Genomic DNA, 51,804 nt, shown 5'->3' with positions numbered 1-51,804 from the left:
CTGGCCCGCATCGCCCATGCACACGCGGTGTTGGCGCTCTACCGCGAGGACACCACGACCGCCGTCGCCTGCCTGGAAGACGCCGCCCGGCACACCTCCCGCGACCCGTGGTTCGGGCCCGGCCCCGCCCACGGTTGGGCGCTGCTCGCCATCGCCGTCGCCCCGCTCGACGCGGCCCGGGCCCGCGCCGCCGCCCGACGCGCCTGGGAAACCCGCCACGCCGACAGCGACTTCTGGCTCCATTCGACGATCCTCTACGCCCACGCCGTCATCGAGCGCGCCCACGGCGACCCGGCCGACGCGCTGCGGGCCTGCCGCAGGGCCCTGGTCGCGAAGAAGCTGATCGGCGACCCGCTCTTCGTCGCCGGCGCCCGCACCATACTGGCCGGCCTGCGGCGCGGCGCAGGCTGCGACCTCCCGGTACGGGGCCCCGCTGCCGGCGCGACCCGCTGGTGGCGACGCGACCCCTCCGACCCGCGCCGTCAACCGTTCTTCTCACGCCTGCGCACGCCCTCGTGACCGCTCGGCCGCCGACCCGCACGCCCCCGGCACCGTATGTGACGCGCCGACTGCGGTCGGGATGCGGGAGCGTCGGGGCCGTCGCATGCTGGAAGGCATGAAACGTGCCCCCGTGATCGTGCATCCGCCGTCCACCGGCGGCCGCCGCGTCACGCTCTACGGACAGGACCTGGGCCGGGCGCTGCGGCCCGGCGACGTGGCCGCGATCCTGCGCCGCGCCGGGTTCTCCACCGCACGCTTCGTCTGGGACGACGCCGGCATCGTCGAATGGCGCGACGGCGGCCCGGACATCTGGCAGATGCCCTGACGGCAGGGAACGCGCGACGCCCCGGAGACCCTGAGGGTTTCCGGGGCGTCGCGTTCGTTCGTCCGGCGAGCGGCGGCTCAGTCGCGCGCCGTCGCGGCGACCGGGGACTCCGCGGCCTTGGCTGCCTCGCGCGCCGCGGCGGCCTTCTTCGCGCGGTGCTTCATCAGGAGGAACGACCCGATGCCGAACAGCACCGCGGCGACCAGGCCCCACGTCGAGAAGCGCTTCAGCCAGGGCTCGGCGACGATGCCGACCGTGTAGATCAGCGCGGTCGTACCGCCGGCCCAGATGATGCCGCCGAGGATGTTGGCGATCAGGAACTTCCAGTACGGCATCTTCAGGACACCCGCGAGCGGGCCGGCGAAGATACGCAGCAGCGCGATGAAACGGCCGAAGAAGACCGCCCACATGCCCCACTTGTCGAACTTGGACTCGGCCAGCGCGACGTGGTCGGGCCCGAAGTGCTTGGGGAACTTCCGGCCGGCCCAGGTCAGCAGCGGCTTGCCGCCCTTGCGACCGATCAGGTAGCCGATGGAGTCACCGATGATCGCGCCGACGGAGGCGCAGGCACCGAGCACGAACGGGTCGATGTGGTCCTGGGTCGCGGCCAGGATGGACGCGCTGACGAGGACGATCTCGCCGGGCAACGGGATGCCCAGGCTCTCCACCCCGATGACCAACCCCACGAGCAGGTAGACGCTCAAGGCGGGTACCGTCGCCAGCCATTCCTGGATGTGCAAGGCCGCTTCCTCCGCTGGTGTAAGGCCCCCGTGGGCCGTGCCCGGTGCGCGCGACACCGATCAGTCGATCCCCCTGACGCGCCGTACCAGCGCGTCCGGGAAGCGTACTCGATCGGGTGCTCCCGACCACGAATACGAGCGCGGGCGGGTGCATCCGCGCACCCGCCCGCGCTCGGGACCGCCCACCTGCCCGCACCGGGGTCAGTTGTTGGGGCGCAGCGTCCAGACGATCGTCATCTCTCCGGTGACCGCGCCGTCCTTGTCGCGGGTGATCTCGACCTTCACCGGGAACTCCGGGCGGTCGCCGGCGTCCAGCTCGGCGATCACCTCGGAGACCGGCCGGCCCAGCACGGCGGTGGCGGTGACCGCGCCCATGGCGAGCTTCTTGTAACCGATCTCGGCGCCCACCGCCAACGGCACCGCGCGGCCCAGCTGGTCGCCGAAGGCCGTCATCACGATCGCGCCGCTCGCCGACTCCGCGAGGGTGAACATCGCGCCGGCGTGCGGGCCGCCGACGTGGTTGTGGAAGTCGGGCTGGTCGGGCATGCGGACCACGGCGCGCTCGGCCGTGGTCTCGGTGAACTCAAGGTTCAGGGTGCGGACCATCGGCACGGATGCCGCCATCATGTCGCCGATCGACGGCAGGGACTCAGAGGACATGGCGCCATGTTACCTAGCGGTAGCTTAGCTGTGAAGTGGTCACCGCGCCCCCTCCCGCCTCGACCGGGCCACCGCGCCCAACCCCCCACCGAAAACTAGGTGTTCCCGCTCACCGACCCCCCATATCGTGAACGCCCATGACCACACGGGGGCACACCCGACAAGCCCAGCACGCACCGTTACGCCCGCCGCCTCACCCACCCCTCCGAACCCGCCCCGAGCCGCCCCCGCGCCCCCTGAGTCGTCCCGGCCGCCGGGACCACGTCCGATGACGGCCCGCGCACTCCCCCCGGGGCGGAACTTCGTCCTGCTCAGCGCCGCGACGATGATCGCGGGCCTCGGGAGCAGCGGGGCGCTGATCGCGACCTCGTTCGCCGTGCTCGGCGCCGGCGGCTCGGCGACCGACGTCGGACTGGTCTCCACCGCCCGCATGGTGCCGCTCGTCCTCTTCCTGCTGGTCGGGGGCGCGGTCGCCGACCGGTTCCCCCGGCACCGGGTGATGGTCGCGGCGAACAGCGTCAACTGCGTCTCCCAGGGCCTGTTCGCCGTCCTCGTCCTGTCCGGTACCGCGCATCTGTGGCAGATGGCGCTGCTGGCGGCGGTCGGCGGCACGGGGCAGGCGTTCTTCGCGCCGGCCTCCGAGGGCATGGTGCTCGCCAGCGTGACCGGCGAACAGTCCAGCCGCGCCTTCGCGCTGTTCCGCGTCGGCGTGAACGGGGCGAACATCGGCGGCGCGGCCCTCGGCGGCGCCCTGGTGGCGGCCGTCGGCCCGGGCTGGGTGCTGGCGATCGACTCCGCCGCCTTCGCCGTCGCCGGCGCACTGCGCGCCTTCCTCGACGTGCGCGGCATGCCGGAACGCGACCCCGGCGAGGGGGTGCGCACGGCCCTGCGGGAAGGCTGGCGGGAGGTCGTCTCCCGCCCCTGGCTCTGGGCGATCGTGGCGCAGTTCTCCCTCGTCAACGCGATGGTCATCGCGGTGCAGTCGGTCTACGGGCCGCTGGTCGCCGAGGACCACCTGGGCGGCGCCGGCCCGTGGGGCCTGGTGCTGGCCGCCTTCGGCGCCGGCACCGCGAGCGGCGCCCTCCTGATGACGCGCCTCAGACCGCGCCGACTGCTGTTCACGGGCAGCCTCTGCGTCTTCCCGTTGGCCCTCCCGGCCGCCGCGCTCGCCGTCCCGGTGCCCATCGGTTGGCTCGGCGCCATCATGTTCGGCACCGGCGTCTCGGTCGAGGTCTTCGCGGTGACCTGGATGGTCGCGCTCCACCAGGAGATCCCCGAGGAGAAGTTCTCCCGGGTCTCCTCCTACGACTGGCTCGGTTCGCTGGCGATGGTCCCGGTGGCCACGGCGCTGGCCGGTCCCGCCCAGGAGGCAATCGGCCGCACCGCCGCCCTGTGGATCTGCGCCGCCCTCATCGTGCTCCTCACGGCCGCCGTCCTCTGCGTCCCCGACGTCCGCCACCTCACCCACCGCCGCGAGACCTCCGCGCCTTCCCCCACGCCCCCCTCTCCCCCTACACCTGTCACGAGAGACTGAAGGCCCCGTCCGGGGGGACGGGCGACGGGAGGGCTTCGGTATCGGGTACGGGGCGTGCGTCGGCGATCAGGCGGCGCAGCGGTGCGCCGTGTTCGACGCGCGCGGGGAAGACGTCGGCGGCGGTGCGGCGGGCCAGGGCGGCGATCGGGAGTTCCTCGTGCGAGGCGAGCAGCACCGCGTTGCCGAACCGGCGGCCGCGGAGGACCGACGGTTCCGCGATCAGCGCGAGGTGCGCGAACACCGTGGTGAAGTTGGCGAGTTGACGGCGCAGGAAGTCGAACGGGGCGCTGTCCGCGAGGTTCGCGGCGTAGCAGCCGTGCGGGCGCAGGGCACGGGCGGCGGCGCGCGCGTACTCGACCGAGGTCAGTTGTGCGGGCACCCGTGAGCCGCTGAAGACGTCCGCCACGATCACGTCGACCCCGGCCTCCGGTGCCGCGTCCAGTGCCGCCCGGGCGTCCTGGGCGTGCAGCGCGATCCCGGAGCCGGCGGGCAGGGGGAGGTGCTCCGTCACCAGCGCGAGCAGCCCGCGGTCGGCATCGATCACGTCCTGACGGGAGTGCGGGCGGGTCGCGGCGAGGTACCGGGGCAGGGTGAGGGCGCCGCCGCCCAGGTGCAGCACGTCGAGCGGTTGCCCCGGGGGCGCGGTCTCGTCCAGGACGTGCGCGAGCCGGCGGACGTACTCGAACTCCAGGTGCGTGGGCTCGTCGAGGTCCACGTACGACTGCGGGGCGCCGTCCACCGTGAGCAGCCAGGCACGGGGGCGGTCGATGTCCGGGAGGAGCCGGGCCGTGCCGCAATCCACGGGGCGTGTCACGGGCACCGGGTCGTCGGCGGTCCGGGAGGTCGGGGGTTGCGCGGGGGCCTGGTCGTCCGACGGGGCAGCGCCGGCCGCCGGGGCTGCGGCCGTCTCCGGTGATTCGTTGTGCACGGTGCCATTGTGACGGGCGAGGTGCGAGCGTCGTCCGGGGCGGGGTGCGGGCAGGGCAGGGCGGGACGTGACGGGTCCCGGGGGCCCGGGGGGGACCAGTGGTTCCCGGGGGGCCAGTGGCTCAGTCGGTCCAGAGGGCGCGGACCTGTGGGGCGTGGGTGGCGGACTGGCGGCGGCCGGCGCGGGCGGCGTCGGCCCGTTTGGCGGGGTCCAGGATGTTGCGGCCGAAGGCCGCCCGGGCGGCACGGTCGGGGGTGATCACGTACACCCGGGCGCCCTTTCCGGCCAGCCGCGCGGCCTGGGTGCGCGGCGCGGCGATCGGTCCGCCGCCGGTCGTGATGGGGGCGATCACGACCACCCGGTCGTACCCCGCGGCCAGGTCCGCGTTGGCGCTGGAGTGCACTCCGCCGTCCACCCACCGCCTCCCGTCGACGGTGACGGGCGGGTAGACGGCCGGCACCGCGCAACTGGCGCTCACCGCGTCGAGGAGCGGGACGCCGCTGGCGCTGTCGAAGGCCGCGCGGTTCCCGGTCGCCGCGTCCACCGCGGTGACCAGGAGGTGCCGTGCGGGCCAGGTGTCCACGACCAGGGTCCGGGCGATGGCCGCCCGGTGTTCGGCTTCCGGTGCGGTGCGCGCCGCCAGCGCGAACCGGCCCATCCGCGCCCCGAACGCCGCCGCGTCCCGGGAACGCAGCGCGGCGGCCGCGAAGCGCGCGAGCACCGCCGGTCCGATGCGAGCGCCGGTCGGTCTGCCGGCCGGCGCGGCGAGTTGGCGTGCGTAGAGCTCGTCCAGCGGGTGCGGACGGGAGGTCAGCTGCGCGCCGACGATCGATCCGGCGGAGGTGCCGATGACGACGTCGGCGTCGGTGAGGTCGGCGCCGGCTTCCGCGAGGCCGGCGAGCATGCCGACCTCCCAGCCGATGCCGGTGAGTCCCCCACCGCCGAGGACGAGCGCCGTTCTCGACTCGGGCATGCGTGATCCCTTCCAGGTTGGAGCCGGCCGCGCCTACGATCCGGCGGGACGCCGCCATCGGGCCTCACCCCGGCCACCGGTGCCGTCCGCCGGATCGTAGGCGCGCGCGACGAAGGAGAACAGGGGCACGGGCGGCGACCTGAACGGGAGCGCGGAGGAACGAAGGCGGGGGCGCGCGCGGTCGGGGCCCGCTCGGACGGGATCGTCCGGGCAGGCCCCGGTGCGGTGGGGCCGCTCGCCGGCAGCGGCCCCACGGTCAGCAGGGACCGCGCCCCCGTCGACGCCCGCTCACTCCAGTACGGTGCGGACGGTGCCCGCGCCGACCGTCCGGCCGCCTTCGCGGATGGCGAAGCCGAGGCCCGGCTCCAGCGGTAGCGCACGGCCCAGTTCGACGGTCGCGGTGATCGTCTCGCCGGGGCGGGCGACGGCGCGCTCGCCGAGGTCGAGGGCGCCGACCACGTCCGCGGTGCGGAGGTAGAACTGCGGGCGGTACCCGGTGGACAACGGCGTGCGGCGGCCGCCCTCCTCGGTGGAGAGGAGGTACGCCTCGGCGGTGAAGCGACGCCGCAGGGTGATGCTGCCCGGAGCGGCGACCACGTCGCCGCGGCGGACGTGCTCGCGGTGCAGGCCGCGCAGGAGCAGCGCGACGTTGTCGCCGGCCTCGGCGGATTCCATGGGCTTGCCGAAGGTCTCCACGCCGGTGACGACGGTCTGCAGCGCGTCCGCGCCCAGTACGGCCACGTGGTCGCCGCAGCGCACGGTGCCGCGTTCGACGGCCCCGGTGACGACGGTGCCGCGTCCGGTGATGGTCAGCACGTTCTCCACGGAGAGCAGGAACGGCGCGTCCACGTACCGTTCGGGCACCGGGACGTAGGTGTCCACGGCGTCCAGCAGGGCGTCGATCGCGTCCGTCCAGCGCGGGTCGCCCTCCAGGGCACGGAGTCCGGAGACCCGGACGACGGGGAGGTGCTCGCCGTCGTAGCCGTGGGCGGTGAGCAGTTCGCGGACTTCCAGTTCCACCAGGTCGGTGAGGTCCGGGTCGCCCGCGTCGGCCTTGTTGAGCGCGACGACGACGTGCCGCACGCCCACTTGCTTGGCGAGCAGGACGTGTTCGGCGGTCTGCGGCATGATCCCGTCGAGCGCGGAGACCACGAGGATCGCACCGTCCAGTTGGGTCGCGCCGGTGACCATGTTCTTGATGAACACCAGGGCAGCGAATCAGCGAGTAGTGAGTCCGCCACGATTGAGCAGGTCAGGCTGCTGACCTGCCATATCTCAATGGGGCAGGCAATCACACCATCACTCCCCCTTGGGGGGAATTAGAGTTTTCTAGAGAACCTTCTAACCTGCACACCTTGATCATCTCCCACTTGTCTCCCAGCGTCTCCCAAGACATAAGAGAAGGCCGACCCCGGGCTGCCACCTGGGGGGTGGACTGCACACCCGGGGCCGACCCCTTTGTCCGGCGGGGACCATGGCGTGGGCCGTCAGCCGGACGACTGGCGCCTACCGAGGCGGAACCTTCGGCCATCCTCCCGCCCTTGCAGGAGAGCAGCCGTTCGCATCGACGCCCGGGGCGGCAGGCGAACGGTCAACTCTTGCATGTGCCACTGACAATCGCCGGACCCCGCATGCGTCTGGATCTGATCCTCCCGATGGATCGGTGGGTCATCAGACTCGGCGCACAGCGCCCTTGACATTGGCCTATGCCAAGATGGCCGCTGACCGGCACTTTTACCCTGGGGATACCTGGCCACGGCATCAAGTTGCCAGCTCGAACCTTCACACCACCATCCCTGAATGGGGGCAGCCGCATCACCCCGTGTTCGACCGCGCACAGGACGTGGCCTGAACCGGGGCGAGATCGCAGAAGCCGTGCAGAACGCCGGCGCCCCGCCCCAGGCACTGTTCTGGGGCGGGGCGGGGTAGCAGCGTCGCCGCAGCCAACAGCAACGCGGATGTGATGGTTCTACGGTACGGGCGGCCACTGACAATCCCGGGGCACTAGAATCGAACACGTGAACGACTTTCCGCCGGACCTGCCACGCCTCCGCACCCTGGAGACCTGGCTAGCCATGACCCTGGCCCGGGTCCGGAAGGCCATCGTCATCGCCGAGCAGCTCGAAGCCCAGCAACAGCGGGCTGCCCCTCCCCCACCACCGGAGTGGGTGCTGCAGCTCAGTATCGGCGGAGAGGGACAGCCGATCGCCGTGCACGTCGGGGGTTGTCGAACCGCCGGCCGGCGCGCCCGCCCCATCAGCCGCGAGGAAGCGATGCGCGCCCTGGCCGAGGGCGTGGACCCCTGCGCCCTGTGCCGGCCGGACACCGAGCTCGGCATCCTCGGCTGACGAGCGGACCTCTGGATGCCGTCGCAGGCTGGAGGGATGCGAGGGGACGCCCCGATCGTCGTGCACCGACTGTCCGCCACCGGCGGCCGGCGCGTCACGGCGCGAGGGGAGATCCTCGGGCTCGCGTACAGCGACGCGGACGCCATCGAGTTTCTACGGCGGGCCGGGATCGACGACCCGACCTCGATCCTCGATGACCCGCGGTGGGTCGAATGGCGCGGCGGGCAGCCACACGACTGGGGTGCCGGCGCACAGTAAAAGGCCCCACCACGACGGGGGAGCGTGGCGGGGCCTGGGCCCAGTGTGGCAGAGGGCTCACCTCCGCAGCGCCTGCCCCCGGATGGGCGCGGAGCGGGAGCACGCCCGCACCCGTCGACCTACCGTCGGAGCATGCGGCCGATCTGGAAGGGCACTATCTCGTTTTCGCTGGTCAGCGTACCCGTCCAGCTCCTGGCCGCCACGGAGGAGCATGGTCCCGGCCTGCACCTTGTACATGCGGCTGACGGCGGCAGAGTGAGGAACAAGCGGGTCTGCGAATTGGACGGCCAGCAGCTCGCCGCGGGCGAGATCGCACGCGGCTGGGAGACCCCCGACGGCCGGACCGTTTTTCTCGACGAGGCCGACATCGCTGCGCTGCCGCTGCCCACCAAGCGCGTCATCGACGTTGTCGGCTTCCTCGACGTCGACCAGGTGGACCCGCTGATGTACTCCCGGCCTTACTGGGTCGCCGCCGAGGGGCCTGCGTCGCAGCGGCCCTACGCGCTGATGACCGAGGCGCTTGCGCGCTCCGGCCGGCTGGCCGTTTGCAAGGTCGCGATCAGGTCGAGGGAGCGGCTTGCCGTCCTCAGGCCGAAGCACGGGATGCTCGTGCTCCAAACTCTCCTGTGGCCGGAGGAAATCCGGGATCCCGGAGACCTGTCCAGTCCGGCCCCGGTAACGGATCGGGAGCTGAGGCTCGCCGAGATGCTGATGGATGAGCTCGCGGGCGTCGACATCGACCAGCTGCACGACGAATACGCCGCGGCGCTGCATCAGTTGGTCGACGCCAAGGCCATCGGCGAGGAGCTGGCACCAGCACTTGAGCCGGGGCCGGTCGTGGACCTCATGGCGGCACTGGAGGAGTCGGTGCGCGCAGCACGGCATGCCCGTGGTGACGATGAGCAGGACGGCGACCGGCCGCACCGAGATGGCGAGTAGCGCATAACGTTCCCTTATGTGCTGGTCACAGCCCGATGTCCTCCGATGCGGCGTCGGTCCACTTGTCGGCTTCGCGGATGTAGCCCCAGAAGGCGGGGCTGTTCTCGGCGTGCCCGGACTGGGCGCGGATCTTCTCTTCTCGTTTGCCGGCCTTGCGGCTGGTCGTGATGAACCCGGCTCGCATGCTGTGTCCGGTGAGGCGGACGGAGAGTCCGGCCCGTTCGGCGTTGCGGGCGATGATCTCGCGGACGGCTTCCGGGGAGAGTGCGTGGTCGCCGAGCTGGCCCCAGACGGTGATGGGTAGGAAGGCGGGCCCGCTGGTGATGCCTGCGGCGGCGCGCCAGGTGAGCCAGGCGCGGACAGGGCAGGTGTCAGGGTTGCGGCCGTAGCCGACGACGACGTCTCGGGGTGGGCGGCCTTTGACGGCGGGGACGTGGACTTCGAGGCCCTGGCTGACGTGGACGATGCCGTCGGCTCGGAGGGCTGCGACCTCGGCGGATCGTCCGGCGATGCCGAAGGCCATGAGCCAGAGGGCGCGGTCGCGGAGGCCGGTGAGTCCGTCGGCGACGGCGGCGTTCATCTGGCGGAGCTGCTCGGGGGTGACGGCGGCGGCCTTGCCCCGGCCGCGCGCCTGCCGTTCGGGGTCATTCTTCAGCGGCTTGAGGGCCTGCCGGGCGGCGACGGTCGCGGCCTTCGGCACCTCGACACCATGCTCGTTTCTGGCGGTGACGGTGACGCCGGTGATCCTGCGGTCGATACTGTTGGGGGCGGCGAGCTTGATGGTGTCGAGCCAGACGACGAAGCCGACGAGCGTGCCCTTGGTGACGTTGGTGGATGCGATCCGGTGGCCGGTGCGTTCGCCGAGCCAGTCGTGAAACTCCTCCCACAGGGCCCAGTCGTTGGCGTAGCCGCGCTTCGTGTTGTGGGGGCGGATGTTGTCGAGGTGCTTCTCGGCTGCTTCTTCCATGGCGTGCAGGACGGCGAGCGTCGCAGCGTCGTAGGCAGCGGGCGCGGCTTCCGGCTGGCGCGGAGCGAGGGCGTCGGTCACTGCTCGCCCCTCAGTGCCGCCAGCGCTCCGTCAGCGCCGTCCTCGTAGAAGCGGTTGAACAGCCCGCCCGTCAGCCCTTCATAGACGGCGCTACCCAGTCGGCTGCCACCGGGTGCAACCTGCTCGGCGGACGCGCCGTTCTGCTGCCCCAGCAGGAGCGCCAAGTAGGCCGCCTCGTCATGGGACAGCTCCACCAGAACGGTTTCCGGCATCTCTTCATCGTCGAGGTCGATCCGCTTCACCTTCACGCCTCTGCTCCCGCCTTCGGGTCGATGAGATCGGCCGCGTTCAACGGCGACAGCATGGTGACGTTGCCGGGCTTTCCGGGGTCGTGGTTGGTCCATGCCGCGCGGATCTGTTCGGCTAGTCCGTGGGCGTAGTCGTCGAGGACGGCGTTGGCGCGGGCGGTGCTCAGCCCGGCTTGGCAGAGGTAGGCGATGAGGCGCGCTCGAGAGTCTGAGGCCATAGCCAATTGTACCGTTTTTCGCCCGCGATATGGCATGTTATCGGGGGCGCGATTCAGGGACGAGGTGGGGCGCACGCGATCGGGGCGCGCTCCACCTAGTTCATGATTCTTAGTCAAACTCCTTGCTGGGCAACCAAGAAGCTCTACCTTGGTGTCATGACGAAGGAACCACTCCCCCGCCTCATCCCGACCGGCAACTGCTGGTGCGGCTGCGGCGCAGAGATCGGCCTCGGCTCGTTCTTCGCCCGCGGCCACGACAAGGTCGCCGAAGCCGCCCTCGTCGCCGTCAAGTACGGCGGATCCATCCCACAGATGCTCCACGCCAACGGATTCGGGCCCAGCCACTCCGTCACGGCCAAGGCCGTAGGGGAGTACGGCTGGACGAAGTGCTCCCGCTGCAACTATGTCGGCGCCCCGACCAGCGTCCGCAACCATGAGAAGAAGTGCACCGCACCGAAGGAGAACTGACCGTGAACGAAGCCGAGTACGAAGAGCGGCGCGCGGCACTGACTGCACAGGCAGAGGAACTGCGCAAGGAGTACGTCGAGGCGAAAGCCCGGTACGACCGGGTCACTGACGCACTGCGGGACCTGCGCGTCGAGTGGCGTGAGCAGGAGAGGAGCAGGTCGTGAGCAGCCTCAAAGCGGCCACCGACGTCTTGCGCACCACCCTCGCCCGCGCCCGCGCCCAGGATGAACGGGGCCAGCGACCCGGTTTGGTCGAGGGCCCGGACGGCCCCGAGTGCGAGTGGGCCGCCTACGAGCGGGACCGCATGCACGAGGCCGTCAATACGATCCGGGCCGACCGCGGCCTGCCGGCCGTCCAGGTCGAGGACATTGTCCGCGCCGAGCGGCTGACGGTCGGGCACTCCGACTACAGCCGCAAGTTCGCGTTCTACTGCGCCGAACTCGCCGAGAAATGAGGAGCACGATCATAGCCATGCTGGAGATCGTGCTCCGCATCCTCGTGCCGATCATTATCGGAGCGCTCGCGGTGTGGGTCGGCACCACCCGCATCCCCTGGACACCGCCCAACGACAAGGACTGAAGGACCCGAGGCAGCACATGCCGATGCCCCGCCTGAGGAAAGCAGGCGGGGCATCGGCATGTGAGGCTACACGCCTCGGGGTGGCCTACTTGAACCAGTACCGGACGCCCCTGTGGTGGCTACAGGTGCCGGGGAAGTGGCGGCTGTAGGACCAGGTGCCGTCCTTGCACTTGGCCATGACGCCGGCGGGGTGCTTTATGCAGATGCCGCAGACGCCGGTGGCGGGCAACGTCCTGGAACCGCACCCCAGCTGCTGCCTCTCCGTGTGTCAGTCCCCTGGGCTAGCGTGACTGACAACGCACGAATGGCCCGGAGGGCAAGATGAACGACAGTGTGCCCGAGGGCACCTTCTGGACGATCACGGTCGTCAAGCCGATCCTGGTTCACGAACCCGATCCGACGGCCGCAGCGGTCAACGATGCCGTGATGGAGGACTCGACCATCCCCGTCAGCTCCTATGCCCCCGTGCGGCGGGCCGAGCCGCTGCGATGCCCACAGTGCGGCGCGGACCGGGACTGGATGGCATTCGGCGCGTGGATGGACCCGGTGCGGCTGGTCTGCCCTGCGGGGCACAGCTGGACGCCCTGGGAGGACGACCCGGCAAGGGGGCGGTCCTTGATGCAGGAGCTCATCCTGGCGAGCGGCATTGAGGAATCCCGGGGCTGAGGCGGCGTTCCTACTTCGCGGACGTAGGGTGTGCGGCATGACGGTCGGGGGTCTCCGTGACATCGAGCGGTCACTGGCCCTGCGCCGGTGGGTGCCGAGTGCTGCCGAGGTCGCGCTGGGTGAGGCGTTCTTCAGGCTCGCCGTGGCCTCGCAAGAGGATCCGACTCCGGCGGTCGTAGTTGACGAACTTTGTGGATAGAGACACCCCAGGCCCGGGACAGCGCTTCGTTGGTCTCTTTTGCGTAGGCGGCGTGACTCATCGCTTCCGTCAGCTCTTCGTCGCACATGGAGGCAGCCAGCGACTTCCCGATGCCGCCACGCAACCCGCCATGCCGTCCAGGTCCAGCAGCGCGTTCCGCTAGAGCTGCTCGCCAGCGACCTTGATACTCGTCGACTTCCACGCGGCTGACGTGCCGGAACCAAGCGCTTGGCCGGTGTTCCGCCGTCCTCCGGGGAACGCTCGTCGTGGACCCGGCGTAGAGCAGACAGCCACCAACGTCGTACATGCGGTACACGTACCAGGTTCTGTCGTGGCCGATCTGATCGCTCATGCGCCCTCTCCTGCATAGGCAATGGCCAGGCCCGGAACTTCCTGGGCGACACGGGCGACGACCGCGCGGTGCCAACTGGCAGGGAACGGCACCTCGGGGTGCGCGGCGCGGTACTCGGCATCGCTGCGGTACGTGATCATCTTCGGGTCGGGCATGTCCATGAGCTGCTTGACGACGCCCTCGATGAAGGCAGCCGTTCGCGCCTCCAAGTCCTCCAACGCGAGGCGGACACCGTCAGGGATGGCGTACTTCCCTGCTTCCCAGTGCCGCACGGTGCGTGGCGATACCTCAAGGTGCTCAGCCAGCCAGTCGCCGGTGAGGCCCAGATATTCGCGGACCACTTTGAACTCGGCGTCGGTCATCCGCTCGTCGTCGGGCATGCCGGGCGGGTCGGTGTACTCGGTCATGCTGTGCTCCAAATACGAGTGCAGCCCCGCCCTGTAGGGCGGGGCTGGCGGGCGGCTCGGTCAGGCGGTGAGGTCGCGGGTCTCAACGATGGCCCAGTAGGACTCGCTGTCGAAGTCATCGATGCTGTTGATCTGTCCGTCGTGTGCGGCAACCAGGTCGTCGACGATGCCGTCAATGTCGTAGTCGTCGGCGTGGTCACCAAGGGTGGTGGAGACCTTGTGGGCAATGTCCTGACGGTTCATGTCCGGGTCCTTCCGGCGGGGTCTGGGGCTGTTCCCCTGACCTCACGACGACAACAGTAGCTTCCTGTTTTAGGAAGCACAAGGGGTTCGAGGCTTCGCAGCCCTACTCGACCTAAATCCTCTCGGCGTGCCCTCACTTCTCGCGAACAACGATTCCTCCTCGGGCATGTCGCCTCCCCGACTCGCGAACAATCGCTGCCACAACTCGGTGAACAAAGCCACCCCCTGAACCGATCCCACCAGCCGCCGCGGTGCACCACGTCGGCGCTCTGCTGAAGGAAGGCGTGCAGGGAACCGACGTGTGAACACGGACCTCTGTGGCTCAGGGTTCCTCGCGGTTTGTGTAGCCGCGGAGGAGCCAGTCGCAGTCGCGGGCGAGCCTCGCGACGTGGACCCAGTTCCTCATCGGCTGCATCCCGAGGCCGGTCCGGGCGTTGTTGGCGATGCGGCTCAGCGTGGTCGCATTGAGGTACCACTCGCGACTGCCGTGCCACAGCCGGTCTGTTCGTTCGAGGGCGTCGGGCAGTATCACCTCGATGTGGCCGCGCAGCAGCGCCTCCAAGTGCTCAAGTTCCTCAACCTCAAGCGGCTTGGAGCGGAGGACGAGGGCACGGTCGATGGTGCGGCGCATCGTCTCGACGTCAACGGGGATGCCGTCTGCGGCTCGGGAGTTCACCCGCCCAGGGTCGTCACTTTTGCGGCTCCGCTCGATACCCGACCGGTAATCTCACGGTGAGATGGCCTCGTGCCGGCTGCGGAGGAGCACGTGAGAGCTGCCCTGGTCCCAATCGAGTTGCCGGAGTGGGCGTGGCAGCGGGCCGAGGTCCGGCAGGCTCTGCGGGCGCGGGACGTGGGCGCAGTCTTCCGGCACGTACAGCAGTACGCCGGTGCCAGCCAGGCCAGGATCGCCACCGCGACCGGCATGACGCAGGCCCGCGTCAACGAGATCATCAACGGCCGCCGCGAGGTGTCCCGCCTGGACGTGTACGAGCGCATCGCGGAGGGCCTCAATATGCCCGATGACGCACGGCACTTGCTCGGCCTGGCCTCACAGCGAGAGAAGCGGAGTGGTGGGCGGGCCTTCGACCTCGCGGCATTCCCTGAGGTGGTGCGCGTCTACGCCGATCAGGCATCGGCCGCCGAAGAGATCCGACGGCAAGCGCGCACCGCGGCGGAGCTCGATGTGCTGGCCGTGAGGGGGCTCGGCCTGATCGGGCTCAACGACTCCCTGCTGAGGGGCTCAGTGCTCCGTCCCAGCCCTCCGCGAGTCCGGGTTCTGCTCCTCCATCCCGAGGCTCCCTCCCTGGCGGTGCGCGCCGCTGAGATCGGGGAATCTGCGGAATCGCTCGCGAGCGGCGTGCGGCTGTCCGAGGCTCGCCTGCGGGAGCTGTCGAGCAGTGGCGACGTTCGGGTGTACCGGTACAGGATGCTGCCGACGTGGCGCATCATCCGGCTGGACTCGACCCTGTTCGTGTCGGCCTTCGACGCCGGCTGGGAAGGGCACGAGTCGGCAACGTACAAGGTGATGGAGACGCCGCACGGCCCCCTGTACCGGGGCTTCCGGCGCATGTTCGAAGCGATCGTTGACGACGGCGTTCGCACCGTCTGAGCGAGGGGGTAGAGCTGGTGATCGAGGCAGAGTTGAAGGCCCGGGTGCTGGATCCCGAGGGCGTCATGCAGCGCCTGGAAGCACTCGTTGCCGGTGTGGCCGAGGTGTACCAGGACACCTACTACGACACCGATGCCGGCGACCTGGACCGGAGCGATCGGGAGCTGCGTGTCCGCACTGTCCACGGGCCTGAGGAGACCCGCACGGTCCTCACGTACAAGGAGGCGCGGGTCGATGAGGTTTCCGGCTCGAAGCCTGAGTACGAGACCCGCATCGACGACCCGGACGCTGTCCATGCCACGCTGCGCGGCCTGGGCTACGTGGCGGCCATCGCGTTCGAGAAGCGGTGCCGGAACTACGCCTTCGAGGCGCGGGGTCGGCGCATGCTCGCCACGCTGGTGCGCGTGCCAGAGCTGGACGGCACGTTCCTCGAAGTCGAGACCCTCGCGAAGGATGACGACCTGCGGGCCGCCCTGGACGACGTCAGGGCGGTCCTGTCCGAGCTGGGCATCGCCGAGGGCGAGTTGACCACTGAGCAGTACACCGATGCAGTTCGCGCCGGCCGCCGAGCGTAGTCGCGGCTGACCGCCTCACCGATCAGGTAGTGCCAGCAGCCCCACACGAACAGCGAAGAGCGCCCCACCTCCGGAGAGGTGGGGCGCTTGATTGGGGGCAGAGTCAGGGGCGTGTTCAGCGGGCGCGCCGCGCGCCGAGGAGAGGGATGCTCGGCGACGCCGAGGGCGTGGGCCACGGGGCCGGCTTACTGCTGGGGACGCACGTGTAGCGCGTGGACCCAGCACTATCCGGTGTGCACGTGTACGTCGCCCCGCTGCTGTCCGTGAAGGTCCAGCCCGACGGCGCAGGTCCCTGCGGGCCTGTGTCGCCCTTACTGCCCTGCGGACCGGGGGGTCCAGCCGGACCCGAGGGCCCGACCGAGCCCGGGGAACCTGCCGTGCCGTCGGCTCCCTTCGCTCCCGCGGCTCCCGACGGGCCAATGGGACCGAGCGAACCGGTGGAGCCGGGCTGGCCATCCTTACCGTCCCTGCCGGGGGGTCCGGACGGCCCCGGACCACCCGCCGGCCCTGGTGGACCCTGGGGTCCGACGACGCTCTGCCCTGGCTGGCCGCGGCTCCCCGGTGGGCCCGCCACAGGCTTATGCCCGAGCCCCTGCACTTGACGTGCGAGAGCGTCACGCGCCTGGTTAGCGGTGGTCAGGTCACGCGTCAGGGTAACGACCTGGACGGCGAGCCATGCGAGAAACGTCACCGTGAGGAGGACCGTCACGGCGGCCAGCCCCTCGGCCCGCGGGATCCGACGACGCATGCGCAGCGTGCTCATTTCGCCACCACCGCCCAGATCGCAATCGCTGCTGCCAGGAGACCCATGAGGACCGGGATGATCATTTGGTAGAGACGGTGCTGTCGCTCCCGCTCGCGCCGGTCCCGCTCGTCCAGCTGGTACTGCTCAAACTGCCTCTCCAGCGCCTCGCGGGCATCAATCGCTTTCTGGAGGTCCTGGCTGAGTGCCGTCAGCCGCTGGTCCGTGTACGCCTGCTGGAGGGTGTACACCTCGGTCGAAACGACCTTGTCCAGCCGGGTGTTGATGCCCTGCGCCATCGCCTGGATTTCCTGCCGCAGCGCAGCGACCGCGCGCCCGAGTTCGCCCGGGGTCAGCTCGTCGGGCACGAGGACCTCCTGTCGTGCAGGGCGCTATCAGCCGGCGGGCGGTGCTGCCGGGGGCTCGTCGGCCCGAGCGGTGTGCGGGGCCTGCCAGCCCGCCGCGAACGTCACAGCCGCCGGAGCGAGGGCGATGACGATGCCCTGGAACCAGGACGGCAGCGGAGCCAGCAGCCGGTCGTCAGCGGCCACCGCATTGAGGACGGCTATCAGCAAGGAGGCAACGAACGAGGCGGCTGTCGCTGACCGCACCTTCGCCTCGATCGACGCGCTCACGGCTTCGTCCCATCGAGGGCGTGCCCGAGCTCCTTCAGCGCCGCGGCAGCGCCGGCCTGGGCGGCAGCAGTGACCTGGTCGGCGGTAAGCCCTCCGGCCTTGCCGACCGCGGCCGAGAGCGCGGCCAGAGCCGCCTGCGCCGCAGCACCCTCCGCCACAGCCTGCTTGAGCGCCGCGTTCTGATTGCCGTGGACCGTGTCCATCCAGCCCATGACGGCACCGACCCTGACCGGCTTCTTCGGGTCCGGGCCCGGCTCGTTGTAGTTCCATACCGCGCTCGCGACGGCGGCGATGTCGGCTTGGGTGAGGGGCATGTCGGTCTCCTGGTGTAGCGCCCACGCCCTGAGGTCCGCGAGCGTCGAGAGATGGCAGTAGTCCTTGTCGACCGGGCTGTCCGAGTACTGGTGGAAGAGCCAAGGCGCCTGGATGCCGGGGTCGCCCGCGGCGCGTCCGGCGGTGGCGATCCACAGGAAGTCGCCGTAGTACGAAGTCGTGTCGACGGTTCGCCAGTAGTCGGTGTTGCAGTACATGCCGACTCTGTTGTTCGGCAGCTTGCTCTTGACGTACTTCAGCCATGCGTCCTTGTAGGCGGCCTGCGTGCCACGGGACACGCCGGTGTTCGCCGCGTCGTAGCCCTCCCAGTCAAGGACCACCAAATCGCCCGGCTTCCAGTTGACCTGAGAGAGGAAAAAGTCAGCCTCAGCGGTGACCGAGTTCGCCATATGGGGATATGCGTACCCACCCCAGACTAGACCGTTGGCCTTCGCGTGGTTACGTTGCTGCACCCACAGCGGATTGACGTAGCTCAGCCCCTCAGTGACCTTCACGAGGGCGAACGAGAGGCCCGAAGTATCGGGCGTAGCACTCTGGTAGGAGGCCCAGTCTTGGCCCCAAATACCCATTGCATCCCCCTTAGAGACGGCGAAAGCTTGGTAGAATTTACGCATGGACGACCTTGCTCGATTCCACTCGAAGTGGATACAAGCTAAGAACGGCTGCAAGATCTGGCAGGGAAAGCCGCACCCCGATGGCTACGGTCAATTCCGGGTCGGCGGTCGCCAGGGATATGCATTCAAAGCCCACCGATGGATCTTCATCCAGATGTTCGATTTTGAGCCTGAGGTCGTCATGCACAAGTGCGACAACCGGCTCTGCGTGAACTGGGAAGGCTGCCTCATCCCCGGGACACGAACCCTCAACATGGTGGACAAGGTGGCCAAGGGACGTCAGTCCCGGGGTGAGGCAGTGGGCAGCGCCAAGCTGACGGAGACGCAGGTCCGCGAGATACGTCAACTTGCCTACGGCATCCCCGGGTCATACCGAGAGATCGGTCTCCGATACGGCGTCTCCCCTGAAACTATTTACGACATCTTGAAATACCGAACTTGGCGGCACTGCGCCTAATCGCAGACCTCCTTAGGAAATCAGGCCCGGGACATACAGCTGCGCCGTCCAATCCGCATGCGATGCTGTATGGGCTCCGCCGTGACCTCGATGGTGGAAGGAGCACAGCCACCGGAACTCCCCGGGGCTGGACTCCAGCCAGGTGGCTACCTCCTCGACCGTCGCCGTCTCGGAGATCTCCGGGAAGTCGCGATGGAGTGCCCGGGGATCCGCCGCGTTGGCCGTGGCGAACTCCAGCACTGCGTGATGCAGTTCCAGAGTTCCGGCGCAGCGCTCGGTCCCGACACGCTCGCCCACGAAGCAGACAGCGCCTTGACGGTGATGCCGCCGGTACGCCTCGAACGCCGCGTAGTGCGGATCGTGGGCACGTGGGGAGTGGTCGGGGAAATGCATCGTGTATCGGTGCGATTCGGTCTGTGCGTGGGCAGCAACGACCGGCGACTCGGGGTCCGCCATCGTCTGGGCTCCGTTCGGGTCATGAAGAAGCCCCGGACGAGCGCCGGGGCTAGAGCTCGCGCCATGGGAGGCGGGACGGTGTCAGGTGAAGCTGGGCGGTGTCGCATTGAGGTTGGTGGTGTACACCGTGAACGCCTTGTCCTGCCTGGTCACTGTCATTGGGTTCGTGACGCCTGTCGGCCAGGGCTGCGAGTTGAACGCCTTCGCAATGTCCAGGGCGATGGCGTCGGTTACGCCAGCCAATGAGGTGAGGATGAAGCCACCGTCGTTCTCACCGGTATTGCTGTTGATGGCGAAGTTGAACTGGTACTCGGTGTACGTGTCGATAAAGGTCACGGGTGTCTCCGATGATGATTAGCGGCTGATCCAGATGACGCGCATGGACGGGGAGAAAGCGCCGCCCGCGTTGGTGGAGAGCGAGGTGCCGCTGGCCTGCGCGACCATGACCTCGACGTAGTCGGTGGTGCCGTTCATGCTGACCAGCGCCGTCGCTTGGTGAGCGTAGATCACCGCGTTGACCGGGTCGAATGACGCGGCAGAGCCGATTACGCCGCTCCCGTTGAGGGCGATCTGGATTCGGCGGTCGCCGGCGGTGGTGCTCACCCAGGCCACGGAGCCGATGACGAGGTACGTACCGGCGACGGATGCTGTGTACCTCGATGGGTTGGTGACGTTGGAGTGACCGCCGTCGCTGTCGAGAACCGTGGTGTCAAAGTTCAACGCCGTCATGGCATTGGATCCGGGCATCGACTGGACGGACGAGGCATAGACGCTGCATACGGGAACGCCGGTCAGGTAGTCGGTGGTCCCTTTCACTTGAGCGTTCCACAGGGCGCCGGTGATGAATTGCCCCGGGGAGACGGTTGCCGAGGTCGGGATGGTACGTGCCACTGCTCACCTCCTCAGTAGGCGAATGCGCAGCTGTCGAATCTGGTGACCGCGTCCCAGGTGGTCGGGTCGGTGATCCCGGCCGGCAGCGGCTCGTTTACGAGGTCGCCGGCGGTGTGGGATTTGGTGGTTGCCGCGGTGAGGGTGATCGTGGCGCTGGTCCAGCCTGGGGATGTAGCGCCGACGGAGGAGACGGTGACCGTTTCCTGGTTGGCGGTGTTCTGGCCGAGGACGAGTTGCTGACCGGCCGCTACCTGTGCGGCGAGCGGGTTGGTGGTGTCCGCAGATGCGTTGACGGTGATCGCGGTGACGCCGGATGCGACCGTGGACGCGAGGGTGGTGTGCCACGCCGCGAAGCCGGCGTAGGGCGTCAGGTCGACAGGGCTGCACTGCAAGGTCCACGTAGCGTCTCCGTGGTCGTCCATCCCTACCTGGATCTGCTCAACGATGCAGTCGAGCTGGATCGTCGGGGCGGCGGGCGGGCGGCGCATCACCCGCACCCGCATGCCGAGTTCCAGAGATAGACAGACGGGCCACAGAGCAGGGTTCGCGCTGGGATGGAGTCTGATGGCGGAGACGCGCACTGCGGGATTCTTGTACCGGCTCAGCAGGTATCCGGCAGCATCCTGGCATTCGAGGGCGGAGGAGGCGTTGATGGTGCGGGACAGGGTGCGGGGAAAGTAGTTGGTGATCGACGTGGGGTCTTGGTCATAGAAGACCTGCGATGTGCCAGCCTGCGTCACCGTCACCTGGTTGGACAGGTGCGTGGAGTCGTAGTCCAGCTGGCAGTCCTCGTAAGGCCACTCGCCCAGGTCTGCCCGCTCCCCGAAGACGTAGGTCGGTGTCAGCGCGTTGTATCGGGCCGAGCGAGAACGGAATATCACCGCTCCCGTGCGGTCGATGAAGTGCTCGCCGTTCTCGGTGTCCACGACCGCCTGCAACGCGCTCAGAGCATCCTGTCCCCCGGTAGCCATCGGCCCCATGCTCGTGGTGAGCCCGGCCTGTATGGAGTAGACGCCGAGGTATCCGGCGTAGCGGAGGATGCGGCTGTATCGAGCGTCGCTCGATTCGCCCGCGCAGGCGGACCGCCAGGCGTTGTACAGGTTGGTGCAGTCGGTCGTCGACAGCGCGGAGGGGAACTCGGCGACGAACGATAGGTCGCCCTTGTACTGGAACGCGCTGCCGTTGCCCGTGGTGGGATCGATCCAGCCGCCCACGCTATCGCTGACCAGGCCCGACGCTTCAATCGCCGGATTTACCGACGTGTACGTGACGTTCACGCCGTCCACAGACAGGGTCAGGCGGGCTGTGCTGTGGCTGTAGCTGAGGATCGCGAGATGCCAGTTCCCGTCGACGTAGTTGTTGTTCGTCGGCTGGAAATTCGTGAGAGATCCTGCGGTGGGACCGCTCATTAGGACCTGAAAGTACCCGCTTGAGTTGATCTGCCAGTAGATGGACGACCCGGAGCCCGCGACCTTGTCGAATGAGCTCCAGAAGACGGTCTTCGATGCGGGGGTGGGTCCCGTGTACCTGAAGGCCAACATGCGCGTCCACTCGCCCGAGGGATTCGCGGGGCCTTTGATGCCCGCTCCTGTAAGGCTGATGAATGAAGCTGGGTCGATGAGAAGCGTTCCCGGATCCGGGTTGTTGACGGTAACGACCGTGCCGGTGCTTCCCGTATAGGTGCCGCCGCTGGTTGCGGATGTGATCTGGTTGCCGGACGTCAGGGAGCCGGCTCCCGCCTTGGAGACGCCGATGAACGCGGCCGGGAAGTTCCCGGAAGCGTCCGCGAACGAGTTGCTGCCCTGCGGGTCGTCGAGCTTGTACAGGAACCGCGGGTTGTGGGAGTTGATCTCCTGGGTCAGCGGGTCGGATAGCTGGATCTGCGACAGCAGGGATATGGCGTCGACGGCAACCGGCTCGACCGTGCCGTAGGAGCCGTTGAAGTTCCAGCGGGATGGCCAGCGCTCCACGAAGCCGGCGTACAGCGGGTACCAGACTCCGGGAGCCGTCCATGCAGTGGCGGTAGAACCCTTCTCCAGCTGCCACCCGTCCGCCTGCATGCTGCAGGTGGAGGCTGCGGTGGCGGCGACGGACACGCCGACGTTCATGCCGGCCGCGGTCGAGGGGGCGGTAGCGGTGACGGTGAGCTGCGTCCACGCCGCGGTCGGCGAACCGGTCAGGGTGACGGTAGTGCCGTAGGCGAAGGAGGTCGGGCTGCCGCCGGATGCCGAGTACCAGCCGATGTGAGGCTTCACTTGCAGCGAGGTGGACGATGTGACGTTGCGGACGCGGATCTGCATCGTGTACGTCTGGCCCGGCAGCGCCCCGTACTGCGGCGTGTGGCAGATGCGGGTGGGCGCAGTGGATCCGGAGGGGACGGCGAACTGCATGACTCGGGCACCCTGCCACGCGGTGGCGTCAGTGACGATCTGGCCGCCACTGGAGTCGGTGAGGGAGAAAACGTCAGGGCCGAGGCCGGATTGGTCCAGCGTGCCAGTGCCGTAGCCGCCGAGGTCTCCCACGGTCGCCTGCACCTGGGTCAGCAGATTCTGCGTGGGCGGCCACTGGGCCCGCTTGCGATACGGCTGGTAGGCCATGATGTGCCCGTACCAGGGCCCGGAGGTGTTGAGCGGGTCGAGGCCGCCGTCCGTGTTGGCGAGCGTCGTCTGATACTCGCCGGCCCGGACCTGGTCTAGCTCGTACTGCCGGCCCCGCTGAATCGAGCTACGTCCCCGGGTGCGCGGGGTGACCTCGACGTATCGGTCCAGAGGCGTGTTGCCACCGGCGCAGTTCCAGTAGGGCCCCCAGTCCTCGGCGATGACGGGCCAGTTGGGGTTGATCGCCACCGTCATCACCTACCTCTTGTACGGGGTGTAGCTGGTGGAGGAGCGCATGCCGAGGCGCAGCATCTGGGTTTGGACGACGTCCCGGAGGTCTCGCTCGCTGAGCACGCTGCCCTGGACGGTGATGTTGACGGTGACCGTCTGTCCGCCGGGCACTGCGCCGCCGCCAGCAACCAGTGCGCCGCCGGCTGTCGGTGTAACCAGGGCCGTCTTCGCGGTGCCGAGGGTGCGCTGAGCCAGTGCGTCGGCGGCGTCGGTCGCCACCTGGGCGTGCTGGGTGATGCCGACCGCGATGCCGTGTGGGATCCACTGGCCTATCTGGTCGGCGAATTCCCTTGAAGGGCTGGAGATCCCGAGGAAGTTCTTCGCGGCGTTCAGGGCGTTGCTGGCAAGGTTCTTGAGCGAGTTGTAGAGGTACCCGGCCGCGTTCTCGACGCCGTTGATGATTCCGTTGACGATGTTGGTGCCGATGCTGAGGAACCACGAACCGACGCTTTTGACGGAGTTCCAGGCCGAGACGAGGCCGTTCCAGATCGAGCTGCCGATGCTTGAGATGATGCTGGTCAGCGTGTGCCATGCCGACCGGATCGGGTTGATGATGGACATCTGGATGCCGAGCCAGATGAGCGCTGCGGTGCGCTTGATCGAGAGCCATTGGCTTTCAAGCCAGTCCATCACGAAGTTCCAGATGCTTACGAGGGTGCTCCAAACCCGCTTGATCGGATTGATGATCGTGATTTGAATGCCGAGCCAGAGAGTGGCCGCAGCGTCCTTGATGCCGTTCCATATCGAGGAGAGGAACGAGGTGATGGCGTTCCAGACGGTCTTGGCGACGTTGATGATGGTGTTGTGGCAGTGGTTCCATATGGAGATGACCAGGGCGATCGGCGGCGCGAAGATCGCCAGCAGCAGCGGCCACCACTTCTTGAAGAAGCCGACGATGGCATTCCACACTGTCGACGTGACGGACGAGATGCCGTCCCACGCTCCCTTGATCGCATTCCACAACCACTTCACCCCGGCCACCAGGCCGTTCCACGCGGCCTGCAGTGCGTGCCACACGGCGACCGCGGCGACCTTGACGCCCTCGAAGGCGGCCTGCACGATCGCGCGGAACCGCGCGGAATGGTTGTAGGCGTAGATGAGCCCGGCGACCAACGCCGCTATCGCGATGACGATCAGCCCAATCGGGTTGGCGTCCATTGCGGCATTCAGTAGCCACTGGGCAGCAGCCATGATCTTGGAAGCTGCGGCAGCCACCTTCTCTGACGTGGCGAAGGCCCGGATCGCCGTGCCCGCCGTCCGCAGCCCGCTTCCGATCTCGCTGACGCCCTTGATCGCACCGGACACGGCGCCCGTCGCGAACCGGATGACGGCTGCGGTCAGGACCCCACCGATCACAGCAGCCAGGGCAATGGTGACGCCCTGGTATTTGGTGAAGAAGCCGATCACCGCGCTCACAACCGGGATGAGCTTCGTGCCGATCGTGATGGCCGCGACCTGCACGCGCTCTTTGAGCTGCGAAATTTGGAAGTTGAAGGTCTGCTGCGTCGCGGCCCAGCCGTGGATGTCTTTTCCAGCATGCTGGCCGGCCGCACCGACCGCGGCGACGTTGCTCCGGAACTGCGACATACTTTCACCGCCGAGCATGAGGGCGGTGTTCAGGCCGGTGGCGCCACCCATCATCTTCTTCATGGCGTCGTTGTACGTCTGAGCTGCCGGCCCGCCAGCCTTCAGCTGCGAGTTGAATCCCTTGGACTTGTTGGTGAGCGTCGCGAACTGGGTCAGAAGATTCGCCTGGTCGACCGGCAGGGCCTTGATCTGCTTCTTCCAGTCGGCGACGCTGATGCCGCCCTGAGCATAGGACTGGGCGAGCTTCTGCAGGGACGCCGGCATCTTCGAGATCATCACGTTGGCGTCTTCCGCGGCCTGCTTCGACGTGTTGAACGCGTTGAGCAGGACGGTTCCGGCCGATCCCATGTGCTGCAGTACGGCCTGCTGCAGCATGCTGATCGTGCCGGTGAGGCCGCGCTGCCCCAGGTGCGTTGACACGTCGACGGAGGACAGGCCAAGGCGCTGCATCTCCTGGACAGCCACGTTGTTCGGGGCCTGCAACGCGCGGATGGAGAAGGCCAGTTCTTGGGTGGCTTCCCGCGCCGAGGTCCCGTGGTTCGTGAGGGTCGCGATGGCACCGCCGACCTGGGCGAAAGACAGGTGCGCGGAGGAGGCGATCGGCAGCACCGTTGAGAGGCTGCCGGCGAACTCACCGAAGGTCATCTTGCCGTGGCCGACAGCGGCAACCATCTGGTTTGTGATCTGCACTGCCGCCGACGCCGGCAAGTGGTACGAGTTCAGCGCGCTCGTGACAGCGTTGGTGACCTCCGGCAGCGGCGCCTGCTCAGCACGAGCACCCTCCGCCGCGGCCTTGAGGACCGTCAGGCCCTGGGCGCCATGGAAGCCAGCGGACTCGACCATGTACATGCCGTCGGCCAGTGCCTTCGTCGACGTACCCGTCTGGACAGCGATGTCGAGGATCCCGCTGGACACTCGCTTCAAGTTGGCCTGCGACTCACCGGCAGTGGTGACGAGCTTCTGCATGCTCGCTTGGAAGTCGCCAGCCATCTTGACGCTGACGGTGGCGATGCCGATGCCGGCGACGGTCGTCGCGGCCCCCAGCTTCGTCATTACCCCGCCGACGCCACCCATCTTGGCAGTGAACGACTCCCCCTCCGCGGCGGCGGTGCGCATGCCGGCGGTGAACGGGGCTGTCTCAGCCCGCAGCACCACGAAGAGGTCAGCGACGTCCGCCACGGGTCACCGCCCTTCCGGGTCAGATGCGGGGCCAGCCGGGGCGAAACACGGCCTGGTACAGCTGCGGAGCCACCACAGTGACCCCGAATCGAAACGCTGGCAGCAGGAACGGGTAGGCCGCTCCGTTGCGGAGCATCCCGCGCTCCAGGTACATGCCGTACTTGTTGGCCGGCGTGCGCGACTTGCCGTAAGGCGGGGCGAGGCCCGGCGCGGTGCCGACCTTGGACTCCCAGCCACCGTCGGTGTACGCCACGGCGGTATGCGTGAGCGCTCGGCGTAGCGTCCCGGAGATGACGGCCGGCCCCGTGCCAGGGCGTGCCGGGGTTCGCGTGCCGTAGGCGTGAGCCCCGTTGCTGGCATTGATCTTTGCCTGTCGCTCCACCGCGTCAGCGAGCCTGGACACCACGGTCCGCGCTTTCACCTGTGCGTCGCGGTCGATCTCCGCGAAGAGACGGGCGAACATGCCCGGCCGCAGTTCCGACACCCGCATCACCCCGTCCGCTGGGCGCGGTTGGCCTCACGCTGGGCCCGGTCGTTCTGCTCCTGCTCCTGCTCGGCGATCAGCCCGAGGAAGTCCAGCGTGTACCGGCGCACGTAGACGGGGGTCGTCTGGAGTTCGTCCCAGGTCCAGCGCATGCGGTGCATCAGGATGAAGTCGGCCCACTCGGCGGGCGGGTTCCCGCTCCCCCATGTGCCGTCGAGGATGCTCTCCACTGGCAGCAGGACGTCCTCGTAGTACTCGCTGCCGGGGCCTAGGAAGGGTCCGCGACGCGGCCGATCTCCTCGCCGATTCGGTTGATGATCGCCATGGGCAGCCGAGCGACGTTCTCTGTGGTGATGTCGATCAACCGGACCTGGTCGGCCCCTTCCAGGGCCTGGAGCTGCGCGTCGAGGTCGTCGGCGTCGAGGTCGACGTCTACGGCGCCTGCGGTCGCGGTGGCGTCGTACACGTGCCATGCCGCGATGAGGTTCGCCATCACCTTGTACATGGCGACGTTGGCAGCGTGCGGATCGAGCGGCTGACCGTTGGCGTCGACCGGGACGTCCTCCGGCGTGAGCTCGGACGGGGGAAGCAGCCGGGGATTGCGCAACAGGACACTGACCTTGTCGCCAAGTTCGGGGAACTGGAGCAAGATGACGCGGTTGGTGTAACCCGACACGGTGGATCTCCTTGCATTGAGGGCGTTGGAGGGTGTGGACCCCGGTCGTGCCGCACGCCCTCCAAGACGGACACGACCGGGGAGTTTGTCAGTACGCGGCCGAAGTGAAGTTCTTCAGCACCGCCTGGACGGCGCCGCCGTCGGTGGTGTTGTAGATGCCGCTGAGAGAGAAGTCGGCCTGTACGTAGGCCGATCCGAGGTCGCGCTTGCCCTTGTAGTAGCCGCTCTTGGACATGGTCAGGGCGAGGGACTGGCCGCCGCGGGGAACCGGCTGCGCGAGCGTCGCCGTCGTGGCGGTCTGCGTGTAGTTCAGGTACAGGTTCATGTCGGTCTGGTTCTCGAAGATCGCCTTGTAGGTGCCGTCCGCCTCTATCGGCCCAGCGAAGATCTCGCGCGGGGCTTGCGTCCCGTCGCTGCTCCCGATCGCTTCGGTGGCGCGCTTCACCGTCAGGTCGTAGGTCAATCCGCGGGTCGAAGCCGCACCAGCGTTGTTCATCGTCCACGACCAGCCCAGCAGCGGGTCATACGTGCTGAACGACTCCGTCTGAGGGCTCTGTACGACACTGGGGAAGCTGACGTACTTGATGCTCGCAGTAACAGTGCCCTTCGGGTCGATCTTCATCTGAAGGTCCGAAAGGCGGCAGTACGAGCACGACACCGTCTGCGTTGTGTCGTACAGAGTGAGGCTGTACGTCGGCAGCGGGGTGGTGGACTGCTTGAACGTGTGCGTCGTCTGGCTGACGACGGTCACTGCCGAGCTGTGCGCTTGCGTCAGGCCGGTCGCCGGGACCGTGATCGGGATCGTGTAGGGGCCCGAGCCGGTCGGCGTGCCAGTTGTCGCGTACTCCAGCTTCGTGCCGGAGTCGATCGCGATGATTGACCCGGCCGGGATGGTCGCTGCGGTCGAGATACTGGTGGCGCCCGCAGTGGTCGACGACGACAGCGTCGTCGAGACGCCGGCCGACACAGTGTCGGGGCCGATCACTCCCACCAGGAAGTGCCCCACGAGGTCCGGGTACGCCATCACGTCGATCGACCACTCGGCATGAGCCGCGCCCTGGTACATGCCCTGCAGCACGGTGTCGTTACCCCGGACGGACTCGTCCTTGAGCTCGGTGAACATGTCCTCATAGTCGCCCTTGGTGAAGGGGATACCGACCGTCGGGGCAAGCCAGGTGCCAGCAACGGCTTCCTTGGCGAGACCGAGCGTCGCCAGCCGAGAAATTGCAGTCACTTTGTCGGCTCCTCACCGGTGGGCGCCGACGCGGGCGCGGACTTCTTGCTGCGGGCGGTCTTCGCCGGGCCTTCGGCCTTGTCGGTCGAGGGCTCTTCGGTGACGGGCTCGAAGCCGGCGATCAGGTCCGGCCAATCAACGACCTCGCCGGGCTCGACAGTCGCGGGGATCGCCGGCACGTCCACCGGCGCTTCGTGGGTGCTGCGTTGGCGCACAGGGGCCTCCGGGCATACGGCAGGCCCCGCGGTCGGCGGAGCCTGGAAGTGCGGTGGGTCAGCCGTTGATCTCGATGTCGTCGGCGAAGTACGTGACCTCGGCACGGAACTCAGCCTCCGGCGGCATCGTCTGCTCCGGGTCAACAAACCGCACGGTCACGTACTCCGGGTTCTCTGCCACGCTGCGGAACCGACCGCCATGGCTCTTGTCGCCCGGCAACCCATCGATCCGGGTCAAGAGCTTGTCCACGGCGGCGTCGAACGCCCTCTGGTCGTCCTCCGCTCGCCCCTGCCCTGAGGTCAAGGGCCAGATCAGTTTGAGGACGAATTCATAGCTGGCCATACGGCGGACGTTCGCGAACCTTTTGTCGTGGATCGCGCGGCGCAGCACGATCACGTAGGTGTTGCGGCGCCCCGGGGTACGCGGCTGGTACGCCTGGATGCTGCCCCACGGGCCGCCGGCACTGGTCAGCAGTGCCGGAAGTCCGTCGCCGGACGTCGTGAGCCAGGCGACCTCACGGTCGACTGCATCAGCGGTGCTCACCGTCGCCTCCTCCTGCTCCCCGGGTTCCAGCGCGCTCGCGGGTGGCGCATGCGGGAATGCCGGACCCGGCCGGTCCTAGGACGGTGCCGCACGTAGTGCACGGTTCGCAGCCGGCGCTTATGGTGGCGCAGTCCGATGCGGGTACCTGTGTGCCCACGAGCCTTGGCGCCGTGCCGGGGATGACGGAGCCGAGCCTTGCTTGCCACAATCCGGGCCACCGGTCACCGCCTCGTGTACGGCGCCAGCATCTCCAGCGCATCCGCCCTGAGCGCGTCCGGATCGTGGCCGCTACGCCCGTCGACCGGGTCCAGCTGCTTCACCGCCATGCTCGCGGCCATGTACTGGCACGCCTGCACCAGATCCGCCGGCACCGTCGCGTAGCCGCCCGAGTACGTCACCTGGATCGTCGTCCCCGGCGGCACGAAAGTCCCCAGCTGGAACCTGACATGCCCGGTGTCGGTCTCGTACTGGAGCGTGTTCACCGCGACCGCCTGCTGACCGGAGTACGACCGGTAGAGGCTGATCGAGGCGATGCTTCCAGTCCAGAGCTCTGGGTAGCGAGGCGGATGCTCCCGCACCCAGAAATGCCGGGTGAGCAGTGTCGAGCCGAGGGACTGCGCCCGGGAGAACCCCAGCTGGCTGGTGGGGTCGAGAGGCACGTAGGCGTCCATGGCGTCCTCGATGTCCATCGCGTCGGCACGCTGCGTCTCCACAACAGCGGCGAACGGGGCCAGCCGCCGGTCACACGCCGACTCGCACGCCCGCGTTGCCTGCAGCATCAAGTTGGTCTGCGCCTGCGCCGAGTAGCCCGAGGTGAGGTTCGCGAACGGCCCCTCAACGAAATTCGAGACCGACGCCAACGGGGTTGGGGAATCGGAAGGCATCACCGCTCACCCCTTCTCACACAACCTGACGGGCGGGACAGGGCGCTACTCGGAGATCTCGGTGGCGGCTGGCTTACGAGCCGCGCGCTTCTTCGGTGCGGTGGGTGCCTCGGCCGTACTGTCCACCGGTGTCTCCTTGGCGGGAGCCTCCGCCTTGGCGTCCTTCGCAGCCGCCGGGGCGACCTCCGCGAACCCTGCATCGGGAACCGCCACGAGCTCGGCCCCGAGATCGTCAGGCACCTCGACCACGTCCTGGTCCGACTTCCATTCGTAGCCACCCGGCGCGCCACCCGGCAGCAGCCGAGTCTTACGAAGCCACATCTGACTTCCCTCCACTCTGTACGGACTTCAGCAGCTTCTTCTCCTGCTTCTTGAGCTGCTTGGGATCCTGGATGGCCTCCCAGCGGCGGAAGAACTCCTCCTGGAAGGAAAGGTGCTTTGCGCACACCATGTAGCCCTTGACGATCGTCTCGGCCGGGACCTGATCGCCGTGGAAGAGGTCCACGACGCACAGGCCGGGCGGGGGCGGCATGTCCGCCATGGGATGCCTCCAGGGTGGTGAAGGGCCCGAGCACGCGGGCACGGGCCCCTCGAATCATTCAGGCGAGGAGGGACTACAGGGTCGCCGAGAGCCGGGAGAGCCTGCCCACATAACGGCTGCCGCGGCAGGCAAGCGTCGTGTCACACAAGACGGCAAAGGGGAGGGAATCAGGCGCGGTGACCGTCGGTGCGAGCGGCAGGATCTGCATGTCGCGTGTGTACGGGCGGACGAGGAAGTTCTCGTCGCGCGGGATGAGGTACACGTCCTCCTGAGCGTTGGCTCCACCGCGCGGCAGCGCACCGGAGTTGGTGCCCTGGTAGGCGGTCGGGCCTGTGTTGCCGGACGAGTTGGTGAGGAGGTTGGCGCCGGTGTCGATGATGCTCGTGGTTGCGGCGCCGGTGGTGTCGAAGGCGTCCACGGTGCCGATGAGGGACTCCGTGCCGGTCGCCGTGCTGCGGTACACCTTGTAGAGGACGGGTGTGGCACTGTCCGGCAGGTTGGTCGGTGTGCTGAACGACAGCGTGACCGTGGATGTCGAGCCGGTGGTGGTCTGCGAGACTTCGGTCGAGGCGGAGATCTCGCCGAAGCGGGCGACCACCGCGGCCACCCGGTAGTAGTAGGTGGCCGCGGCCAGCGATCCACCGGAGGTGGATGTCGCCGTGGTCACGGTGCCCATGGTGTTCGACCGGGGGCTGAGGAACGAGCTCTTGATGATCGGGATGTCCCTGTAGGTGGGGACGTTGAGGCCGGCGCCGATCTGGGTGGTGGGCGCGGCGAATCGCTGCTGTGCGACGAGGGACTGGCTGACCGCGGAGGCCATGCGCGGCGACATGACGAACATGAAATTGCTGCCAATCGGCATGGCGGCGTTGGTCTCGACGAGGTCGATGAGCTGGTCGAGGTAGTGGAGGCCGAAGGTGTTGTTGATGTCGAGCGCGTTCACGTAGTTGTTGCTGCCGGTGCCGGCGGTCCAGTTGGACACGAGGTAGTCGAGGCCGGAGCAGATCGGGTACTGGCCGTTGGCGGTGGCGCCGTCGTGGCCCCACACGAAGCTGTTTTCCAACGTCCACAACATGCTCGTGACAGTGCCATCGAGCTCCAGCTGGCGGAGGTCGCCGACGATGTCGCGGGTGACGGTCTGGGCGAACCCGGTGACGGAGCCGACGGCCTGGAACAGGCGGATGTTGAACACAGCCTGCTCGTAGGTGCTGTTGCCGATCGGCCGGGCCCCACCGTCAACGACGCCGCCGGAGTCTGGGCGGGCGACGCGACGGTTGAAGAAGTACTGCGTCGAGTTCCACTGCCGGCTCGGGATCGCGGCGAGCAGTGGCGCGTACCGCCGCTGGTACTCCAGCAGCAGCGGCGAGATCGCCTTCGGGATGAGCGGACTTACCGCGCCGGCAGTGGTGATGGCTTCTTCCAGCTCGCTGGCCATGGAAGCGCCTCCCTTTCATGCGAAAGCCCCACGCGGCCGTTGCCGTGCAGGGCTGGGGTGGTGGGTGGGGATGCGAAGGTCCCGATCTGCGGGGCCTTCAGGAGGTGCTGCCTGCCTACTGAGCGGGCTGGGGAGTGCGGCCGAACTCTCCGAGGAGCAGCTCGGCGCGGTTCTTGTAGAGGTCTTCGGGGGTCTGCTCGTCCGGGCCCGACTGCTCGTTTTCGTGGACTCGGTAGCCCTTGCGGGGCGGGAGCCCGTTCTCGCGGAGGAGTTCCTCGCGGAGCTCGTCGCGGACCTTGGGAAGGAGTTCCTCGCGGAGGGACTCCTTGAGCTCGGCCATCTCGGCGCGGACGGTCTCCTGGAGCTTGGCGACCTTGGCCTTCTTGGACTCCTTCGCCTCCCTGCCGGGCTTGGCGTCGGTGCTCTCAGTGGCTTCGCTCTCGCTCTTGCTGGCCTTGGGGGCGTTCTCGGCGAGGGCGGCGGTGACCGGTGCGAGGTTCTCCTTGAGGGCTGCGCCGAAGAGGGCGCCGAGGGCGCTGATGTCGGCGTCGGTGAGGGACCGGGCTGCCGGGGCCGCCGTGGTCTGGTCAGTTTCGGTGGGCTCGCCCATGGCGGCCTCCTCCTCGGTGTTGGTGGTGGCCGCGCCGGTGGGCGGGGCAGTCTCGGTGACGGCCGGGGTAGCAGGGACGGCGCTCTCGTCTCCGCCGCTGTCGGTCATGTCGTCGTCGGTGTCTTCAGCGGCTGCGTCGCCCACGTCGATGTCGGCGTCCATCGCCTGTAGAGCGTCGACCGCGGCACACATGGCGGCCTGTGTGATGGCGCGGAGATCTGCGGGGTCGATGCCGCATGCCCGCATCGTCAGCGAAATGGGGCCGTTGAACGCGTCGATGCAGAAGCCGGCTCCGCCACCCGGCCCGTCGGGGTAGTACTCGCGGATTTCCCCGAGTCGTGTGCTGGCGCTCTCCTTCATGGATCCGTCCTTGTTCCAGTTGCCGGGAATCATGGAGGTGAGCCCCAACGCCTTGGCGCGAGCCACGATGTGGGCACGGATCTTGTCGTGGTCGGCGCCTCCGCGGCCGACCGCCCGGATTGCCTTGCGCAGATCCGCCTTCGACTTAATCGGGTACGACGGGTCGCCGTTGGCGTTCTTCATCGCCTGGCCCTTGCCGACCATGTCCCGCTTCTGCTGCGCCGAGTACTCGTCGACCGGCGTTTCCTCGGTGATGACTTCGACGGTGGCGTCCACGGACTCGCGGATCGCGGTCCGGCCGGCCATCGACTCGGCGTGCTCGCCTTCGGGCAGGTACGACGCTGTGGCGACCGACGCACCCAACACTCCAGGGGTGGCGGTGAAGTCCAGCGAGTCGATCTCCAAGTCCGTCCCGCTGCTGACGGACTCACCTTCATGCTGGATGCGCTTGACCGGGCCGAGCCAGTAGCCGTGGATCGACACTGAGCGAAGAGCGGGCTGCTTGCCGGTGATGAGGGCGGCGATGTCCCGACCGTGCGTGGTGTCGTACAGGTCTGCGGTGTAGTGGGCGGCGCCGTCCTCACCGACCTTCACTTCACGGAGGGAGCCGACTATCCGTGTGCTGTCGTCGCCGGCCTCATGGTGCGAGCGCATCGTGATCGGCAGCCCGTTCGGGTCGGCGAGGCGCTCCTGCATGCGCCCAACAGCCTTCGCGATCAGCTCCTTGGTGTACAGGCGCCGGTTGCGGGAGACACCGGGCGTGAGCATCGTCCCCGAGATCGTGGCGATCCGCTTGTCCATCAGCGCCCCCTTCCGCGTCGCACGGGCTGTGTGGTCGTGGGGCGTGGCCGGCGAGGCGTCTGTCCTCCGGCGACGACGCGGAGGATCGCTGCCCGGACCTCGGGATCGTTCTCGATGATGTCGATCAGCCAGTCCGTCATCCGCTCGGCTTCGACGTCCTCGCGGGTGACTGCCCGGCGCACGGCCCGCTTCTTGGGGATCTCGTACATCAGCCCACCTGCCGGGCCACGAGGGTGGCGTTGTATACGGCGCTCGCTGTGCCGCCGGCTACGGCGTTGAGGGACACGGTGTCCGAGCCGGTGCAGTTGAGTACGACGACGACCGGCGGCGGGTAGGCGTTCGCCACAGCTGGAAGCGGCAATGGCGTCAGACGGGTGGTGGCGTTCTGCCGCAGCTGCACGTTGTTGGCGTCCCCACCAGCGACGGTGCCGGACAGGAAGTACATCGCGGTGATCTCGTACAGACCGGCTGCGGGGATCGTCACCGTGGCGATAGCCGTGCCGGACGCGGGGGCGGTCGGCGATCCGGAAGCTTGCGTCGTGGCGACGCTGTCACGGAACTGCTTGGTCACCGCGGGGGTCGCGGCGGATCCGCCGATGACGTTGCCTGCACCGTCGACTGGGGTGAACACCGGGTTCGTGGGCACGGGTGGACCTCCAGATCAGGCGGGGGCGAGAACGCATCGGCAATTCGGATGCTGCGGCAGTGTCGGGGCGGCGAGGAGGCTGTACGGGCTGCCGGCCTCGGCATCGGAGCAACGCTCACACACCCGGCCGTCGCCTGCTGTCAGCCAGAGGACGGATCTGGTGCCGGCGCCGAGGTAGGCGGCGAGCATGCCAGCGCCGTAGGCGGCGGAGACGGCGGCGTCGGTGAGGAGCGCGAGGTCGAGGGCTGTTTCGATGGTGTCCTCGCCGTCGCTGGCCGGGTCGTCGTCGGTGCTGTCGGCGATGGCTGTGCCGGCCCGGTCGGCGGTGGCGGTGAGTGCTGCGGTGAGCACGGCCGTGGCGGTGCCGTCCGCGGTGTCGTCGCTCATGTCGGGTGAGCCGATGACGTGGGGGCTGCTGGGCTCGGTGTCGTAGGGGGTGTCGTCGTCGGGGTCCTGGGTGACGAGGGCGTGTCCTGCGGCCCAGCCGGCGCGGTGGGCGCGTTTCGCGGCGAGGGCGACGGCTGCGCGGGTGCGTTGCCAGGACCAGGTGGTGAGGATGCCGAGGACCGCGGCTGCCGCGGCCTGACGTCGATGCCGCTGCGCCGGATCGACCGCTTCGCCGAGGAGTTGCTGCCACGCGGCGACGGCCGGCGCGAGGTCAAGGCCGTGCGCGTCGCGCTTCCACGCAGCGAGGACGATGGCGTCCGCAGTGGCGTGTAGGGCGATCCGGTGGGCGTAGACCGGCCGCCATATGCCCTTGAGGGACCGGAGTTGGATGGTGGCATCAGGCACGGCCACCTCCTTGCAGGCCGCAACCTGGGGTTAACCGATCTCCTTGGCGATCAGCGGGCCGACGTCCTGCGCCCGCGTTGGATGTCCACCACCCATCGTCGTCACCTCCCGGGATCAACCGGTGCGAGTAGCTCGTCGGGGGCTTCCAGGTCGTGCTCGGCCATGTAGAGGGCGACCTCGTCCATGCGGTCGAACGGGCCTACGCGCCGACCGCCGTTGTGGTCGTACCAGCGGACTTCGAACCCGCCGAGTTGGTCGGCAGTCAGCTCGGCGGTGTGCCCGCGCAGGGGCTCAGACTTCAGCGAGGGCTTCGTTGAGGATGCGACGGTAGAGGTCATCCCACATCTCCTCGGGCGGCTCGCCCTGCGTGGCGTCCTTTGACAGGCCGGGCCCGTCTTCCGGGTCGGCTGGTCCGTCACCGGATGCGGGAGGGGCGAGGTCATTGGGGTCCTGCGGTGCACCACCGGGCTGCTGGGCTGCCGCGCCGAGGTTCTTGACGATGAAGCTCTTGGCGAGGTCTTCCATGTTGGCCCAGTCGGCGATGAACGTGCGCTCCATGAAGATGGGGGTGTCGCCGCCTTCGACTGGGGGTTCGCCGATCTCGGCACGCCACCGGTTCAGCGAGTAGGCGCCCGCGCGGAGCCTCATCTCTCGAATTTCCTCGACCACCTTCGAATCGCGATAGTCGATCTCCTGGAACTCCAGATGCCAGTCCTCGATACCGAAACCCTGCAACAGCAGGTGGTAGTTGAGCTTTTCCAGGACCAGGTTGGCGATGGGGATTATCGTGTTGACTCTGAACGTTTTGTCCTGAGCCTCGCCCGTTCCGCCGCCGAGGTTGCCGGTCTCGATGATGCCGAGCTTCGCCGGGGGCACTCCGAACGCGGCGATGATCTGGTCTCGCAGTTGGCGGTCGGCGTCGAGGTAGTCGCTCACCTTCCGCTGGTCCAGCACCTGCACACCGCCGCCGCCCGTGGTGAGAACCGGCTCTCCGACCGCCTTCGGGCCGAGGTTGAACACCCGGTACTGCTCGCGCCACCGCTGCACGTCCGAGTCCTGGAAGTGAGCCAAGTCCACATGCAAACGCGGCGGGTCACCGCGACGAAAACACTCCTTCAGCGTCGCCATCGTGAAAAGCCACGCGGTGACCGGCAGGAGACACTTCTGGGCCGGCGATACCCCGTACAGGCCGCCCCGCGGTGCGTCGAGGCTGATGTGGATGACCTGGTCGGCATCGAACTGTGCAGTGCGGACCCCGTCGACGTCCTGGATGTAGCCGGACACCTCGCCGTGCTGATCCGCGATCACGGTCATGGTGGTTGCGTCCAGCGTGTACAGGGCAACGGGCTCCCCCAGCAGGTATACGACCTCCAGGTACGCGTCGCCGAACAGCAACAGATCCGTGGCCACGCACCTGAGCAGCTGGACCATGTCCTCGCGCGGGTTCGTGAACCGCATCAGCCGCTGGAGCCGGGCCACCTGGGGAGTTACCGGCGCCGTGCCGGTCCCGTCATCGTCGGCGACAGCTTGCAGGCCACCGGCCGTCACGGTCCGCGCGATCAGGTCGACGGATGCGGAGACCCAGTTGCAGGACATGTACGCCTGGTGCAGCTGCGCGAGAACCTGCTGCCGCTCGCTGGTGGCGGAGGTGAGCGACGACGTGTTCTGGATGTTGAGCGGCAGCCCGTACTCGTAGCCGGTGCGCCGCACCTGCGCCAGAGTCGGCGGCGCGATCGAAGGTGCAGCCGCCGCTTCTGCGGCAGGAGTTCGGCGGAAGGTCTCCCGGATCCAGCTCAGAGCGCCCATGGGCTACCTCCCTCAAGGATCGGGAACCCGCCGATGCTGGGAACAGCCGGCGCGGGCCGACCACGGCTGGTGGCGTTCGGGTCAAGGGCCGGGGCTACCTGATCCGGGGCCGGGAAGTGGAACCGAGCCTCGTTTCCCAGATTGGTGAGCAGGTAGCGCAGGCTGTCGCAATTGTGTACCAAGATGCCGTCCGCGAAGAACTCGGGGACGGCATCGACGGTCAGGTTGTAGACGTCAGCTCGCTGCTCGCTGGCGACGAAGCCCCTGACCACATACACGGGAGCAGGTGCGTGCCTTGGCGTACTTGTTGATTCGGAAGACCTGCCCGCAGTATCCGCAGGTGCGATCTTCGTTGTCGACGCCGGAGACCCTGCGCCATTGAGACTTGCAGCTGTTTGAGCAGAACCGGTTCTGTCCCTGCCCTGCACGGGATTTGTACTCGGCGCCGCATTGCTCGCACGTGAAGGAGGAGTACTCTCGCCCCTCCCAGCACCGCCTTCCATGCTCCCGGTGCCATGCGCGCCCTTCTTCGGAGCGATGCCACTCCGCAGCGCGCTCCAGTGCCAGCAGGTGAACCGCCTCCAGCCACGGCGGGAAGACACCCGGTGCGGCGTGCTCAGCATTGTGCTCTGCGGCAGAGATGCAGGCGAGGTTGTCGGGGCTGTTGTTGAGCGTGTTCTCGTCTTTGTGGTGGATGTGGTAGCCCTCGGGTATCGGCCCGTGGACTGCCTTCCAGATTTCTTGGTGGAGGCGCCCAACCCCTCGCTGCCTATCAGCGATGCCGGGCGTGAAGTATGACCTGTCGGGCCAGTTATCGGAGTCGGGATACCTGCGGAAGATGACACCGTTGAAGATGACGCGGTCAACTGCTCCCATGAATGGATTATATCCTGATACCGCAGGTTATCCATTCGAGTCCAGCCCAATTCGCCAATCCACACTGGATGGTTGGCGGTACCGCGAAGAACTTCACCGTTCGACAAAAGAACGGAACCTACTTCGACATTACGAGCCGTCAATCCAGCCGCCACAACAGGCCGAAGTCCCTTGCGGGTCCACACGAGGTCTCCCGCAGCAACTCGCTCGATCGGCATAGGACCGCGAACGGTCTGGACGACAGTCCCCGCAACGAGGCATGCGTGGTCGTCTGCGGTCGTATCAGCGTCCTCGGGGTCGCCTTTGGTGGCGTGCGGCAGGTTGGACAGCTCCCGGTACAGCTCGGTGCAGGTCGAGAAGATGTGCAGCCGCGGGCATTCTTCGAGGCCCTGCGCCCGATGATGCGGGCAAGCCGGACCGTCGGCGAGGTAGGAGTGGACGCGCTGCCAGCCGATGACACGGCTGCCTGCGCCCTTACCGGCCGCGGTGAGGGGCACGCCTTCTGTGGCGTAGACGTCGGCGATGGGTCGGGCGTCGCCGCGGGTTGCCCACATGGCGTCGTCCGCGTACCGGGCGGCCACGTTCTCTTCGTCGGCTTCTGCGGCGAGGATCCGGCGGGCCTGCTCAGCTTCGCCGACCTGCCGCTGGTACATCTCCCGGTAGACCCACACACGGCCGTCTTCGTCGACCGCAGCCCACAGGACGGCCCACGGGGCGGAGTAGCCCCAGTCGATGCCGTTGTACCGCCGCCACGTCGCCGGGAGGGCGATGGGTTCGACGACGTGCCGGTCACGCTGCAACTCGGGGAACATCATTCCGGCGAACACATCCCAGTCCCCGTCGAGGAACGCCGCCCGCAGCTTCTCCGGAAGCGCCTTGAGGTCAGCGGCGTATTCCGGGTTGACGTGCGGGTTGTCGCTGAGCCGACTGGGGATAAACCGCACCGTGCGCCCGCGCTCGTCGGTGACGACGCCTTCGCCGTAGTTCGTGGGCTGAATGTAGCGAGCCTTCACCGCGCCATGTCCGGGGCCTCCCGGGTTGGTGCCGGACCGGATCCCGAGGACGGGGATGTCGGAGCGGCCGGACCGCAGCCGCGACTCAAGGAAGGCGCACACGTCGGGCGGGGTCAATGTCCGCTCGTCGAAGATGAGCAGCTGGTACTGGCCGCCCTGCCGTCGACTCGCGTCTTTGACGGACTCCGCGTACCGGAACATCAGCAGGGAGCCGTTGGGGAAACGGAGTTCGTACTCGGTGCCGTTCCAGTTGGCGCCCAGGGCGCTGGCGTAGCCGAAGTTCGACAGCTCAGCCAGCAGGCTCTCTCGCAGTTCGCCGTAGGTGCGCCGGAATGCCCCGACGCGGATCCCGGGATGGCGGACGCATGCTCGGATGGCCTCGGCTATGAGCCCGACCGTCTTCCCTCCGCCCGCGCTGCCCCCATACATGACATCGAACTCGGTGGCGTTGTGGAATTCCTGCTGCTTCGGGGTGGGGACGTAGCCGAGCATCCCGAACACGTCGATGCTGCGGAGCCGTTCTGTCTCGCGGCGCTGGTGCTCAGCTTGGAGGGCTCTCAGGTGCTTCAGCTTCTCCAACTTTGTCGTCAGCAGCGGCGATTGCGGAAGCTGCGAGCTCGGCTTCGAGGCGCTGGATTTGGGCGTCGAGGGCGTCAACCGTCAACACCTCCAACCGGATGGCGCTGTCCAGCCCGAGGAGCTTGGCCCGCCGATCGAGGATCTTTAGGGCGGCTTCGATGGCTCGGGTGTCGCCGCCCATTGCCTTGTCCCAGATGGCCTGCTGGAGGGTGTCGAGCCGGGCGAGCTCAAGCTCGCGCCATGCCTCGATCGCGAGGCCCTCTTCGATGACGTGCTTCTCCAGGGAGCGCTTGACGTCCATATGGGCGGCGCTGCGGGAGGCGTACCCGAGGGCGTCCGCGATCTGCGTGTACGTGGCGCCCTCGATCTTCATACGTATGGCCTTCGCTCGGCGCTCCGCCGTAGCGGCCTGCTGTGCCTTCGACGCGACCATCAGGCCCCCTCACTAGCTCCAGCCGGGCGGCAGCGGTGCTGGCTCGGGGTCGGGGGTGGGCTGTGGCGCGGGCTCTGGCGTGCAGTTGCAGCCGGGCAGCCGTGCCGGGTCGGGGGCCGTGCACGTCTTCTGGTGAACGAGGGCTGCGGCGTCCGCGTTGATGGCGTGCGTGGCGCAGCCGAAGATGGGGGTGATGCAGTCGGCGGGGGTGGGCAGTGGTCCGAAGTCGGGGGCTGGCTGCTGCGGGTCGGCGAGGCGGAGGCGTTCGTCGCGCCGCTGCTGCTCCAGCGCCAGGTGCGCGGCGAATTCGGCATCTGTCAGTCGGCGCCGCCACTGCACGGCGGCTCGGCTGCCGCAGGCGTTGCAGGTGGGGCCGGTCGGTTGGGCTGTGTCCGGGGCGGCGTCCGGAGCCGGTGCTTCGGTCACGCGGTTCCTCCGGGCGCGGGCGGCTCCGGGGTGTGCCCGAGGAGCGTGGCGACCTCGGCGGCGACCGCGGTGGCGAGCTTGGTTTCGTCGGCCTTGAGCTGGTCGAGGAGGCTCTTGCCGCCTGTCTCGGCTGTGGTGAGCGCGTCGTGGACGGCGCTACGGATCATCGGGGCGAGGTGCTGCTCGATGGCCGCGACCAGGCCCTCGACGTCCTTGTGGGTGGCGGAGGTGAAGCGGCGGAAGAAGGCGTGCAGGCGGTCGGCGAGTGCGGTCACGGTGTTCTCCTGGGCGAGGGGCGGTCGGGGATGAATTCGGCGGCGCGTCCGCGTGAGGGGCAGGCGGGTCCTTGGTGCCACCAGCGCCGTTCGCCGAGCCATGCGGGCTGGCCGCAGCGGGAGCATGTGCCAGGGATGGGGTTCCAGTCCGGCACGGGTGTGAACGGGGCGTCCACGTGGTGCCAGCGGGACGCAGAGTCTGAGGCGGTCATGGTCACCTTGCTGTGAAGGCCCGCTGCCCGGCCGCGGTCCCTCGGGCAGCGGGTGAGTGTGGGTCCGCCCGGCCGCGGTGAGGCGGCCGGGCGGACCGGGGTGCCGAGCGCTGGGGGATAGCGCTGCAAGGCCCCTGCCTGCCCCCGGGCAGGCGTTGTTCCTCGCGGGCGGGAGCTGCCGCCACCGAACTCGACCACCCGCGAGGAGTCAGGCGGCGGCGACGCGCTGGCGTCCGATCACCGGCGGGGCGGGGGTTGGGGTGATGACGGTGCCGTCTTCGTCGCGGACAGCCGGGTCGATGTCCATGACGTCGTACCGGGCCTTCTTGCCGTGGCCGTAGACAGCAATTCGACCTTCAGATGCCCAACGCCAAATGGTGCCGACCGGCCGCCCTGTCCAGTAGGCGACGTCGGCTGCTGTGGCGAGCGCGGTGGAGGGCATGGTCACCTCCAGAAATGACGAAAGGCCGTCCGGTGGACGGCCCTTGCGCGACATGACTGCTATTGCAACAGATCGTGACTTCGGTCCGTTGAATTGTCAAGTGGTGGCTTTGATCGGCGTGTTGTCACGCTGCCGCCGGCCCTTGCTCTGCCGCTTCTTGCGCCCGTCGGAGGATGCGCCAGGAGGCCATGTCGGGCCATTCGGTGCCGCAGCCGGCGCAGCGTATGCGCGGATTGGCGGCGGTGGCGGTGAGCTGGGTGCCGCAGGCGTTGCCGGTCTCCGCGTCAGTGACGGGGCATGGGCCGATGTTGACACGACCGGGGCGTCGTTCGTCGGATAGCGCGGCGGTGCATTCGGCGTGGAGCCGGCGAATGTCTTCGACGTCCTGGCCTATGGAGTCGTAGCTGTCGGCGGCCCACGGCAGGTTGTTGATCAGGAGCTTGATGTGCTCGGGTACGGCCTCGGCAGGCGACCCGCGCCAGGGCGCGACTGTCCAGCCGAGTGCGGACCTCCATGCGTCCTCAATGTCCCGGAGCCTGGTGGCCACTCCCCCGGCGGCGACGAGAGATAGGACTTCGAGCCGCGGCGGGATGGGCGGCGTCTTCGACCCGGATGTGGCGGCGCCTCCTTTTCGAGCGCCGCGCATCAGGGAGGCCGTCGTGTTCAGTTGGACGAATAGCCTGGGGAGTTCAGCGAGCCGCGTAGCAGTCTTGTCTTCGCAGGGTCGGCACGCTTGCCGAGCGGTTTCGCTGACCCAGAGGTTCTGTCCACAGGCGCCGCATGCGGGCCACTGGTAGCTGATGTCGGCGGGGTGGTTCATGGCGGGCTCCTCGCGGCGGGACCGGGGCTATGAGGCGAGCTGTCGCCATTGTGCGGTGGGCGCCCGACAATCCCGGGCCCCCACCGCCGGGGTGAATCCGACGTGTTCCTCCGCCAACTGCGCTGCGGCGAGGGCAGAATGCCGATATGGCGACGGTCTACACGGTGCTCGCGGACTCGGAGTCCGCGGCGGCAGCTGAGCTGCAGCGCCTGTGTCGCGCGCTGGGCCTGACCCCTCTCGGCCGCCCGTCGGTTGTTCTGGGCCGCGGTCGGTGGCTTGCCCGCGCAACGGCACGCACTGAGGTATCGCGGCACGAGCAACGGCCGGCCTGAGGCCCTCCGGGCGCTTGGCCCCACTGCGGTGTGCGCAGTGGGGCCAACACTCGTCAGGCACCCCTGGTCAGTGGGATGCGAAAAGCACCGTCTCGCATTGACTGCAGGTGATGGGCGTGTCCCTATCGATACAGATGCGGGCGGAGCTACCTGGGTAGAGCGTCGCCTCCACGAGGTTGTCGCCGCAGGCGCTATGCACGGTGCCTGACTCGCCTCGGTTGGCTGCATGCACTTCGCCCGAGACCCTGATTCGCAGCGCGAACCGTGCGCTCTCGATTCGGCAGGGATACGTGTGGGCAGGGACGTTGGGGCGAACTTCGGCGTCTCCAAGGGCGCACCATGCTCGCACTTCGGCGTGGTGGTCGTCAGAGAATTGCCGTCGCGCTACAGGGTGGCCGCCTTCTTCGAGTGCCTTCTCGTAGCGGTACTGTTCATCCACCCATTCCTGCACTGTCGCCCGCGCCTGTTTCGGCGTAATGCCTGGGCCCATGGCGCGTGCGGCTTGCTCCCACGTCGCACCGAGGCGGATGGCATCGTAGAGCAGGCGCGGCTGACGTGCGCAAAGCTCCTCTTGGATAGTGTGGCCGAGTGCGATCCGGTTCAGGGTGTCCCCCACCGTCCCTTTGCCCCCGCTGATGATCGCAGCGAGGTCGCTGTAGCGTGCGATCGCGTCGTCCAAACTTTCGGTGCCGGCCCAGAGATGGGTCGGCCGCCAGGCGATTCTCCAGTCGAGGCTGTGTCGACCGGGATCCGTGAGTTCACTCATGAAGTCCTCTCGTCCGTCCTGGGCTCAGTTCCCCCACTCGCGCGCGAACATGTCGTCTGGCTCGGAGTAGTACCGTTCCGCCTCGGCGGTGATGGCATCGCATCGGCACCGCCCGGGAGCGAACTGATAGTTCGGGTGATCCGGGCATTCCTTGTAGTGTCCCTGCAGGTTCTTCTGCTGCTCATGCTGACGAGAGCTCATAGACTCCTCCTATGGCGTTTCATACCTAGTGCCGCCGCTGTCCGGTGTGGGCCCCATCCGTCAATTGATGGCCAGGATGAACAAATCTGTGACGGATGGGGCGTGTGCGAGGATCACGCGGCGGTGAGGGCGCTCCCTACGCGTTCACGGCCTGTTGTGCAGGTCGTCGAGCTTGGCGGCGAGCCGGCAGGCTTCTTCTGTATCACCGGCCGCCAACGCCTTCCGCAGTGCGTCTGCGGTGTTGTGCACTTCCTTCGGAGCCCAGATCGCTCCTTCCACGTCCCGCCACATGCGGCGGAGCGTCAGACTGTCGTAGGTCGGGTAGCTGCTTGCGGGCATGCTTGTCTCCCCTTGCGTTAATGGTCTGCTTCTGGAACGGGATTTGAGGGGCGGGCCTACAGGCCGAGCGCCTGATGCGGGAATGGCCCGCATTCCATGTGGACCCCGAAGGACCGAATCCAATACCACTGGAATGCGAACTCGCTGATGCCGAGATCGATCAGGGCGATAGCGCGGTGATGCCCGTCGCAGACGTACACGTCGTCCGGGTATCGATCGGAGATGCCGAGGATGATCGGCACCGTGAGGCCGTTCCTTGAGATCGAAGCCTTGAGGTCGTCGAGGATCTTCTTGTCCTTGGGCCGTCGAGCAAATCGTTCACGGGCGTCAGCCCACCTGGTGTACTCAGTCGGGCGGATCTGCCGGTCGGTGAGGCACGAGGTCGGCATCCGACCCACCCAGGGCTTCACCGCCACCTCCAGGTCTGGCGTCCTCCCGCGGCGCGGTCTGCGGCGTCGGCGAGGTCCCGGGCGGTCTCGGCGAACTGCGCCGGCATGAGGCGGTGGGCGGCGGCGCTGCGGAGGATCGGCGCCATGCGGCCAGCGTCCTTCGCGGAGATCTCGAAGGGGTCTCCGGTCCGCACCCCGAAGGCGGGTTTGAGGACACGCCATTCGCGTGCCGGCAGCACATGCGCGAGGTGCTCACAGAGCTGGCACATGTGCGAGTACGAGGCACAGACCTCGTTGTGGCGGTCGGTGCCGTGGGAGATGTTCCAGACCACGTTGATTCCCTTCGGTGTGTTGTGGAGTGGTGCGGAGCTCGCTGTCGCAGCGAGCTCCGGCCGGTTGTTGCCGGTCAGTAGGCGGGGCCGTCGTACTGCACGAGGCGCAGTCGGGAACTCGGGTTCTCGGCCTGGGTCCGCAGGACGTCAGCGGCCAGCGAGTCCAAGGCGTTCGTCGAGTTGAAGCTGAGGAGGTCGCCGGTCCGCGCGTCGTAGATCCGGTAGTGGATCTCGTCGTGCCGGACGCGGCGAGCGGGCAGCGACTTGCCGTTCCATACATCGCGGTCGTCTCGGGCAGCTCCGCGACGTGAGTTCATCCAGGCGGGCAACGGCATGGAGATTCCTTTCAGTGGTTGGGGAGTTGGCAAGCGAGGGCTTCGAGGTTGGCGGCCTGTTGTTCGCGCACGTCGATGAGTCGCTCGTAGTCGCGCTGATCGCTCTTGCTGTGCGGGGTGAGGCCGTACTGCTGGCGGAGGTAGGCGATATGCCGGTCGCGGGCGCCGGCCTCGGTCAGCTGGATGGTGTGGCCGAGTTCGTGGATGAGGGTTTGGTCGAGTTCGCGGAGGTTGCTATTGCGGGAGGCGTTGATGGCGACCAGGGCGCCGCGGACTGTGAGGGCTGTGGCTGCGAAAGCGTGGCGGGCGTGCCAGTGGTCAAACACGCGGCCGACCGCTCGGCGCCGCCATGACGGGGTGCCCGCGAGGGCGAGGTCGGCGTCCTGAATGAGGCGAGCAACCCCGTTCCCGTCGGTCAGGACTATCTCCACCTGAGGTAGACGGCCGCCGAGGTGGTGTGCGGCGAGTCGGCCGGCGTGGTCGCCGATTTCGCGGATGCGGTCCTCGATGCGGCGGACGTTCCGGCAGCGCCGGTCGATGGTGAGGTTCACGGATTCCCTGCGGATTCAGTGGTGGGCGAAAGTGCGAAGAGACCGTTCACCATCCGGGTACAGAGCGCAGCTGCCGGTACGACAGTCGGCCCTTGGCGAGGAGCTGCGGGGTGGCGTAGTCGATGACGGTCCAGTGCCGTTCCAGATGCGTGCGGGCCTGAGAGATGGCCTCGGCGCTCTCCTGCGGGCTGGGCTTCAGTCGAGTGGCCTGGTCGTGGTCGTGGCGCGCCCCGGAGGCGGCGAGCTCCTGACGATGCCGGTCCCAAAGCCCGATCTTGCGGAAGTGCATCTCGCTGGCGATGAAGCCGCCATGGATGGCGACCAGGAGCGGGAACCGTTCCTTGCGGCCCCACCTGCGGGCCACCGCGATGCCGTCGGCCGGGTGGCCGTCGTCGCCAATGCGCAGTTCGATCTTGCGGTAGTCGTGGCCAGCGGTGATCCCCGCGACCGCGTGACCCAGTTCGTGAACAGCGACATACATCCGGTACTCGTCGGGAGTGAGACCGAACAACTGCCGAGCCATGACTTCTCCTTCTTGGATGGGTGGTGGTCAGTGCCCTGCGGCCAGGGCTCGGTGGTGGGCGGCGGTGACGAGTCCGATGGCCTGCTCGGCGGTGCGTCCCGGGGATTGGTTCCAGTCGCCGATCAGCGCTCGCCAGCGATGGGTCTCCCGGAGCTCCTGCAGTAGGTATCCGGCGGCCTGGTGGGCGGAGTCGACGGAGCCGACACCGAGCGAAACGGCTGCGCAGACGGCACCGCAGATGCAGCGCCGGCCGCGACCGTCGCGGAGCTTGTGCGGTTTCTGCTGCCAGCCCCACCGCCTCAAAATCTCGGCGGCGACAGCGAGTTGAGTGCTGGGCTTGTGAGAGAGGTCGGCCTTGGTCCGGTGCGCCCAATCCGGAAGTGCGCGGGTGAAGCGGCCGGGGAGGCGGACGTCGACGCTGGGTCGGGTGCCGTGCTCGGGGAGGGAGCGGAGGGCCTCGTCGACCAGCTGCTGGGTGGTCTTGGCGACGAGGGAGCGGGAGTAGCCGGCGGTGATGCCGGCCCACGCTGCCCGTTCGGGCTCGGTCAGGGTGGGGACGATGCGTGCCGCGGCCTGGTCGAGGTCGGCGACGGTCAGAGTGGACGCGGGCATGACGGCTGGGTCTCCTTCGGTGAGTGACAAGGTCAGCGATCCACGACGGGCTTGTCGAGGTCGCGGTGCGCAACAGTGGCCGTGACGCCTTCCGCGGCGAGCGCGGTCTGGAGAGCCATGGCAACCGCGGCGGCCCGGTGCCGGCCCCCTGCGCATCCGACGGCCACACAGACGGGTCCGGCGCTGGGGCCATGGCTGAACGCGACGATCGCGTCGGCGGTGGCTTCGATGAGGGCGGGGATGCCGGGTGTGGCGTACACGGCCTGGCGGACCTCGCCGTCGTGGGCGGTCATGTACCGCAGTTCCGGCGACACGTGCGGGTCGCGGAAGTGCTCGCGCAGGTCGAGCGTCAGGTGCGCGGCCGGCGGGTCGCCGTGGAGGTATCCGAAGCTGACGATGTCGGCGGTGGGCATCAGGCGTTCACCCGGGCCTTGCCAGTGCCCTCGCAGTCAGGGCAGGTGACCTTGACGTGTTCGCCGCGGAAGGCGGTGTAGAGGGCGCCGACGCCGGCGCAGTGCCAGCAGAGGCCGCGGGCTCGGGCGGTGCCGGGGTGGAGGGCGCCGTTCTGGGACTCCCACTGCTGATCGGTCATCTGGGTGCGGGGGTTCTTGGTGGCCATCGAAGTCTCCTTCAGCGAAGGTATATTTGCGGATCTTTCGGGCATTGGGGCGCGTGACGGGTCGCGTTACGGCGCGTTACGCCGCAGGTCAGAGAGCTGAAGGTGCGCGTTACGGGGGCGTGACGCGTCACGCGCAGATCGGCGCCGTCACGCCCCCGTAACGCGGTGCGTCACGCGCGTGACGTGCAACGTCACGCCCCCACTTCGGCGAATCAGGGCCCTTCGAGCGCCTCATCGCCGGTCAGTTCGATCAAGGTGTCGAGGTAGTAACCGCGGCCACCACGCCACTGCTTCGCCTTCATGTCGACCGCTGGGGCCACCGCGGCGGCGGCATCGCGCAGAGCCTTCAGGTAACGGTTCCGCGCCGACTCGATCTCCTCGCCCTCCTCAGGCGCCCAGCTTTCGGGCGCCGCGGCGGCCACGTACTCGTACAGGTCGTTGACGCTCATCCGAGCCGGGTCGTCTGCGGCTGTGAACGCTGCCCGCGCCAACTCGATCACTTCGGGCAGTCGGTCGTGCGGGCGGACGGTGTCGAGGTCATCGAACGTGACGCCGGCCAGATCCAGCGACTCGGGGTCGAACCATGGGCGGCCCGCGGTAGCGCGTTCGGCGGCTCGGCGCTTGCCTTCCTCGGGGCTCATGGCAATGAACTTGTGGATGAGAGGGTCGGTGGAACCGCCGCCCATGATGTAGACCTTGCCAGCGTCGGCGGGGTCTTCCCCTTGGGCGGGGTGAAGCCGGTCGGGGCGCCATCCGTTCGCTCCCGCGCCAGCGCCGAAGACCTGCACAATGTCCTGATGCCTGCTCGGCCCCACGATCTTCAGGGCGATGGAGTCAGCGATGGCCGCGCCGATCGCGTCCTTCGTGGCTTCCTGCGCGGCGAGACCAATCTGTACGCGGGACTTGCGACCTACCCGCAGGATCGCGACGACGAGGGCCTTCGCGCGCTGCGACAGCTGCGGGTACTCGTCGATCAGCGTGACAATCGCCGGGTAGCGGGGCGACGGGATCCAGTTGTCTCCCATGCCGAGCTTGCCGAGGAGCATCGCCCGAGCCTTCGCGATCTTCAGGAGCTTTTCCAGTACCGCCTCGATGATGTGCATCTGGTCGGCGCCCACGACTCGCACGCCAACCGCAGCGGCGAGGGGTTCCAGACCGTTGCCGCCCGGGTCGAGGTCGACGACGATGACGTCCGCGCAATCGGTGAGGGTGTCGCCGATCGTTCGGAAGGTCACCGACTTCCCGCCACCAGAGCTGGCGATGACGATGAAGTGCTGCCCGAGGACCGACAGTTTGGTCGGCTGCCCGTCCATCCGTTTGGCGACCAGCGCCTTGTCGCGCATGGCGAGGCTGTTCGGCTTCCGGGCTGGCAAGGTCGGCATGTCCTCGAACGGGTCACCCTCCACCAGGCGCAGCACGACCTGGGCGCGCCGCTGCCGCATCGGCTGGCACAGCAGACCGTCCGTCGGTAGGTCGAGGGGCGTCTCCAGCTCGGGCGCCTTTGCGATCAGGTCGGCGGGGGTGCCCTTGCGGAGCCGCACGGTGACCTCCCAGCCCCACGGGTAGCGGCGGCCGGCCTCGACCGCGGCAACATTGATGCCTTCCGAGGCGAGGGCGCGGCGCACGCACTCGGCGGCCTCGTCCCTGGTGCTGGCGTCGGCGATGGGGAACGGGTCGTCTTCGCTGGACTCGATGGCGATCAAGCCGCTGGTCGAGTCCACGAAGGCGGCCGGTTCTGCACCGGGCCGGCCATGCCACGTACCGACGGCGTAGGCGCCGAGGGCGAGGAGCAGATCGACCCATCCCCCACCGACTACCACGGCAGTGGTGACGCCCGTGGTGCCGGCCGCACTCCACCCGCCAGTCTTGATCCAGTGCCAGCGCTTGTGGAGCCGGTACTCGGCGCGGCGCTGTCGGACCAGATCCTTGGCGGCGGCCTCGGATGACGTGTCGCCGTCCGCCTCCTTCAGCTCTGTCTTCGCGGACTGGATCATCTGCGGGTAGTCGTCGCGGCGGGCCTCCAGCCAGCGCCGGCCGAGGTTACGGTAGCCACGGACGCTCCAGCCGACGTACAGCCGGTGTTCGGCAGCGTGCTCCTGGGCACGGGTAGCGAGCTCCTTCCCGGACTCGATCCACTTCGGCCGCAGCGTCTCGCCCTGGTGCTCGACGATCGCGCCCTTGATGGGGGTGTCCTTGACGAGACTCAGCGTCGGCCGCTGATCCGTAATCGGCGTTGCCATGACGGGGCCCTCAGTCCTTCTTCTCGGCGGTCTGCTCAAGGCGAGCTTGGGTGCGGGCGAGCTTGCTGTAAGGCAGGGTTTGACCGGCGCGACGAACGGGCGGAGTGCCGCCATTGCGGCGGCGCCCGTCCGGAGCGCGCTCGACGGCAGGGCCGAGTTGGATCAGGCTGGCCTGCTCGCAAACGACGTCCCAGACCTCGCGAGCCGCGATCAGCCCAAGGCTTGCGGTCTCGGTCCAGCCCGCGGTCCGCATCTCGGCCGAGGTCAGGTAGCGCGGAACGTATCGGCGGAATCGGATCTCGAAGAGGGCTGCCTGCTCTATCTGTCGGGCGAGTTCTTGAGTGGCCACGACGAGGTTCCGGTAGGGCTCCCAGCCGCACCGGCCAAGCTCCTCCAAGCGGCGAGAGTCGGTCATGGTGAAGCCGACCTTCACTGCACGGAATCCGGGGTGGACGACGACGTAGGTGATGCCGGTCATGTCGCTACTCCGTCCTGCTTCCGGGCCGCGCCCTTGGCCGTGATGGCGGCCTGCCGGCGGGCAGCAGAGACGTACTTCTGGGTGTCTCCGGACCGGCGTACCGGGGGCTTGCGTGCAGGGCCTCGCTGGACACGGGGCATTTGGTTTGCACGCTGCGCGTTCACGGTCTTGTTGAGGGCGTTGACGGGGCGCTTCTGGCGGGCTGCTTCGACCCTCATCTCGGCGGCATTGCGCATGCGGATGATGTCCGCAGACTCACCGGGCGGAGCGCCTTCGACGTCGAGCTTGGCCTGCTTCCAGATGGCATCCGTCATGGCCGTCTTGCCGAGGTCTGCAGCCAGCCGCCACGCGTGCCGGTGAACCTCCGGGAACTCCTCACGGCGGACCCGGTCGAGCTCGTCGGCGGCCTCGCGTTCGCCCTTCTCCCGGTACGCCTGGCGCTCCGCCTCGCGCAACTCCTTCGCTGCCTTCTCAGCGGCGAGCCGTTTCGCTTCCTTTGCCTCCGCACGGCGCTCGCGCCGCGTGGGCACGCCGTCCCGCTTACGAATCCGACCGTGTTCGTGGAGGTCCCATACTCCGGGGCCGGCGATCGACGCGACAGCTGTACCGATCGCCGTCGCGGGGTCGAATGCCTCCAGGCCGTGCCACAGGTTGACGCCAGCCGCGACGAACGCGAGCGCCCAAGCGATCAGCCGGAAGTGCCAGTGCGGGCGGCGTGCAGCGACTGCCGCCGCAGCACCCCGAAGCACGACCCACGCGGCACCTTCGAGCATGAAGGGCGCGGACACCATCCAGGGGGCGTCTTTGTTCCAGAACGCCGCCATCTGAACGGGCAGGGCGACCACGGCGCAGGCGATTGCGAAGGCGATCGCGAAGTATCGCCAGGAGTCTTCAGCTTCGGCGAGCTTCTTCGCGTCAGCTTCTTTGACCTGCTGCTCGGCCTTCGAATTCTCCCGCGCCTCACGAGTAAGACGCTCGGACTCTTCCCGCTTCCGATTGGCCTCTGCGACCTTGGCGGAGTGGTCGGCCTGCTCCTTCTCCAGCCGCATGCGGGCTCGCTCGTTGGCGATCCGCTGCCGCTCGGCTTCCTCACCAGCCTTGATCTTCTCGGCTTCGACCTTGCCTTCGGCTTCGATGCGGCGGGCTTCGGACTCGGACTCGGCACGGGTACGGATCGCCTCCGCCTCAGCCAGGGCAATCGGGTCGAACTGCGTGTCGATGGTGGCCTTGTCTTCGATGACGGTCGTCATCGCGCTTCTCCTTCCTTGACGTGGGGCGGGGCGGCTAGGCGGCGGTGTCGTAGTCGCGGGTCGACTTTGTGGTGGGGGGTTTGGTGCGGTGGCCTTCGACCGCGCCGTCTCCGGCGATGCCGGCGAGGACCAGGGCGGCGATCAGGATCCGTATGCCGACCGGGGCGGACAGGCCCATGAACCAAGCCAGGCCGGCGATCAGCAGGGCGACGCGGGCCCGAGTCAGGCCGATCAGAATGCCGAGACGCATGGGAGTGCCCTTCGCAGAAGGAAGTAGAGGTGGGGGTGCTGCTCGTCGGATCTCCAGGCCGCCGGTACGAGACCGGCGGCGAGGGCTAAGCGCCTACCGACCAGCTGCTCAGATCAGGCGCTTGAGTTCATCGATCCGTTGCCGACGCTCGGCCGCGATCCGCTCAAGGGTGAATAGGTAGGCCGGTTCGACCCGCCCCCAGGCGATCAACCGGCGAATCTCCGCGAGGTCGGACTCCCACTGCGCGATGTTGTCGAGGGCTCGGGCAACCAGCACCTCGCGGTCAGCCTCAGCGCCGGCGCCGAGCTTCTCGGCGATGTCCTGCACAGACATGTGCGTCCCTCCTCAGTCGTGGTTTCGGGTGCAGTCGGCGGTCGAGATAGCGGTCACCATCCGCCACCCGGGGGGCGCGAACCCGGAGAGGCTGGTCTGGAGGGTGCAGTGGCAGACCGGGCACTCCCACAAGTCCGGCTCCCACGGCGGCCCTTCGCTGCGGCACTGCAACGGATTGCCGAGGCAGCAGGTCGTCTGCTCCGGCCGGACCGGGCAGCCCACGGTGACGGCGACCATCAGCGCCGCGCCCTCTCCCGCTGATAGCTGGCCCGCACCTGCAGCCGATCGGCAGGCGCCGCGTACAGGGCCTCGTCGTCACCCTCGAACATCGGGCGGATGTGACGGCCCGGCTGCTCGTCGTACATCGGCCCGAAGCGCAAGCACGCCCCCTCAGCCGACACCGCGCCCGACATCTTGGCGCCGGTGAACAGCTGCTTGCCGTCGAACTCCCAGGGCCGCCACACCTGTTCATCGCCCCACGGGGACCTCGCGGTCTCGATCGAGTAGTACGTCCGGCCGGGCACGACATCGCGGGCGAACCGCTTCGCGC

Annotated in this window: 75 protein-coding genes and 2 pseudogenes (2 of these 77 only partly in view); 14 read left to right on the top strand and 63 right to left on the bottom strand. The window is 68.1% G+C overall.

Annotated features, from left to right (window positions below; all coding sequences use genetic code 11):
- Both ACJ6WD_RS10140 and ACJ6WD_RS10135 read left to right on the top strand, forming a co-directional pair.
- On the top strand, positions 1-519 hold the 3' portion of the coding sequence (locus ACJ6WD_RS10140) for an AAA family ATPase (protein ID WP_233658987.1). 1,419 nt of this gene lie to the left of the window's left edge; only the last 519 of its 1,938 coding nucleotides appear in the window; its start codon lies off the left edge, out of view; its stop codon occupies positions 517-519.
- Between the two features lie 97 nt (positions 520-616).
- Positions 617-826, top strand: a complete 210-nt coding sequence (locus ACJ6WD_RS10135; protein WP_037632310.1) for a hypothetical protein — start codon at positions 617-619, stop codon at positions 824-826.
- A gap of 77 nt (positions 827-903) precedes the next feature.
- Here ACJ6WD_RS10135 and ACJ6WD_RS10130 read toward each other — a convergent pair whose 3' ends face one another.
- On the bottom strand, positions 904-1,566 hold the full coding sequence (locus ACJ6WD_RS10130; protein WP_407615604.1) for a DedA family protein: 663 nt from the start codon (positions 1,564-1,566) through the stop codon (positions 904-906).
- A 201-nt stretch (positions 1,567-1,767) separates the two neighbouring features.
- Positions 1,768-2,226 carry a DUF4442 domain-containing protein gene (locus ACJ6WD_RS10125; protein WP_233658985.1) on the bottom strand — a complete coding sequence of 153 codons (459 nt, stop codon included), beginning with the start codon at positions 2,224-2,226 and terminating at the stop codon, positions 1,768-1,770.
- A gap of 268 nt (positions 2,227-2,494) precedes the next feature.
- Between ACJ6WD_RS10125 and ACJ6WD_RS10120 the strand changes: the two genes are divergently transcribed.
- A complete protein-coding gene (locus ACJ6WD_RS10120) occupies positions 2,495-3,760 on the top strand; it encodes an MFS transporter (RefSeq protein ID WP_016576610.1) in 1,266 nt (421 codons plus the stop codon).
- On the opposite strand, the gene ACJ6WD_RS10115 is transcribed toward ACJ6WD_RS10120, so the two are convergent.
- From ACJ6WD_RS10115 to ACJ6WD_RS10105, 3 genes and pseudogenes are all read right to left on the bottom strand, one after another.
- Positions 3,747-4,580 carry a spermidine synthase gene (locus tag ACJ6WD_RS10115; protein ID WP_233659077.1) on the bottom strand — a complete coding sequence of 278 codons (834 nt, stop codon included), beginning with the start codon at positions 4,578-4,580 and terminating at the stop codon, positions 3,747-3,749. The two genes, ACJ6WD_RS10120 and ACJ6WD_RS10115, sit on opposite strands and share 14 nt — an antisense overlap.
- Before the next feature lie 229 nt (positions 4,581-4,809).
- Positions 4,810-5,661 carry a patatin-like phospholipase family protein gene (locus tag ACJ6WD_RS10110; RefSeq protein WP_407615603.1) on the bottom strand — a complete coding sequence of 284 codons (852 nt, stop codon included), beginning with the start codon at positions 5,659-5,661 and terminating at the stop codon, positions 4,810-4,812.
- 288 nt (positions 5,662-5,949) lie between these two features.
- A pseudogene (locus ACJ6WD_RS10105) lies at positions 5,950-6,864 on the bottom strand (GTP-binding protein); the annotation flags it as partial.
- A gap of 815 nt (positions 6,865-7,679) precedes the next feature.
- Between ACJ6WD_RS10105 and ACJ6WD_RS10100 the strand changes: the two are divergent.
- The 3 genes from ACJ6WD_RS10100 (at position 7,680) to ACJ6WD_RS10090 (ending at position 9,206) form a co-directional block, all read left to right on the top strand.
- Entirely contained in the window at positions 7,680-8,009 is a 330-nt protein-coding gene (locus ACJ6WD_RS10100) for a DUF6233 domain-containing protein (protein WP_407615602.1), read from the top strand.
- Between the two features lie 36 nt (positions 8,010-8,045).
- Positions 8,046-8,267 (top strand): hypothetical protein, encoded by a 222-nt coding sequence (locus tag ACJ6WD_RS10095; protein ID WP_407615601.1) that lies wholly within the window; start codon positions 8,046-8,048, stop codon positions 8,265-8,267.
- A 132-nt stretch (positions 8,268-8,399) separates the two neighbouring features.
- A complete protein-coding gene (locus tag ACJ6WD_RS10090) occupies positions 8,400-9,206 on the top strand; it encodes a Ku protein (RefSeq protein ID WP_407615600.1) in 807 nt (268 codons plus the stop codon).
- 25 nt (positions 9,207-9,231) lie between these two features.
- Here the strand turns inward: ACJ6WD_RS10090 and ACJ6WD_RS10085 are convergent, their stop codons facing one another.
- Genes ACJ6WD_RS10085 through ACJ6WD_RS10075 form a run of 3 tightly spaced genes read right to left on the bottom strand, consistent with a single transcriptional unit; the run spans position 9,232 to position 10,720 of the window.
- Positions 9,232-10,254, bottom strand: coding sequence for a tyrosine-type recombinase/integrase (locus ACJ6WD_RS10085; RefSeq protein ID WP_407615599.1), 1,023 nt, complete (start codon positions 10,252-10,254; stop codon positions 9,232-9,234).
- Positions 10,251-10,502, bottom strand: a complete 252-nt coding sequence (locus tag ACJ6WD_RS10080) for a hypothetical protein (RefSeq protein WP_407615598.1) — start codon at positions 10,500-10,502, stop codon at positions 10,251-10,253. Before ACJ6WD_RS10080 ends, ACJ6WD_RS10085 begins: the two co-directional genes overlap by 4 nt.
- Positions 10,499-10,720 carry a hypothetical protein gene (locus ACJ6WD_RS10075; protein WP_407615597.1) on the bottom strand — a complete coding sequence of 74 codons (222 nt, stop codon included), beginning with the start codon at positions 10,718-10,720 and terminating at the stop codon, positions 10,499-10,501. The genes ACJ6WD_RS10080 and ACJ6WD_RS10075 overlap by 4 nt, the downstream gene beginning before the upstream one ends.
- Before the next feature lie 156 nt (positions 10,721-10,876).
- On the opposite strand from ACJ6WD_RS10075, the gene ACJ6WD_RS10070 reads away from it, so the two are divergent.
- From ACJ6WD_RS10070 to ACJ6WD_RS10055, 4 genes are read left to right on the top strand one after another with little or no spacing between them, the layout of a single operon-like run.
- On the top strand, positions 10,877-11,188 hold the full coding sequence (locus ACJ6WD_RS10070; RefSeq protein ID WP_376447781.1) for a hypothetical protein: 312 nt from the start codon (positions 10,877-10,879) through the stop codon (positions 11,186-11,188).
- A 2-nt stretch (positions 11,189-11,190) separates the two neighbouring features.
- Complete coding sequence (locus tag ACJ6WD_RS10065) at positions 11,191-11,352, top strand: hypothetical protein (RefSeq protein ID WP_376447779.1); 162 nt, start codon at positions 11,191-11,193, stop codon at positions 11,350-11,352.
- A complete protein-coding gene (locus tag ACJ6WD_RS10060; protein ID WP_376447777.1) occupies positions 11,349-11,642 on the top strand; it encodes a hypothetical protein in 294 nt (97 codons plus the stop codon). Before ACJ6WD_RS10065 ends, ACJ6WD_RS10060 begins: the two co-directional genes overlap by 4 nt.
- Entirely contained in the window at positions 11,639-11,767 is a 129-nt protein-coding gene (locus ACJ6WD_RS10055; RefSeq protein ID WP_407615596.1) for a hypothetical protein, read from the top strand. The genes ACJ6WD_RS10060 and ACJ6WD_RS10055 overlap by 4 nt, the downstream gene beginning before the upstream one ends.
- Before the next feature lie 85 nt (positions 11,768-11,852).
- Here the strand turns inward: ACJ6WD_RS10055 and ACJ6WD_RS10050 are convergent, their stop codons facing one another.
- Positions 11,853-11,996 carry a DUF3761 domain-containing protein gene (locus ACJ6WD_RS10050; protein WP_407615595.1) on the bottom strand — a complete coding sequence of 48 codons (144 nt, stop codon included), beginning with the start codon at positions 11,994-11,996 and terminating at the stop codon, positions 11,853-11,855.
- Between the two features lie 92 nt (positions 11,997-12,088).
- Here ACJ6WD_RS10050 and ACJ6WD_RS10045 point away from each other — a divergent pair, with 92 nt between their 5' ends.
- Positions 12,089-12,433, top strand: coding sequence for a hypothetical protein (locus tag ACJ6WD_RS10045; RefSeq protein ID WP_407615594.1), 345 nt, complete (start codon positions 12,089-12,091; stop codon positions 12,431-12,433).
- Positions 12,434-12,564: 131 nt separating this feature from the next.
- On the opposite strand, the gene ACJ6WD_RS10040 is transcribed toward ACJ6WD_RS10045, so the two are convergent.
- From ACJ6WD_RS10040 to ACJ6WD_RS10025, 4 genes are all read right to left on the bottom strand, one after another.
- The gene (locus tag ACJ6WD_RS10040; RefSeq protein WP_407615593.1) at positions 12,565-12,984 is read right to left on the bottom strand and encodes a hypothetical protein; all 420 of its coding nucleotides are present in this window, start codon (positions 12,982-12,984) and stop codon (positions 12,565-12,567) included.
- Positions 12,981-13,391: a helix-turn-helix domain-containing protein gene (locus ACJ6WD_RS10035; RefSeq protein WP_407615592.1), complete on the bottom strand. Its 411-nt coding sequence runs from the start codon at positions 13,389-13,391 to the stop codon at positions 12,981-12,983. Before ACJ6WD_RS10035 ends, ACJ6WD_RS10040 begins: the two co-directional genes overlap by 4 nt.
- 60 nt (positions 13,392-13,451) lie before the next feature.
- On the bottom strand, positions 13,452-13,634 hold the full coding sequence (locus tag ACJ6WD_RS10030) for a hypothetical protein (protein ID WP_407615591.1): 183 nt from the start codon (positions 13,632-13,634) through the stop codon (positions 13,452-13,454).
- Positions 13,635-13,956: 322 nt separating this feature from the next.
- On the bottom strand, positions 13,957-14,310 hold the full coding sequence (locus ACJ6WD_RS10025; RefSeq protein ID WP_407615590.1) for a DUF6415 family natural product biosynthesis protein: 354 nt from the start codon (positions 14,308-14,310) through the stop codon (positions 13,957-13,959).
- 90 nt (positions 14,311-14,400) lie between these two features.
- Here ACJ6WD_RS10025 and ACJ6WD_RS10020 point away from each other — a divergent pair, with 90 nt between their 5' ends.
- Both ACJ6WD_RS10020 and cyaB read left to right on the top strand, forming a co-directional pair.
- Positions 14,401-15,243: a helix-turn-helix domain-containing protein gene (locus ACJ6WD_RS10020; RefSeq protein ID WP_407615589.1), complete on the top strand. Its 843-nt coding sequence runs from the start codon at positions 14,401-14,403 to the stop codon at positions 15,241-15,243.
- A gap of 17 nt (positions 15,244-15,260) precedes the next feature.
- The gene (gene cyaB / locus ACJ6WD_RS10015; protein ID WP_407615588.1) at positions 15,261-15,818 is read left to right on the top strand and encodes a class IV adenylate cyclase; all 558 of its coding nucleotides are present in this window, start codon (positions 15,261-15,263) and stop codon (positions 15,816-15,818) included.
- A gap of 759 nt (positions 15,819-16,577) precedes the next feature.
- Here cyaB and ACJ6WD_RS10010 read toward each other — a convergent pair.
- Genes ACJ6WD_RS10010 through ACJ6WD_RS10000 form a run of 3 tightly spaced genes read right to left on the bottom strand, consistent with a single transcriptional unit; the run spans position 16,578 to position 18,097 of the window.
- Positions 16,578-16,928, bottom strand: coding sequence for a hypothetical protein (locus ACJ6WD_RS10010; protein WP_331246560.1), 351 nt, complete (start codon positions 16,926-16,928; stop codon positions 16,578-16,580).
- Positions 16,929-16,955: 27 nt separating this feature from the next.
- Complete coding sequence (locus ACJ6WD_RS10005) at positions 16,956-17,195, bottom strand: holin (RefSeq protein WP_407615587.1); 240 nt, start codon at positions 17,193-17,195, stop codon at positions 16,956-16,958.
- On the bottom strand, positions 17,192-18,097 hold the full coding sequence (locus tag ACJ6WD_RS10000; RefSeq protein ID WP_407615586.1) for a glycoside hydrolase family 25 protein: 906 nt from the start codon (positions 18,095-18,097) through the stop codon (positions 17,192-17,194). The genes ACJ6WD_RS10005 and ACJ6WD_RS10000 overlap by 4 nt, the downstream gene beginning before the upstream one ends.
- A gap of 43 nt (positions 18,098-18,140) precedes the next feature.
- Here ACJ6WD_RS10000 and ACJ6WD_RS09995 point away from each other — a divergent pair, with 43 nt between their 5' ends.
- Positions 18,141-18,599 (top strand): hypothetical protein, encoded by a 459-nt coding sequence (locus tag ACJ6WD_RS09995; protein ID WP_407615585.1) that lies wholly within the window; start codon positions 18,141-18,143, stop codon positions 18,597-18,599.
- A gap of 12 nt (positions 18,600-18,611) precedes the next feature.
- On the opposite strand, the gene ACJ6WD_RS09990 is transcribed toward ACJ6WD_RS09995, so the two are convergent.
- The 47 genes and pseudogenes from ACJ6WD_RS09990 to ACJ6WD_RS09760 all read right to left on the bottom strand — a co-directional run.
- Positions 18,612-19,055, bottom strand: coding sequence for a hypothetical protein (locus tag ACJ6WD_RS09990; RefSeq protein ID WP_407615584.1), 444 nt, complete (start codon positions 19,053-19,055; stop codon positions 18,612-18,614).
- Positions 19,056-19,136: 81 nt separating this feature from the next.
- Complete coding sequence (locus ACJ6WD_RS09985; RefSeq protein WP_407615583.1) at positions 19,137-19,391, bottom strand: hypothetical protein; 255 nt, start codon at positions 19,389-19,391, stop codon at positions 19,137-19,139.
- Between the two features lie 18 nt (positions 19,392-19,409).
- Positions 19,410-19,946 carry a hypothetical protein gene (locus tag ACJ6WD_RS09980; RefSeq protein ID WP_407615582.1) on the bottom strand — a complete coding sequence of 179 codons (537 nt, stop codon included), beginning with the start codon at positions 19,944-19,946 and terminating at the stop codon, positions 19,410-19,412.
- Between the two features lie 11 nt (positions 19,947-19,957).
- Positions 19,958-22,798 (bottom strand): hypothetical protein, encoded by a 2,841-nt coding sequence (locus tag ACJ6WD_RS09975; RefSeq protein ID WP_407615581.1) that lies wholly within the window; start codon positions 22,796-22,798, stop codon positions 19,958-19,960.
- A gap of 3 nt (positions 22,799-22,801) precedes the next feature.
- Entirely contained in the window at positions 22,802-25,600 is a 2,799-nt protein-coding gene (locus ACJ6WD_RS09970) for a phage tail tape measure protein (protein WP_407615580.1), read from the bottom strand.
- Positions 25,601-25,619: 19 nt separating this feature from the next.
- A complete protein-coding gene (locus tag ACJ6WD_RS09965) occupies positions 25,620-26,084 on the bottom strand; it encodes a hypothetical protein (RefSeq protein WP_407615579.1) in 465 nt (154 codons plus the stop codon).
- A 5-nt stretch (positions 26,085-26,089) separates the two neighbouring features.
- Positions 26,090-26,314 (bottom strand): hypothetical protein, encoded by a 225-nt coding sequence (locus ACJ6WD_RS09960; protein WP_407615578.1) that lies wholly within the window; start codon positions 26,312-26,314, stop codon positions 26,090-26,092.
- Between the two features lie 38 nt (positions 26,315-26,352).
- Positions 26,353-26,760: a hypothetical protein gene (locus ACJ6WD_RS09955; protein WP_407615577.1), complete on the bottom strand. Its 408-nt coding sequence runs from the start codon at positions 26,758-26,760 to the stop codon at positions 26,353-26,355.
- A gap of 88 nt (positions 26,761-26,848) precedes the next feature.
- A complete protein-coding gene (locus ACJ6WD_RS09950) occupies positions 26,849-27,994 on the bottom strand; it encodes a phage tail tube protein (RefSeq protein WP_407615576.1) in 1,146 nt (381 codons plus the stop codon).
- Positions 27,991-28,209, bottom strand: coding sequence for a hypothetical protein (locus ACJ6WD_RS09945; RefSeq protein WP_407615575.1), 219 nt, complete (start codon positions 28,207-28,209; stop codon positions 27,991-27,993). The genes ACJ6WD_RS09950 and ACJ6WD_RS09945 overlap by 4 nt, the downstream gene beginning before the upstream one ends.
- 58 nt (positions 28,210-28,267) lie before the next feature.
- Complete coding sequence (locus tag ACJ6WD_RS09940) at positions 28,268-28,753, bottom strand: hypothetical protein (protein ID WP_407615574.1); 486 nt, start codon at positions 28,751-28,753, stop codon at positions 28,268-28,270.
- A 221-nt stretch (positions 28,754-28,974) separates the two neighbouring features.
- A complete protein-coding gene (locus tag ACJ6WD_RS09935) occupies positions 28,975-29,637 on the bottom strand; it encodes a hypothetical protein (protein WP_407615573.1) in 663 nt (220 codons plus the stop codon).
- 45 nt (positions 29,638-29,682) lie between these two features.
- Positions 29,683-29,958, bottom strand: a complete 276-nt coding sequence (locus ACJ6WD_RS09930) for a hypothetical protein (RefSeq protein ID WP_407615572.1) — start codon at positions 29,956-29,958, stop codon at positions 29,683-29,685.
- Entirely contained in the window at positions 29,945-30,178 is a 234-nt protein-coding gene (locus ACJ6WD_RS09925; RefSeq protein WP_407615571.1) for a hypothetical protein, read from the bottom strand. Before ACJ6WD_RS09925 ends, ACJ6WD_RS09930 begins: the two co-directional genes overlap by 14 nt.
- A gap of 73 nt (positions 30,179-30,251) precedes the next feature.
- Positions 30,252-31,613: a hypothetical protein gene (locus tag ACJ6WD_RS09920; RefSeq protein WP_407615570.1), complete on the bottom strand. Its 1,362-nt coding sequence runs from the start codon at positions 31,611-31,613 to the stop codon at positions 30,252-30,254.
- A gap of 115 nt (positions 31,614-31,728) precedes the next feature.
- A complete protein-coding gene (locus tag ACJ6WD_RS09915) occupies positions 31,729-33,384 on the bottom strand; it encodes a hypothetical protein (RefSeq protein WP_407615569.1) in 1,656 nt (551 codons plus the stop codon).
- The gene (locus tag ACJ6WD_RS09910) at positions 33,384-33,593 is read right to left on the bottom strand and encodes a hypothetical protein (RefSeq protein ID WP_407615568.1); all 210 of its coding nucleotides are present in this window, start codon (positions 33,591-33,593) and stop codon (positions 33,384-33,386) included. Before ACJ6WD_RS09910 ends, ACJ6WD_RS09915 begins: the two co-directional genes overlap by 1 nt.
- Complete coding sequence (locus ACJ6WD_RS09905) at positions 33,593-34,030, bottom strand: hypothetical protein (protein WP_407615567.1); 438 nt, start codon at positions 34,028-34,030, stop codon at positions 33,593-33,595. The genes ACJ6WD_RS09910 and ACJ6WD_RS09905 overlap by 1 nt, the downstream gene beginning before the upstream one ends.
- Positions 34,031-34,045: 15 nt before the next feature.
- Complete coding sequence (locus ACJ6WD_RS09900) at positions 34,046-34,822, bottom strand: hypothetical protein (protein WP_407615566.1); 777 nt, start codon at positions 34,820-34,822, stop codon at positions 34,046-34,048.
- A 101-nt stretch (positions 34,823-34,923) separates the two neighbouring features.
- On the bottom strand, positions 34,924-35,160 hold the full coding sequence (locus ACJ6WD_RS09895) for a hypothetical protein (RefSeq protein ID WP_407615565.1): 237 nt from the start codon (positions 35,158-35,160) through the stop codon (positions 34,924-34,926).
- Positions 35,114-36,628, bottom strand: a complete 1,515-nt coding sequence (locus tag ACJ6WD_RS09890) for a phage portal protein (RefSeq protein ID WP_407615564.1) — start codon at positions 36,626-36,628, stop codon at positions 35,114-35,116. Before ACJ6WD_RS09890 ends, ACJ6WD_RS09895 begins: the two co-directional genes overlap by 47 nt.
- Positions 36,616-36,900: a hypothetical protein gene (locus ACJ6WD_RS09885; protein ID WP_407615730.1), complete on the bottom strand. Its 285-nt coding sequence runs from the start codon at positions 36,898-36,900 to the stop codon at positions 36,616-36,618. Before ACJ6WD_RS09885 ends, ACJ6WD_RS09890 begins: the two co-directional genes overlap by 13 nt.
- On the bottom strand, positions 36,863-37,504 hold the full coding sequence (locus ACJ6WD_RS09880) for an HNH endonuclease signature motif containing protein (RefSeq protein WP_407615729.1): 642 nt from the start codon (positions 37,502-37,504) through the stop codon (positions 36,863-36,865). Before ACJ6WD_RS09880 ends, ACJ6WD_RS09885 begins: the two co-directional genes overlap by 38 nt.
- A 149-nt stretch (positions 37,505-37,653) precedes the next feature.
- Positions 37,654-38,058: pseudogene (locus tag ACJ6WD_RS09875) on the bottom strand (Hint domain-containing protein); the annotation flags it as partial.
- 1,000 nt (positions 38,059-39,058) lie between these two features.
- A complete protein-coding gene (locus ACJ6WD_RS09870; protein WP_407615563.1) occupies positions 39,059-39,529 on the bottom strand; it encodes a hypothetical protein in 471 nt (156 codons plus the stop codon).
- A 12-nt stretch (positions 39,530-39,541) separates the two neighbouring features.
- Positions 39,542-39,955 (bottom strand): hypothetical protein, encoded by a 414-nt coding sequence (locus ACJ6WD_RS09865; RefSeq protein WP_407615562.1) that lies wholly within the window; start codon positions 39,953-39,955, stop codon positions 39,542-39,544.
- A complete protein-coding gene (locus ACJ6WD_RS09860) occupies positions 39,952-40,230 on the bottom strand; it encodes a hypothetical protein (protein WP_407615561.1) in 279 nt (92 codons plus the stop codon). The genes ACJ6WD_RS09865 and ACJ6WD_RS09860 overlap by 4 nt, the downstream gene beginning before the upstream one ends.
- Before the next feature lie 420 nt (positions 40,231-40,650).
- Positions 40,651-40,938: a helix-turn-helix domain-containing protein gene (locus ACJ6WD_RS09855; protein WP_407615560.1), complete on the bottom strand. Its 288-nt coding sequence runs from the start codon at positions 40,936-40,938 to the stop codon at positions 40,651-40,653.
- A 70-nt stretch (positions 40,939-41,008) separates the two neighbouring features.
- Positions 41,009-41,704: a hypothetical protein gene (locus ACJ6WD_RS09850; RefSeq protein ID WP_407615559.1), complete on the bottom strand. Its 696-nt coding sequence runs from the start codon at positions 41,702-41,704 to the stop codon at positions 41,009-41,011.
- Positions 41,705-42,103: 399 nt separating this feature from the next.
- On the bottom strand, positions 42,104-42,802 hold the full coding sequence (locus tag ACJ6WD_RS09845; RefSeq protein WP_407615558.1) for a hypothetical protein: 699 nt from the start codon (positions 42,800-42,802) through the stop codon (positions 42,104-42,106).
- 24 nt (positions 42,803-42,826) lie between these two features.
- Positions 42,827-43,003, bottom strand: a complete 177-nt coding sequence (locus ACJ6WD_RS09840) for a hypothetical protein (protein WP_407615557.1) — start codon at positions 43,001-43,003, stop codon at positions 42,827-42,829.
- A 144-nt stretch (positions 43,004-43,147) separates the two neighbouring features.
- Positions 43,148-43,342, bottom strand: a complete 195-nt coding sequence (locus ACJ6WD_RS09835) for a hypothetical protein (RefSeq protein ID WP_407615556.1) — start codon at positions 43,340-43,342, stop codon at positions 43,148-43,150.
- A gap of 56 nt (positions 43,343-43,398) precedes the next feature.
- A complete protein-coding gene (locus ACJ6WD_RS09830; protein ID WP_407615555.1) occupies positions 43,399-43,752 on the bottom strand; it encodes a ParB N-terminal domain-containing protein in 354 nt (117 codons plus the stop codon).
- Positions 43,749-44,063: a hypothetical protein gene (locus ACJ6WD_RS09825; RefSeq protein WP_407615554.1), complete on the bottom strand. Its 315-nt coding sequence runs from the start codon at positions 44,061-44,063 to the stop codon at positions 43,749-43,751. Before ACJ6WD_RS09825 ends, ACJ6WD_RS09830 begins: the two co-directional genes overlap by 4 nt.
- A 74-nt stretch (positions 44,064-44,137) precedes the next feature.
- Entirely contained in the window at positions 44,138-44,398 is a 261-nt protein-coding gene (locus ACJ6WD_RS09820; RefSeq protein WP_407615553.1) for a hypothetical protein, read from the bottom strand.
- 11 nt (positions 44,399-44,409) lie between these two features.
- Positions 44,410-44,949 (bottom strand): hypothetical protein, encoded by a 540-nt coding sequence (locus tag ACJ6WD_RS09815; RefSeq protein ID WP_407615552.1) that lies wholly within the window; start codon positions 44,947-44,949, stop codon positions 44,410-44,412.
- Positions 44,950-44,995: 46 nt separating this feature from the next.
- Complete coding sequence (locus ACJ6WD_RS09810; RefSeq protein ID WP_407615551.1) at positions 44,996-45,472, bottom strand: hypothetical protein; 477 nt, start codon at positions 45,470-45,472, stop codon at positions 44,996-44,998.
- 27 nt (positions 45,473-45,499) lie between these two features.
- Positions 45,500-46,084 carry a hypothetical protein gene (locus ACJ6WD_RS09805; protein WP_407615550.1) on the bottom strand — a complete coding sequence of 195 codons (585 nt, stop codon included), beginning with the start codon at positions 46,082-46,084 and terminating at the stop codon, positions 45,500-45,502.
- Between the two features lie 32 nt (positions 46,085-46,116).
- Entirely contained in the window at positions 46,117-46,497 is a 381-nt protein-coding gene (locus ACJ6WD_RS09800) for an ATPase (protein ID WP_407615549.1), read from the bottom strand.
- A complete protein-coding gene (locus ACJ6WD_RS09795) occupies positions 46,497-46,703 on the bottom strand; it encodes a hypothetical protein (RefSeq protein WP_376442800.1) in 207 nt (68 codons plus the stop codon). The genes ACJ6WD_RS09800 and ACJ6WD_RS09795 overlap by 1 nt, the downstream gene beginning before the upstream one ends.
- A gap of 212 nt (positions 46,704-46,915) precedes the next feature.
- The gene (locus ACJ6WD_RS09790; protein WP_407615548.1) at positions 46,916-48,943 is read right to left on the bottom strand and encodes a hypothetical protein; all 2,028 of its coding nucleotides are present in this window, start codon (positions 48,941-48,943) and stop codon (positions 46,916-46,918) included.
- Positions 48,944-48,953: 10 nt separating this feature from the next.
- On the bottom strand, positions 48,954-49,421 hold the full coding sequence (locus ACJ6WD_RS09785) for a hypothetical protein (protein WP_407615547.1): 468 nt from the start codon (positions 49,419-49,421) through the stop codon (positions 48,954-48,956).
- A complete protein-coding gene (locus tag ACJ6WD_RS09780; RefSeq protein ID WP_407615546.1) occupies positions 49,418-50,671 on the bottom strand; it encodes a hypothetical protein in 1,254 nt (417 codons plus the stop codon). The genes ACJ6WD_RS09785 and ACJ6WD_RS09780 overlap by 4 nt, the downstream gene beginning before the upstream one ends.
- A gap of 34 nt (positions 50,672-50,705) precedes the next feature.
- Positions 50,706-50,921 carry a hypothetical protein gene (locus tag ACJ6WD_RS09775; protein WP_407615545.1) on the bottom strand — a complete coding sequence of 72 codons (216 nt, stop codon included), beginning with the start codon at positions 50,919-50,921 and terminating at the stop codon, positions 50,706-50,708.
- Positions 50,922-51,029: 108 nt separating this feature from the next.
- Positions 51,030-51,254 (bottom strand): hypothetical protein, encoded by a 225-nt coding sequence (locus ACJ6WD_RS09770; RefSeq protein ID WP_407615544.1) that lies wholly within the window; start codon positions 51,252-51,254, stop codon positions 51,030-51,032.
- A gap of 12 nt (positions 51,255-51,266) precedes the next feature.
- Complete coding sequence (locus tag ACJ6WD_RS09765; protein WP_407615543.1) at positions 51,267-51,491, bottom strand: hypothetical protein; 225 nt, start codon at positions 51,489-51,491, stop codon at positions 51,267-51,269.
- Positions 51,491-51,804: the 3' portion of a hypothetical protein gene (locus ACJ6WD_RS09760; protein ID WP_407615542.1), read on the bottom strand. 28 nt of this gene lie beyond the right edge of the window; the window shows 314 of its 342 coding nt (coding positions 29-342); the start codon falls outside the window, past its right edge; its stop codon occupies positions 51,491-51,493. Before ACJ6WD_RS09760 ends, ACJ6WD_RS09765 begins: the two co-directional genes overlap by 1 nt.

The organism is Streptomyces sp. VTCC 41912, assembly GCF_045799175.1.
Classification (GTDB): domain Bacteria; phylum Actinomycetota; class Actinomycetes; order Streptomycetales; family Streptomycetaceae; genus Streptomyces; species Streptomyces albulus_C.
Note: the sequence above shows the minus strand (reverse complement) of the source record. Positions and strands in the feature narration are given on the sequence as shown.

Excerpts from the sequence above, each read along its gene's own strand:
- ACJ6WD_RS10135 (WP_037632310.1), top strand. The coding sequence starts at position 617 with ATGAAACGTGCCCCCGTGATCGTGCATCCGCCGTCCACCGGCGGCCGC.
- ACJ6WD_RS10125 (WP_233658985.1), bottom strand. The coding sequence starts at position 2,226 with ATGTCCTCTGAGTCCCTGCCGTCGATCGGCGACATGATGGCGGCATCC.
- ACJ6WD_RS10120 (WP_016576610.1), top strand. The coding sequence starts at position 2,495 with ATGACGGCCCGCGCACTCCCCCCGGGGCGGAACTTCGTCCTGCTCAGC.
- ACJ6WD_RS10110 (WP_407615603.1), bottom strand. The coding sequence starts at position 5,661 with ATGCCCGAGTCGAGAACGGCGCTCGTCCTCGGCGGTGGGGGACTCACC.
- ACJ6WD_RS10095 (WP_407615601.1), top strand. The coding sequence starts at position 8,046 with ATGCGAGGGGACGCCCCGATCGTCGTGCACCGACTGTCCGCCACCGGC.
- ACJ6WD_RS10090 (WP_407615600.1), top strand. The coding sequence starts at position 8,400 with ATGCGGCCGATCTGGAAGGGCACTATCTCGTTTTCGCTGGTCAGCGTA.
- ACJ6WD_RS10075 (WP_407615597.1), bottom strand. The coding sequence starts at position 10,720 with ATGGCCTCAGACTCTCGAGCGCGCCTCATCGCCTACCTCTGCCAAGCC.
- ACJ6WD_RS10070 (WP_376447781.1), top strand. The coding sequence starts at position 10,877 with ATGACGAAGGAACCACTCCCCCGCCTCATCCCGACCGGCAACTGCTGG.
- ACJ6WD_RS10055 (WP_407615596.1), top strand. The coding sequence starts at position 11,639 with ATGAGGAGCACGATCATAGCCATGCTGGAGATCGTGCTCCGCATCCTC.
- ACJ6WD_RS10045 (WP_407615594.1), top strand. The coding sequence starts at position 12,089 with ATGAACGACAGTGTGCCCGAGGGCACCTTCTGGACGATCACGGTCGTC.
- ACJ6WD_RS10040 (WP_407615593.1), bottom strand. The coding sequence starts at position 12,984 with ATGAGCGATCAGATCGGCCACGACAGAACCTGGTACGTGTACCGCATG.
- ACJ6WD_RS10035 (WP_407615592.1), bottom strand. The coding sequence starts at position 13,391 with ATGACCGAGTACACCGACCCGCCCGGCATGCCCGACGACGAGCGGATG.
- ACJ6WD_RS10030 (WP_407615591.1), bottom strand. The coding sequence starts at position 13,634 with ATGAACCGTCAGGACATTGCCCACAAGGTCTCCACCACCCTTGGTGAC.
- ACJ6WD_RS10000 (WP_407615586.1), bottom strand. The coding sequence starts at position 18,097 with ATGGGTATTTGGGGCCAAGACTGGGCCTCCTACCAGAGTGCTACGCCC.
- ACJ6WD_RS09995 (WP_407615585.1), top strand. The coding sequence starts at position 18,141 with ATGGACGACCTTGCTCGATTCCACTCGAAGTGGATACAAGCTAAGAAC.
- ACJ6WD_RS09990 (WP_407615584.1), bottom strand. The coding sequence starts at position 19,055 with ATGGCGGACCCCGAGTCGCCGGTCGTTGCTGCCCACGCACAGACCGAA.
- ACJ6WD_RS09975 (WP_407615581.1), bottom strand. The coding sequence starts at position 22,798 with ATGACGGTGGCGATCAACCCCAACTGGCCCGTCATCGCCGAGGACTGG.
- ACJ6WD_RS09935 (WP_407615573.1), bottom strand. The coding sequence starts at position 29,637 with ATGCCTTCCGATTCCCCAACCCCGTTGGCGTCGGTCTCGAATTTCGTT.
- ACJ6WD_RS09930 (WP_407615572.1), bottom strand. The coding sequence starts at position 29,958 with ATGTGGCTTCGTAAGACTCGGCTGCTGCCGGGTGGCGCGCCGGGTGGC.
- ACJ6WD_RS09925 (WP_407615571.1), bottom strand. The coding sequence starts at position 30,178 with ATGGCGGACATGCCGCCCCCGCCCGGCCTGTGCGTCGTGGACCTCTTC.
- ACJ6WD_RS09920 (WP_407615570.1), bottom strand. The coding sequence starts at position 31,613 with ATGGCCAGCGAGCTGGAAGAAGCCATCACCACTGCCGGCGCGGTAAGT.
- ACJ6WD_RS09915 (WP_407615569.1), bottom strand. The coding sequence starts at position 33,384 with ATGGACAAGCGGATCGCCACGATCTCGGGGACGATGCTCACGCCCGGT.
- ACJ6WD_RS09910 (WP_407615568.1), bottom strand. The coding sequence starts at position 33,593 with ATGTACGAGATCCCCAAGAAGCGGGCCGTGCGCCGGGCAGTCACCCGC.
- ACJ6WD_RS09895 (WP_407615565.1), bottom strand. The coding sequence starts at position 35,160 with ATGACCTCTACCGTCGCATCCTCAACGAAGCCCTCGCTGAAGTCTGAG.
- ACJ6WD_RS09890 (WP_407615564.1), bottom strand. The coding sequence starts at position 36,628 with ATGGGCGCTCTGAGCTGGATCCGGGAGACCTTCCGCCGAACTCCTGCC.
- ACJ6WD_RS09880 (WP_407615729.1), bottom strand. The coding sequence starts at position 37,504 with ATGGGAGCAGTTGACCGCGTCATCTTCAACGGTGTCATCTTCCGCAGG.
- ACJ6WD_RS09870 (WP_407615563.1), bottom strand. The coding sequence starts at position 39,529 with ATGGTCGCGTCGAAGGCACAGCAGGCCGCTACGGCGGAGCGCCGAGCG.
- ACJ6WD_RS09855 (WP_407615560.1), bottom strand. The coding sequence starts at position 40,938 with ATGTCGCGCAAGGGCCGTCCACCGGACGGCCTTTCGTCATTTCTGGAG.
- ACJ6WD_RS09850 (WP_407615559.1), bottom strand. The coding sequence starts at position 41,704 with ATGAACCACCCCGCCGACATCAGCTACCAGTGGCCCGCATGCGGCGCC.
- ACJ6WD_RS09845 (WP_407615558.1), bottom strand. The coding sequence starts at position 42,802 with ATGAGTGAACTCACGGATCCCGGTCGACACAGCCTCGACTGGAGAATC.
- ACJ6WD_RS09840 (WP_407615557.1), bottom strand. The coding sequence starts at position 43,003 with ATGAGCTCTCGTCAGCATGAGCAGCAGAAGAACCTGCAGGGACACTAC.
- ACJ6WD_RS09835 (WP_407615556.1), bottom strand. The coding sequence starts at position 43,342 with ATGCCCGCAAGCAGCTACCCGACCTACGACAGTCTGACGCTCCGCCGC.
- ACJ6WD_RS09820 (WP_407615553.1), bottom strand. The coding sequence starts at position 44,398 with ATGCCGTTGCCCGCCTGGATGAACTCACGTCGCGGAGCTGCCCGAGAC.
- ACJ6WD_RS09810 (WP_407615551.1), bottom strand. The coding sequence starts at position 45,472 with ATGGCTCGGCAGTTGTTCGGTCTCACTCCCGACGAGTACCGGATGTAT.
- ACJ6WD_RS09805 (WP_407615550.1), bottom strand. The coding sequence starts at position 46,084 with ATGCCCGCGTCCACTCTGACCGTCGCCGACCTCGACCAGGCCGCGGCA.
- ACJ6WD_RS09800 (WP_407615549.1), bottom strand. The coding sequence starts at position 46,497 with ATGCCCACCGCCGACATCGTCAGCTTCGGATACCTCCACGGCGACCCG.
- ACJ6WD_RS09795 (WP_376442800.1), bottom strand. The coding sequence starts at position 46,703 with ATGGCCACCAAGAACCCCCGCACCCAGATGACCGATCAGCAGTGGGAG.
- ACJ6WD_RS09790 (WP_407615548.1), bottom strand. The coding sequence starts at position 48,943 with ATGGCAACGCCGATTACGGATCAGCGGCCGACGCTGAGTCTCGTCAAG.
- ACJ6WD_RS09785 (WP_407615547.1), bottom strand. The coding sequence starts at position 49,421 with ATGACCGGCATCACCTACGTCGTCGTCCACCCCGGATTCCGTGCAGTG.
- ACJ6WD_RS09780 (WP_407615546.1), bottom strand. The coding sequence starts at position 50,671 with ATGACGACCGTCATCGAAGACAAGGCCACCATCGACACGCAGTTCGAC.
- ACJ6WD_RS09775 (WP_407615545.1), bottom strand. The coding sequence starts at position 50,921 with ATGCGTCTCGGCATTCTGATCGGCCTGACTCGGGCCCGCGTCGCCCTG.
- ACJ6WD_RS09770 (WP_407615544.1), bottom strand. The coding sequence starts at position 51,254 with ATGTCTGTGCAGGACATCGCCGAGAAGCTCGGCGCCGGCGCTGAGGCT.
- ACJ6WD_RS09765 (WP_407615543.1), bottom strand. The coding sequence starts at position 51,491 with ATGGTCGCCGTCACCGTGGGCTGCCCGGTCCGGCCGGAGCAGACGACC.